Consider the following 52,130-nt stretch of genomic DNA (forward strand, 5'->3'; position numbering starts at 1 on the left):
GGATCTCCATCGGCACCGGCTCGCTGATCGTCCATTCGCCGATATAGGCGAACTTGCCGTCGGTGGCCTCCACCAGCTTGTAGGTGGCCTGGTTCTGGTGGTGCAGCTTGTCGGTGAAGGTGCGCGGGCCGAACAGGGTCGGCTCGTTGTTCATCTTCTCCAGCTCCGCCACGACCGCCTCGGTCTCGGTGGTGCCGGCACGCTCCACCGCCTTCGCCCAGACGTCGATCATGACATAGCCGGGATAGGCATACTGGCTGGACGGGCGCTCGCCCCACTTCGCCTCGTACTTCTTGTTGAAGATTTCGACATTCGGGTCGGGGTCGTCGCCGTAGATCGAGCCCTGCACCGGCACCACGAAGCCGGACAGGTCCGGGACGGCATCCAGCCAGTAGCTGCCGTCGAGGGAGGAGCCGTTGACGATCAGGCTCTCGATGCCGGCGGCGCGCAGCTGCTTGGCGGCGCTGGCGCCACCGGGATTGTAGCTGCAGAGCATGATCACGTCGGGCGGGCTCGCCAGCGACTTGATGCGGGTGATCTGCGAGGCGATCGACGGGTCGTCGTTCTTGAAGGTGTCGCGGCCGACGATCTCGCCGCCCGCCTTCGGGAACATCCAGTCGAAGCCGTAGCAGATGCCCTTGTTGTACTCGATGGAGGTGTCGAGCAGGACGTAGCCGGTCTTGGCCTTGCGCTCGTTGATCGACCATTCCGCCATCGTGGCGCCCTGCACCGCCGCCAGCACGGAGGCGGAGAAGGAATAGGGGCCGACGCCTTCGATGCCCGCCTTCACGTCCTCGGCACAGAGGAAGAAGGAGATCAGCTCGGCATCCTGGGCCACGTTCGCCGCCGGCGCGCCGAAGTCGTAGTCGCAGGAGACGACGACCATGTCAGCGCCCTCGTCGACGACTTCCTGGCCGGCCTTCACGCCTTCGTTGCGGTCGGTCTTGGTGTCCGCCATGACGACCTGGATCGGCTTGCCCAGCAGGCCGCCGGCCTCGTTGATCTCATCGACGCGGACGAGCGCGGCGCGGGTGGACGGCTGGTCGTAGGCCTGCATCCAGCCGGACTCCGCGATCGCGAAGCCCACGATGATCTCGTCATCGTCGGCTGCAGCCGTACCCGCCGGCAGGGCCACGGCCGCCATCATGGCGGCCGCGGATGCCCAGGTGGGAAAACGCTTCATCTCAATGCCTCTCCTGTATTTGTGGGGCGCTCGGTTGATGACGTCCCTGGCTTTGATTTTTTCCGGATTGTCGGCCGAACTGCAACCGCTTGCAACGGGTTGCCCGAATTCACCGAGGGAATATCGTTCAAACCCGCAGGAAACCGGTGCCAGACCGGCCGACATCCGGTTTTTTCAGTTCTGCACGCCGCCGAACAGGATCTCCATCGGCACCGGCTCGCTGATCGTCCATTCGTCGACATAGCCGAACTTGCCGTCGGTCGCCTCGACGATCTTGTAGGTGGTGATGTTCTGGTGGTGCAGCTTGTCGGTGAAGGTGCGCGGCCCGAACAGGGTCGGCTCTTCGCGCATCTTCTCCAGTTCCGCGACCACGGCCTCGGTCTCCGTCGTGCCGGCGCGCTCCACCGCCTTCGCCCAGACGTCGATCAGCACATAGCCGGGATAGGCGTACTGGCTGCCGGGGCGGGCGCCGTACTTGGCCTCGAACTTCTTGTTGAATGCCTCGACCTTCGGGTCGGGGTCGTCGCCGTAGATCGAGCCCTGCACCGGCACCACGAAGTCGGAGAGGCCGGGCACCGCGGCCAGCCAGTAGCTGCCGTCGAGCGAGCTGCCGTTCAGGATCAGGCTGTCGATGCCGGCGGCCCGCAGCTGCTTAACGGCGCTGGCGCCGCCGGGATTGTAGGTGCAGAGCATGATCGCGTCCGGCACTTCGGGCAGCGACTTGATGCGGGTGATCTGCGAGGCGATGGACGGGTCGGCGTTCTGGAAGCCGTCCTTGCCGACGATCTTGCCGCCGACCTTCGGGAACATCCATTCGAAGCCGTAGCAGACCGACTTGGAATACTCCACCGAGGTATCCACCAGCACGTAGCCGGTCTTCACGTCGCGCTTGTTGTAGGCCCATTCCGCCATCGTGGCGCCCTGCACCGCGGCCAGGACGGAGGCGGAGAAGGAATAGGGGCCGATCCCCTCGATGCCGGCCTTCACATCCTCGGCGCAGAGGAAGAAGGAGATCAGGCCCTCGTCTTGGGCGACTCCGGCCGCAGGTGCGCCATAGTCGTAGTCGCAGGTCACGACGACGATGTCCGCGCCCTCGTCCACCACGGCCTGGCCGGCCTTCACGCCTTCGTTGCGGTCGGACTTGGTGTCGGAATCGACGATCTGGATCTGCTTGCCCAGCAGGCCGCCGGCGGCGTTGATCTCCTCGATGCGGATCTTCGCCGCATGCTCCGCCGGCTGGTCGTAGGCCTGCAGGATGCCGGACTTGCCGGTGGCGAAACCCACGATGATGTCGTCGTCGGTGTCGTTGCCGGCCCAGGCGCCGGCGGGCAGCCCCACGGCGACGGCGAGCGCCAGCGCTGCCGTCCATGTCTTCCCTCTACCCATCTTCGAAGCCTCGTCTGCTTGGCGGCTTCGGCACCGGTTCCGTGCGCCGTCGACCGCAGGCACCGGCCACCCGCCGGCAGGGACACCTACAAAACGAACGCGAATGGCGGGGCAGAGGGCCGGGCGGCAGGGACCGAGGTGTCCCTGCCGGCCGGTCTGCCGTCAGTTCTGCACGCCGGAGAACAGGATCTCCATCGGCACCGGCTCGCTGATCGTCCACTCGTCGACGATCTTCCAGTCGCCGCCGGTCACTTCCGCGATCAGGTAGCGGCCGATGTTCTGGTGGTGCAGCTCATCGGTGAAGGTGCGCGGCCCGACCAGGGTCGGCTCCTCGCGCATCTTCTCCAGCTCCGCCACGACCGCCTCGGTCTCCGTCGTGCCGGCGCGTTCCACCGCCTTGGCCCAGACCTCGATCAGCACATAGCCGGGATAGGCATACTGGCTGGACGGGCGCACGCCGTACTTGGCCTCGAACTTCTTGTTGAATTCCTCGACCTTCGGGTTCGGGTCGTCGCCGTAGATCGAGCCCTGCACCGGAACCGCGAAATTGCTGAGCTCGCCGCCGACGGCGTCGAGCCAGTAATTGCCGTCATTGGTGCTGCCGCCATAGATCGGCACGTCGATGCCGGCGGCGCGGATCTGCTTGATCGCGGCCGCTCCGCCCGGATTGTGGGAGCAGAGCATGATCACGTCGGGCGGCTGCGGCAGGTTCTTGATGCGGGTGACCTGCGTGGCGATCGACGGATCGTCGTTCCGGAAGGTGTCGCGGCCGATGATCTCGCCGCCGACCTTGGGGAACATCCAGTCGAAGCCGTAGCAGACGCTCTTGTTGTAGTCGATCGAGGTATCGACCAGCACGTAGCCGGTCTTGATGCCGCGCTCCTTGGCGCCCCACTCGGCCATGGTGGCGCCCTGCACCGCCGCCAGGATCGACGGCGAGAAGGCGTAGGGGCCGATGCCCTCGATGCCGGCCTTCACGTCCTCCGCGCAGAGGAAGAAGGAGATCAGGCCCTCTTCCTGGGCGACGCTGGCCGCCGGTGCGCCATAGTCGTAGTCGCAGGTCGCCACGACGATGTCGGCGCCCTCGTCGACGACGGCCTGGCCGGCCTTCACGCCTTCGTTGCGGTCGGACTTGGTGTCGGCATCGAGGATCTGGATCTGCTTGCCCAGCAGCCCGCCGGACTGGTTGATCTCCTCGATGGCGATCTTCGCCGACCGTTCCGCCGGCTGGTCATAGGCCTGCAGCACGCCGGATTTCGCAGTTGCGAAACCGACGATAATCTCGTCATCGGTGTCGTTGGCCGCCCAGGCGGCCCCGGTTGAGGCGGTCATCAACGCCGTGAGCGCGACCGCCGGGATGGTTGCATAACGCATAAGTTACTCTCCAACTCGAGGTACAGACTGAGGTGGCCGACGATTCTTGTCGCAATCGAATTGGCACAGCAACACGGTGCCCCCCGCGGCAGGCGGCGAGAGTCGGAGAAATGCGCCCGAATTTGAGGAGATAGCCGAACAGTAAAGGACGACGGGGGTATGCGAGGCGGCAAAACCCGCGCCTCCGCTGTGCTTGCCGCGGAGGGATGTCATCAGGCGTGCATAATTCGACTTGGCAGGCCGGCACCGATCTCGCTAGTGTAACTGCTCCAATTCGCAAGCGCAGCAACGGGCCGCTTCGGCCGGAAATCAAAGAGGCGCGGATTTGGACGCGGCCGCCAGGGCAGGCGCGGTGCGGAAGCGGTCTTGCGCTTTCGCAACTGCGAAACGCGGGGCCGGCGGGAGGCATTGCCATCATGCGGACCATTGGCGGCAGTCATACTGTCGCTCTGGGGGCGGTGTCCTTGGCGGGCATCGGCCACGGGTCGGGCATGTGCCAGGCGGCAGGCCGCGTTCGCCGGTTCGACGGCTGCGTCGGGCGGCGCGGCACGGCGGGTGACGCGCCGCAGGGCATTGGGGCAGCAACGGAGTAGCTTATGGCAGAGGCGACAGCCCTAGAGGGCACGGACCCCGCGGTTACGGCAAGCCCGTCGGTCGCGGTCCACGACCGGGAGAACTGCCTGGGCGGGTTCGAGATCGACGTCTTCTTCCAGGGCCTGGCGGCCATCAAGGACGTGGATGTCGAGGTCGGCCGGAAGGAGATCCTCGGGCTGATCGGGCCGAACGGCGCCGGCAAGACCACCCTGGTGAACGTGCTGACGGGCTTCCAGCCGCCGACCAAGGGGCGCGTCTATCTGGATGGCGAGGATGTCACCGACTGGTCGCCCCACCACCTGCGGCGCAGCGGCGTCGCCCGCACCTTCCAGGCCGGCCGCCTGTTCCTGAACATGCCGGTCAGCGAGAATGTCGAGGTCGCCGCGGTGAACCAGGGGATCTCCCGCGCGAAGGGCCATGCCCATGCGATGGAGATCCTCGAGTGGATCGGCCTGGCCGACAAGGCGCATGTCCCCGCCGGCGTGCTGCCCTATACCGACGAGCGCCGGGTCGGCATCGCCCGTGCGCTGGCGATGAACCCGCGTTACGTGCTGCTGGACGAGCCGGCGGCGGGCATGTCCGACCACGAATGCGACGAGATCATGCATCTCATCGCGGAGATTCCCGATCGCTTCGGCTGCGGGGTGCTGCTGATAGAACACAACATGCGGGTGGTCATGGGCGTCTGCCACCGGGTGCAGGTGTTGGATATCGGCAAGACCATCACCTACGGCACGCCGAAGGAGATCATGGCCCATCCCGAGGTCATCAAGGCCTATCTGGGCAGCACGGCGGAGGCCTGATCCGGATCATGCTGAAGATCGACAACATCACCGTGCGCTACGGCCAGCTGACGGCCGTGCGCGGGGTGAGCATCGACGTTGCCGAGGGCGAGTCCGTCTGCATCGTCGGACCCAATGGCGCCGGCAAGACCACCACCCTGCTGACCCTGTCCGGCGTGCTGTCGCCGGCGGAAGGCAAAGTGCAGTACCAGGGCGGCGACATCACCGGCGTCAATCCGGAAAAGATCGCGCGGATGGGCATCTCCCACGTGCCGGAGGGGCGCCATGTCTTCGCCCTGCTGACGGTCGAGGAGAACCTGAAGATCGGCACCGCGATGCGGCAGGACCGCAGCGGTGTCGAGGCCGATATCGACCTGGTGCTGGAATATTTCCCGCGGCTGAAGGAACGCATCAAGCAGCCTGCCGGCAAGCTGTCCGGCGGCGAGCAGCAGATGCTGGTGATCGGCCGCGCGCTGCTGACCCGGCCGAAGCTGATCACCGTCGACGAACCGTCCCTGGGCCTGGCGCCGAAGATCGTCGACCATGTCTACGACATCCTGGACCGCCTCCGGAAGGAGGAGGGGATGACCCTCCTGATCGTCGAGCAGAGCACGAAGCGGGCGCTGGAGAATGCGGACCGCCTCTATGTCCTGCGCAGCGGCTCCGTGCAGCTGGAGGGCCGCACCGCCGACCTCTCGGCGGAAGATGTGGAGCGCGCCTATTTCGGGTTCGACGATCATGCCGCATAGGCCCGGTCGCCCGGCAGCCCGGCCCCCCGCCATCCTTCCCGCCAGCCAGCAAGGAGCATCTGCACGGTGATTGCCTTCGGCCAGAACCTGATCGATGCCCTGGCGCTCGGCAGCCTCTATGCGCTCGCCGCCCTGGGTATCGGCCTGATCTTCGGCGTCCTGCGCCTGATCAACTTCGCGCACGGCGACTACATCACGGTCGGCGCCTATTCGCTCATCATCCCGTCCACCCAGGTGATGGCGCAGGAGATGCTGGGGGCGCTGCCCTGGCCGCTGCTGATCATCGCCGTCACCGCCGTCGTGGTGATCCTGGCGCTGCTGTCGGAGCTGATCGTCTTCCGACCGTTGCGGGCGGCCTCCGCCGCCACATTGATGATCGCCTCCTTCGCGCTCGGTTTCGTCATCCAGTACACCCTGCTGCTGTTCTACAGCGGCCGGCCGAAGGCCTTCGGGCTCTGGCCGGAGCTGACCCAGGTGGTGGAGTTCGTCGGCCTGCGGGTGCCGCTGCTGCAGCTGATCACGATTGCGGTGACGATCATCCTGCTGGTCACCCTGGTCGGCTTCCTGCGCTACACCGCCTATGGCGTGCAGATGCGGGCCGCAGCGGAGGATTTCCGCATGGCGCGCCTGCTGGGCGTCAAGGCGAACCGGGTCATCGCCCTGGCGTTCGGCCTTTCCGGCTTCCTGGCGGCCGTGGTCTCGCTTCTGTTCCTGACCCAGCGCGGCATCGTCGCCGTCGATATGGGCGTGCCGCTGATGCTCTTCGCCTTCGTGGCGACGGTGGTCGGCGGCATGGGCAGCCTGGTCGGTGCGGTGGTGGGCGGCTATGCCGTCGGCATCCTCAGCGTCGCCCTGCAGGTCTTGCTGCCGGAGGATCTGCGCGCCTTCCGCGACGCGTTCGTTTTCCTCGCCATCATCATCATCCTCCTGTTCCGGCCCTCGGGACTGGTGAAGGTCAAGGCCGTGGTGGAGCGCGTCTAGATGAAGCCCATGCAGCAGAGAAACTTCCTGAGCGAATTCATCGAGCGTTCCTGGCCGCTCATCCTCCTGACCCTGATGCTCCTGGTGATCTGCCTGGTGGTGGATTTCACGGCGAAGGACGTGTTCGGCTACCGCTCGCTGGAGCGGACGGTCACGGAAGCCCTGATCCGTATCGTCCTGGTCGTCGGGATCTACATCTTCATCGGCAATTCCGGCGTCATCTCGTTCGGCCATATCGGCTTCGTCTGCATCGGCGCCTACGGCACGGCGATGCTGACGGCGAACGAACGGCTGAAGAGCCTGAACCTGACCGGCCTGCCCGACTTCATCCGCTTCGAGACCTACGACATCGCCACGGCGGCGATGGCGGGGGGATTGCTGTCGGCGGTCGTCGCCCTGGTCATCGGAATCGCCCTGATGCGATTGTCCGGCATCGCCGCATCCATCGCGACCTTCGCCTTCCTCGCCATTGTCCAGACCGTCTACCTGAACTGGGACAATGTGACCGGCGGCGCCGGCTCGATCGCCCGCATCCCGCGCTATGTCGACATCTGGGTCGCCCTGGCCTGGGTGGTGGTGACGATGATCGCCGCCTGGTGGTTCCAGCGATCGCGGTTCGGGCTGTCATTGAAGGCCAGCCGCGAGAACGAGGTCGCGGCGAAGGCGGCCGGCGTGAACATCTTCCGGTCGCGGCTGATCGCCTTCACCATCTCGGGCTTCTTCTGCGGCATCGCCGGCGTCCTCTACGCGCACTACCTGGGCACCATCACGCCGAACAACTTCTACCTGGCGATGACCTTCGTCGCCCTGTCGATGCTGGTGGTCGGCGGTATCAACAGCCTCTCCGGCGCGGTGATGGGGGTGGTGGTGATCACCTTCGTGATCGAGGTGCTGCGCCAGGCGGAGAAAGGTGTCGATATCGGCGAGGTGGAATATGCCCTGCCGTCCGGCGTGCAGGAGATCGCGCTGGGCGTGATCATGCTGCTGATCCTGATCTTCCGCTCCGGCGGCCTGACCATGAACCGGGAGATCTACTGGCCGTTCAAGTCGAAGACCGGCGCGGCCACATCCGCGATGACCCGCGCCTCATAGCCGCTGCCGACGCAGCGCATCGCAAAAAGCCCCGGCCGGGTGACGGCCGGGGCTTTTTCTTTGCCGCCGGCTGCGGCCGATGCCGGGCCGGCCAGGGCCTCGCGGCAGGGCGCCACAGTGAACAGCCGCGGACGGCAATCAGGGATTGTGACGCCTCTTGACAGAAAAGAGAACATAACATAAACATTATGTTCGATCGGGCTGGAAGGATGGCAGAATGCGCTTGCCAGATATCGTTCGCAGCCGTGGCAACAGGCCCCGCGCATGAGGGCTTGTCGTGAGATGGGCACAGCATGAGGGTATCGACCCTGACATGCTTCGTGCGTTGATCTACGCGGAGAACGCCCATGGCGCCAGCTATGGCTGGCCGGCCGACGGTGTCCAGGAGGCGATGGATTCGGACTTTGCGGAGCGGATCCATGAAGGCGATTGGCGCCTTGACCTGCTGCCTGATTGGCTGGGGGACGTGCCGCTGGTTTCCGACGGTCTGGATTTCGTCGACGACAGCCTGGAATGGGTGAGGGACAAGCTGGGGGATCCGTCGCTGCTTCCGATGAATATCAAGCCTCGGACCTGGAACAGTCTCGGACTGGATTTTCGCAACGGCCTCGACCCGGACGCCAATATCCGCGCCGGTGCCATGCTGGTCCGGCGCATCCTGGAGCGCATTCCGGACCCTGATCCGGCGAAAGTCGGATCGATCTACAATTTCGCCGGCAAGGAGACCGTCAGCCCCTTTGGCGAAGCGGTCGATCGCGCCTATCGCGAGAAGCCCTGGCAGTGAGGGCGGGCCGGTGACCGGGAGCATCCACACATGCGGTAGGGGACACGCGGGCGGCGAGGCGGCGCAATCGCTGCGGCGCGGGATGCGGTTCGGCGATCATGCCGGCCGGATCCTGCTGGCGGCCTGGCTGCTGCCCGTCCTCATCCTGTGCGCCATCGAGCCGGGCATCGGCATGTTCGCCTGCCTGCTGGGCGAGCTGCCCCTGGCCCTGCCATTGCTGGCGCCGCCGGTATTCGTGCTGTTCTACGGCCTGGCGCTGCTCTCCGCCCGGCTGACCGGGTGGCCCGGCGAAGGGTCTTCCGGGCCGGGCCGGCGCGAACTGGCATTCTGGGTCCTGGTCGCCGGCATTCCCTGCCTCTACACCTTGCCGCTGATCGTGCTGCCGTTCGGGCCGGACGCCATCGACAGTCCGGTCGGGCTGGACCCCGCTGCACTGGACCTGCCGGTTGCGCCGCTGGGCCACCGGACGGCCGCGGCGTTGCTGATCTCGCCGCCTCTGTCATTTGCCGCGTTGACCATCGTCGCGATCTGCCGCTGCGTCCTGCATGCCGCGGCGCGCCACCGGTCCTGGACACGCCTCGGTTCCATCGCGCCCGCCCTGGCGCTCAGCTATCTGGTTGCCGTCGGGATCGGGTTCGGCGCGGCAATTGATGCCGGTCGGTTGTGGGACGGCAAGCTGGTCCTTCAGGCTGTGACCTTGTCCGTCTTCGCCAGTGCGGTCCTGTTCCCGCTGGTTTGGCCCTTCGTCCTGCTGGTGGCCCACTGGCGCGGCCGGCGCCCCCCAGACTGTTCCGCGGTTCCAGTCTGAGGGCCGCCTGCGGCCGCCGACACCGCCTATTCCGCCGCCTGCGCCACCTTGGCCCGCAGTTCGGCGGTGGCGGCCTGGTCGACCTTCAGGTCGTGGGTGATCGCCACCAGGTAGATGTCGCGGGCGCGCTCCCGGCTGATCCACTTCTCCCGAACGTCGTGCAGCACCTTCTCCGGCGCGCGCTCGTGCGGCGGGCCGTAGCCGCCGCCGCCACAGGAGATCGAGATCATCCGCTCGTCAGGCTGCAGCACCACCTGGGCGCAGCCGGGCAGCGGCTCGCGGCTGCCGTCCGCCTTCGCCCTGTACTGTTCGGCCGGGCCGCCGGTGCCGCCGCCGCGGGTGCCCTTGGCGGCATTGGTCGCTCCGTCGGAGACATAGCCGATCTCCAGGGTGCCGCCGCCGAACGGGCCATATTCGACATAGGCGCGGGCGGCCCCCTTGGTGCGGCCGGCGCCCTCGGAATCGGCCATCATCTCGCGGCGGTAGATCATGATCGGGTGGCGCTGCTCGTCCAGCTCGACGCTGTCCTGGTAGCACAGCCCGGCATTGCCGACATGGCCCAGGGTCAGCCAGGCATCCTGGGTCGGCCCGCCGGCGCCGCCGGTGAAGCCCAGGAAGACCTGGTTCACATAGGCGGAGCCGTCCTTCGGGTCCTTGCCCGAGATCACGCCGCAGGACGGCGGGATGATCGCGCCGCATTCCGCCAGGCCGATGCCGTCGCGCAGCTCCGCCATTGCCGCCTGCACCGAATTGGCGACCCGGTCGGCCAGGTTGGTCGTCGCCACCGAGCAGGAATAGGGATGCTTCGGGATGCCGACGACGCAGCCCTCGCGCAGCTTGATGGAGATGCGGCGATGCGCGCCGGCATTCTTCGGCACGGTATGGTCGATGGAATTGTAGATGCCGACCATGGCGGAGGTGCGCGCGCAGGCCTCCGACAGGTTCAGGCCGCAGGGCAGGTTGTCCAGATTGTCGGTCATGTCGACCTCGATCCGGCCGGCTTCGGCATCCACCTGGACCTTCACGTTGACCGGGATGCCGGTCTCCGGCGTGCCGGGGAAGTGGTCGTGGGTGGAGGTCCATTCCGCGGTGCCGGAGGGGATCTGCTTCAGCGCCTTGACCATCCGTTCCTCGGAATAGTCGAACCACGCCTTTGTATGGGCCTCCAGCGCGTCCCAGCCGACCTCGGCCGCCAGCGCCATCAGCTCGCGCTCGCCGATGCGGGCGGCGCCGACCATGGCGAGATAGTCGCCCCACCACTGCTCCGGCACCCGGATGCGCATCCGGCACATGCGGATGATGTCGTCGATGTTCCTGTAGTCGTCCTGGATCTTCACCGCGGGGAAGATCAGCGCGCCTTCTTCGTAGATGTCCTTGGCGGAGCCCAGATAGGTGGTCGGCTGCGAATTGCCGCAATCGGCCTGATGCGCCTTCGCCAGCACGGTGAAGCGGTGGCGGCCCGCGTCGTCCATCACCGGCACCAGCAGGGTATGGTCGGCGGGGTGCGAGCAGCCGTGATAGGGCGAGTTGTGCAGGAAGGCGTCGCCGCGCTTCAGCTTCGGGTGGAACTGCACCATCGACCGGGCCATCATGTCCGGGCCGGACAGCACGTGGATCGGCAGGCTCTCCGCGCTGGCCAGCAGCTGGTGGTCGGCGGTCACGATGCAGCAGGAGAAGTCGCGGGCGAGGTTCAGCACCCCGGACCGTCCGGTCCGCAGCAGGGTGTTCGCCATCTTGCGGCTGATTCCCTCCAGGCGGTTGCTCATGATGGCCAGCTTGGCGCCGTCGGTATCCTTCTGCGCGGTCATGGCTTCGTCTCCAGGCTCAGATGTGCCGCGGTCCGGGACCGCTGGCGTCCATTGTAGGGCAATTCCGGCGTCCGATCAGTGGCCCCGATCAGTGAAAGGGGTCGATCGACAGGCTGCCGGAGGGGCGGCGCACAGCGGTGGCACCGGGATTGACCACCACCGTGGTGAAGGAGGATTCGATGATCGCCGGGCCGGCCACGCTCTCGCCGGGCTTCAGGTCGTCGAAGCGGCGCACCTTCGCCTTCACCTTGCCGGTGTCGGGGAAGAAGACCTCCCGGTCATGGGTGTCGGGCAGCGCCACGGCGGCCTCGTCATGCTTCAGGCTGCCGCCTTCCTGCGGCCGGATCTTGCAGCGCACGACGGCGGTCCAGCCGATCACCTCGACCTCGGCGTCCGGGTCGCTGATCGCGAAGATCTCCTCGTGCTGGGCATGGAAGTCCGCGACCAGGGCGCGGATATCGGCCTCGCCCTCGAAGCGGTCCTTGCGCAGCGGCACCTCGATCTCCCAGACCTGATGCGGATAGCGCGCCTCCGCGACATAGGTGATGTGCTGCTCGATGGAGCCCTTGCCGGGGCCGTCGATGAAGGCCTTCGCCTGGGCGGCGAGGTCGGCCAGCACCGCATTCACGCCGTCGGTGTCGAAGGCGCCGGTATGGGCGAACTTCGCCTTGGCGTACTGGTTCGACAGGTCCGACATCAGCGCGCCGGCGGCCGACAGGCCGGCACCGACCTCCGGGATCACCAGGCTGGGGCAGCCCAGGCGGCGGGCGATCAGCACCGAATTCAGGCCGGCGGCGCCGCCGCCGCCGATCAGGGTACCCTCGGCCGGATCGATGCCCTGCGCGACGGTGATGTCATTGATCGCCTGTACCATGTTCTCCGTCGCCACCTCGACGATGGCGGCGGCGGCCTCCTCCACCGACATGCCGAGCGGCGCGGCGACGTCGCGGTCGATCGCGGCGCGGGCCTTCTCGGTCTCCAGCTTCATGGTGCCGCCGAGGAAGAAGCCCGGATCGATATAGCCCAGCACCAGGCTGGCGTCGGTCAGGGTCGGCTTCTCGCCGCCGCGGCCATAGCAGACCGGGCCGGGCATCGCGCCGGCGCTCTGCGGCCCGACATGCAGCAGGCCGCCCTCATCCACCCAGGCGATGGAGCCGCCGCCGGCGCCGATGCTCTTCACATCGACGGAGGGGAAGCCGGTCATGTGGCCGCGATAGGGGGTGCCGATCCAGGTCTCCCGGGTCCAGGGGATGGAGCCCTTGCGCACCAGGCTGACATCGTAGGTGGTGCCGCCGGTATCGGCGATCACCGCGGTATCCGCCTTCTCGTCGACCCGCGCGAAATAGCGGCCGGCGACCGGCGCGAGCGACGGGCCGGAATTGATCAGGTGGATCGGCGCCTCCGCCGCATGGTCGGCATCGATCACGCCGGCCTGCGAGGTGACGACCAGGGTGCGGCCCGAGAAGCCCGCCTCCTTCAGCCGGCCGGTCAGGTTGCGCATATAGGCGCCCATCAGCGGCTTCAGCGACGCATCGAGCGCGGCGGAGGAGGCGCGCCGGTATTCACGCAGCGACGGGTTCAGCCGGTGGGAGAGGGTGTAGGGGATGCCGGGCAGCGCCTCCTCGATCAGCTCGCCCACCCGCAGCTCGTGCGCCGGGTTGACGATCGACCAGATCAGGCAGACGGCGATCGCCTCCACGCCCTGGCCGGCCATCTCCTTCAGGCTGGCGCGCACCGCATCCTCGTCCAGCGCGGCATAGACCTTGCCGTCCGACAGCAGCCGCTCCGGCACCTCCCAGGTCAGGGAGCGCGGGATATAGGGCTCCGGATAGGCGACGGTGTAGTTGAACGGCTCCGTCCGGCCACCCTCGCGCAGCACCAGCACGTCGGGATGGCCCGCGGTGGTGAGGAAGGCGGTGCGCGCGGTATTGCCGGTGATGATGGCGTTGATCGCATGGGTGGTGCCATGGATCAGCATCGAGCCGCGGCCCAGCAGATCCGCCAGCGAGGTGCCGAAGCCGTCGGCGGCGGCCTGCAGGCTGTCGATCACGCCGCGGATCGGGTCCTGCGGCGTCGTCGAGGCCTTGAACATGTGAAGTTCGCCGGCATCGTCCTCGACGACGAGGTCGGTGAATGTTCCTCCGGTATCGACGGCAAAGCGCATGTCGTCCTGGTCCCCTGATTCCTGCGGGAGGGGCTGCGCGCACGATCCGTTGCCGCAGGCGGGCTGCGGCCGGCGCGCCAACTGGCCCCGGCTTCGCAGCGAGATTAGGGTCGCGCTCTGCGGCCGATCAATCCGGCCCGCCGGCAGCGACGTGCCATTCCTCTGTTTAGGGCGCATTTGTCCAAGCGCCGCGGCGCGACCGGCCTTACCCTGCGACGGTTCCGTGATGCCATGCTGCCGGCCCCGCGTGCCGTGGCTGGCCGCCATCCCCGTCCAGGCAGGAGAGCCGCCATGTCTGCCCCGACCACCGCCTTCCAGGTCCGCAAGGGAATTCACGAGCGCGAAGTCCGCGCGCTGGAACCGTCGGAGGTTCCGGTGATCGACTTCGGCGCCTTCTACAGCCCCGGCGAGGCGGAGCAGCGCAAGGCGGCGGCCGAACTGCGCAAGGCCTGCATCGAGAAGGGCTATTTCTATATCGCCAACCACCAGTTCCCGGAGGCGGTGGTCGACCGCGCCTACGCCGCCATGCAGCGCTTCTTCGCCCTGCCGGTGGAGCAGAAGATGAAGTGCCACTACCTGGACTCGCCCAACCACCGCGGCTACGTGCCGGTGAAGGGGATCAATGCCGACCATTCCCTGAAGGGGGAGGACGAGTCCGAGGCGATCGAGATGGCGCACGACCTGCCGGCGGACGATCCCGACCTGCTGAAGGGGGTCCGCTTCTACGGTCCGAACAACTGGCCGACGGAACCGCCGGACTTCCGCTGGGCGCTGGGGACCTATTTCGACTGCCAGCTGGAGCTCGGCCGCACCATCTGCCGCGCCTTCGAACTGGCGCTGGACCTGGAGGCCGGCTTCTTCACCAGCCGTTTCACCAAGCCGCTGTCGCGGCTGCGGGTCTGCTACTACCCGCCGCAGCGCGAGGATTTCGACATCGCCAATATCGGTATCGGCGCGCATACCGACTATGAGTGCTTCACCACGGTCTGGCAGAACGGCGTGCCGGGGCTGCAGATGCTCACGCCGGACGGACAGTGGCAGCTGCTGCCGCCGATTCCGGGCACCTTTGCCGTCAATCTGGGCGACCTGATGCAGCTCTGGACCAACGACCTGTTCATGTCGACCGCGCACCGGGTGATCAACCTGTCCGGCGTGGACCGCTATTCGCTGGTGCAGTTCTTCGGCCTGAACCACGACGTGGCGGTCGAGGGGCCGCTGCCGGGCTGTGCCGGGCCGGGCAATCCGTGGCGCTACAAGCCCACCACCGTCGGCGGGCATGTCGAGGAGATGGTCGCGCAGACCTACCACTACAGCGGCTGAACCGGAGGGGGCGCGGCCATATCGGCCTGCGGCAGCCGCCGCGGGTCCGGACCGCCGGCGAACCGGCGGCCGTATCGACTTGGGGGAAACGGATTGAACCATTTACGGGGCGCGCTCCGCCCGGCCGGGCGGGGGCTGCGATGACGGCGCCGCCGGTCATGCCTTCGCGGGCGCTGCCGCTGGCCATGCTGCTTATGGTGGCCCTGGTCTACGGCCTGGTCTTCCAGTTCAACAAGATGGCGCGCGATGCCGCGGTACCGGAATTCGCCTACGTCTTCTGGCAGACCCTGCTGGGCGGCGTGGTTCTGCTGCTGCTGACCCTGCTCGTCGGTCGCGGGCCGGGGCGGCGCCTCGGACATCTGAAGGCCTATGTCGCGGTCGGCTTCCTGGGCATCGCCTTCCCGATCTGCCTGCTGACCAACGTGGCGGGGGAGGTCGATCCCGGCGTCCTGACCACGGTGCTGGCGCTGTCGCCGCCGCTGACCTACCTGTTCAGCGTCATCGCGCGGCTCGACAGGTTCCGCTGGCTCGGCGTGCTGGGCGTGGTCCTGGGTTTCCTCGGCATCCTGATCATCGTCGGCCCCAGCAACGCCCTGCCGTCGCCCGAACATGCCGGCTGGTACCTGCTGGCGCTGCTGGCGCCGACCAGCTTCGCCATGACCAATGTGACGGCGGCCCTACTGCGGCCGCCGGAAACCTCGCCCGGCGGCATGGCCAGCGGCGCCCTGCTGGCCACGGCGGCGATCATGGCGGTGGTGATGCTGGCCACCGGCACCTGGTACCAGCCGCTGTCCGCGGCGCCCGAAGGGACCATTCTTTCTCAGGGCGATTGGGCGATCCTCGGCGCTGCTTTCGTCAACATCATCGCCATCACCCTGTTCTTCGAGATCGTGCGCATTGCCGGGCCGGTGTTCTTCGCACAGTTCAACTACCTGGCCGTGGTGGCGGCGATCTTCTGGGCCTGGCTGTTCTTCGGCAGCCTGGTCGACTGGTCGGTCTGGCTGGCCCTGGCGGTGATGGTCGCCGGCGTGCTGCTGGTTACCATGACCGGTCCCCGGAGCGCGCCGCAGGTCGCCGCCGGCGATCCGGGTCAGGGGACCCCCGGGAAAGGCGGCATCTAGGAGGTGCCGCCCTTGGCGGCCAAGCAGGTGCTACCCGCCGTGCCATCGGGATGCTAACGTCGCCGCCGAATGTTCGGGTCGGACGGGGCGCGTCCTGTTGACGGCGCCCCGCCGGTCAGTATCCAGCGGGACCCAACATGGCTGAAGCGGTGCATGGCGATGAGCCCGGGCAGGGCGGCGGCGGCGCGGTTCCCCGCGCGCAGCGGGATCGCCCGGGCGAACTGCAGGCCGCCGGCGGCGGCATGCTGTCCAGCGACACGCCGATCCAGGCGACGGAGCGGCTGCCCCCGGTCTCGGTCGTCCGGCTGGAGCAGAGCGTGGACCGCCTGGACCGGACCGCGCGCAGCCTGGAGGATACCGCCCACCGGCTGCTGAATGCCCGCGGCTCGTTCTGGGTGCAGGTCGTCGGCTGGGTGTTCCTGCTGGTCTTTGCCCCGATGCTTTTCCTCTACGGCGCTTCCCACATGCCCGACGTCTGGCGCGCCAAGGCGGCGGCGGGAATCCTCGGCACAACCAGCCTGAAGGGGGCCGCCGGCCATATTCTCGAGGTCGCCGACGAACGGGCGCTCCTGCGGGCGGAATGGGGCGAGGAACTGATCGCCGTCAACCGGGCCCGGCTGCGCGAATGCCTCGATACCGCCAGCGGTGGCGCCTCGGCGACCTGCTCCCTTGTCGTCCCGCCGCCGCCACGGCAGTCCGACCTGCCCTGACCGGCCCCGACCGGTCACGGCATGCGGCCCAGCCTCGCAAGGACCCGATGATCCAGGCAGACCTGCGCACCGCCCGCATGCATCCCGACTACGGGATGAACGGCTTCATCCTGGCGGCCATCGTGATCGCCGCCCTGGCCGCCCTCGGCGGCCTGATGCATGTGATGGAGGGACTGTTCTTCCTGCGGCGCGCCAGCAGCAGCTTCGTGCGGTTCGTCAGCGTCTGGGACATCGCGTTCGCCTTCGTCGGCTACCTGACCTGCGCCGCCGGCCTCAGCCGGCACCGGATCTTTCCCTGGCTGTACGTCGCCTTCGCGATCGGCTTCTCGGTGCCCCGGATCCTGCTGGAGATCCAGGCGCAGGGGATCGATGTCGGCATGAGCGCGATGCATGCGGACGAGAGCTTCCTGCAGGAGACCCACATCCTGCAGGCGCTGGCGGTGCTGACCTGGCTGGCGGCGATCTATGTCGCCGTTTCGCCCGCCGTTCGGATCACCTATCGCAACCGGCTGACCCGCGACGAGGAACGGCTGGTGGAGCAGTTGCAGGGCGTCGACCCCCGCCTCAGCCTGGGTCCGCAGGGACGCCAGCGCCAGGCCGACGCGCCGCCTGACACTGGCCGGCACCGCCATGCCGCACCGGACGGCCATCGGACCATGCGACTGCCCGCCGGCGGCAGGGTGCCGGCGGGCGACAGCGCCGACAAGGAGGACGAGACAGTCCTGGTGCGCCGCCGCGCCCGCGCCGCGGCGTCGACCGCCGCCGGCAGCGAGCCGCTTCCCGCACTGCCGAGCTTCTTCCAGCCCGACACCGCGGCAGCGGCGCCGGCTGGCGGAACCGCCGCGCCGGCCCCGGCCACTGGTCAGGGCGATGCCGATGCCGATGCGCGGGCGGCCGCGCTGGCCGCTGCCACGGTCGCCGGTGCCCTGCAGCGGGTTTCCGCCGCGCCTGAGCCTGGGCCGGATCCCGAGCCAGCCGAGCGCCCGGAGGCACCGTCTCCCCTGCCGCCACCGAGCCGGCCGGAGACGGTCGCGCCCGCCGCCCAGGCGCCTGCGACCCTGGCCGGGGAAGAGGAACCGGTCATCGTGCGCTCCGGCCGGCGGCGCAGGGAGGGGGCGCAGCCCATGCCTCGGCCGGCGGCAGCGCCGGCCGTGCCGCCACGGGACGGCGCTGCGGCAATAGGTTCGATCATTGCAAATGCCCAGCGCAGGTCGGGCGAGGCGCCGCCGCCGGCCGCCGGGCAATGGACCGATGCCCGCGCTTCTGCTGCGGCGGACGTGCCTGTGCAGGAGGTTGCCTTTGCGTCCGCCGCGCGCAGCGACGACCGGAGGGAGGCGCCGTTGCTTGCGGACGCCGCCTCCGCAGGCGGCGGGACTGCGACCCCGCCGGCCGCCGCAGGTGCAGCCGCGGCGGCGCAGGACGACATCGCGGCCGAGGCCCTGCCGGAGATGCACCACGACGAGGCCGCGCGCCAGCAACTGGCGGCCGAGGCCGAGCGCCAGAAGCTGCAGGAGGAACTGGAGATCGACCGCCGGATTGCGCGGCTCCGCGGTCTCGCCTCCGGCCAGGTCTCGGCCCTGTCGATCGGACTGGCGATGGACCGCAATCCGCTGGCCGATGACGAGGAGCAGACGGCAATGGCCGGCGACGGCGCCGTGCGCTCGACCACCGATGAACGGCTCGGACGCCTGCGAGCGGCCGCCGCACCGCCGCGCAGCCGCGGCGACAGCGTGCGCCGCCGGGAGGACCAGAGCCTGTCGGAGAATGTCACCGGCACCGTGCACAGCCTGGCCACCGGGGAGGAGGAGGGCGAGGCGCCGACCGCGCATGGCAGCAGCGTCGGACCCACCCGGGGGCCCGGTGCCGGGGCGGTCGATGGCGGCTTCCAGTCGCGCATCGATGCCCTCCTGAGCCGCGCCGACGCCAGCAATTCATGGCGCGGCGGCATCCTGCCCGATGATTTCGCCTTCGGGCAGGAGAGCGGCGATGCGGGCCATGCCGCGGCCGAGCCCCGCGCGCCGGAGGCGGCGCCGGCGCAGCCTCCGGGGCAGCCTCTGGGGCAGCCTCCGGGGCAGGCGCCGCAGCCGGCAGCGGCGCCGGCGCCCTCGCGGCAGGAGCAGGCGATGCCGGATGCCGACAGGCCGCCACACCTGGACACGGCATCGGGGCCGCCCGGAATGGCACAGGCGGCCGCCTCTGCACCGGATGCAGCGCTGCCGCCCGCGGCCGGCATTCCCGGCCTGGCGGCCGCGGCCGGGTTCGACGACCTGCCTCCGCCGGCAGGCCTGCCATCGGCGGCGGAGGTGGCCGTGCCCGCACCGCCCCGGGGGCAGCCGCTGCCCGGAGCGGCGGCACCGGCCGGCGTTCCTTCGCCGCAAGCGGAACCGGAACGGCAGCCTGTCGACGGGCCGGCCGCCGATGAGCCGGGTGCAGACGCGCAGCCCGCAGCGGAACCGCGCGGCGAGCTGGGGCCGGCGGATGGCGGCACGGCGGAAAGGGCAGCGGCGTCGACGGAGGATGCGGGCCATGCGGGAGACCTGGACGCGGTCTTTGGCCGTGCCGGGACCGGCCAGGCCGACGACGCGCCCGTCGCCGGCGCGGTGCCCGGCCTCGCGCCGGCGCTGACGCCGGAACCGGCCGCCCCGGCCGCGCCGCCGCTGCCATCGCGGGCGGACGGGGCGCCGCCGGAAGCCGAGCCCGTCGATGAGGCGGAACTGGCCCGCAGCCTGGCGGACATCCTGCCCGCAGCCGCCACGCCGGGCGATCCGGCCGGGGCGCCGGTGGCCGCGGCTGGCGAGGACAGGGCTTTGCCGCAGCAGGACAGCGCCGCCGGACAGGACGGCCGGCCCGTGGCGGATGACTCATCCGCCGGGCAGGGCGCGGCGGCCGGGGAGGGCGCTCCCGCAGGTGCGGCGCCGGAGGCGGACGGGGATCCCTATGTGGCGCAGCGGATCGAGGCGATGCGCATCCTGGTCGACGAGGGCTTCATGAGCGCGGAGGAATTCGCCCGCCGCTCGGCCGAACTGCAGGCGGGGGGATAGGCCGGCCGCCAGATCGAACCGGCCGCCTCGGGCCGGACGCGGCCGCCGGCGTGGGGCGACAGAGACGGCAGCCAACAGCAGCCCGGCCGGGGCTTCAGCTGCCGCCCTTGCCTGACCGCTTCTGCTCGGCGGCGGCCGCGGGCTTGCCGGTCAGTGCGGTCCGGATCGCCTCGTTGGCCTGGTACTTCGCCACGCTCTGGTTCAGCAGTTCGTCCTGCGCCGCTGTGAGTCCGGCCTGGATCCGTTCCAGCTGGCCAGGCAGCGAACGGCCGATGCGCCGTGCCTCGCGTGCATCCTCGGCAATCACCGCGATGTCGCGGTTCAGCTTCTCGGCGGCGTCGGTCAGCTTCTGCTCCAGCAGCACGGTAACCGTCTCGAGCCGCTCGACGATCTCCTTCTGGCTCGCGGTCGCCGCCTCCTCCAGCCGCCGCTGACGGCTGAGCAGGCGGCTGCAGATCACGACCACGGCCACCAGGACGATGGCGGTCAGCAGGACGTCGGCAAAGAGCGCCAGCGTTTCGGGTGGCGACTGCTGCCACAAGGCCTGCAGGTAGGTCCAGACAGGGTCCATGGGTCTTGTCCGTCAGTTGGGCTGTCGAGGCGATGCCATGGAAATGGGGATCGGAACGTGGCGGCGGTAGCGCCGCGATGTGATCATTTCTGTCCGCCGCCGCCCGCCGCCTGGCCTGCGCTGTTCGCGGCATCCTGCGCCGCCTGGCCGGCGGCCTGCGCCGCGCCCTGCGCGGCCTGTGCCGCCGCCTGCGCGGCGCCGGGCTTCGGCGGCTCGGCCTTGATCCGGATCACCTCTGCGGGGATGCCGTCGAAATTGCGCAGGGTGGCCTGGGCATCCTGTGCCGCCCAGAGCGAATTGAACTGGCCGACCCGGACATAGAAGGTGGGGCCGGAGAGGTTGTCCTCGATCGTGACCATGTAGGCCTTGTACTGGCGCTGCAGCAGGGTGTTGGCCATGGCCTCGGCCTGGTCGCGGCTGGCGAAGGTGCCGGTCTGCAGCGTGTAGGTGCGGATGGATTGCGGCGACCCCGCCGTCGCCCCGGTGCCGTCGGGGCTGGACGGGACGGCGCTGCCGGCGGCGCCATCCTTCGCCGCGCCGGCCGCATCCGTTGCCGCCGGGGCGTCCTTGGCCGGCTCGATCGACTGCAGCAGATAGCCGACGGTGTCGGGGGCATAGACCCTGGTGAAGACCGGGCTGACCGGTGCGCCGCCCTGGCCCGATCCTCCCTGGCCCGATCCTCCCTGGCCCGATCCGCCCTGGCCCGATCCGCCCTGGCTTGCTGCCGTCTGGCCGCCACCGGACTGAGATCCACCGGACTGAGACCCACCAGACTGGGCCCCGCCGGATTGGGCCCCGCCGGATTGGGAACCGCCGGACTGCGAAGACCCGGCTGATTTCTGCCCGCCCTGCTGGGCCTGGCCGCCCTGGCTCTGGCTGCCGCCAGACTGCCCCGACTGCGCCTGCTGTCCACCCTGCGCCTGGCTGCCCTGGCTCTGGCCGCTCTGGCTCTGGCCGCTCTGGCTCTGGCCGCTCTGGCTCTGGCCGCCCTGCGTCTGGCCGCCCTGCGTCTGACCGCCCTGGGACTGCGCGCTCTGGTTCTGACCGTTCTGGGACGAGCCGTCAGCCGTCTGGCCGTTCTGTGTCTGGCCGTTCTGGGTCTGGCCGTTCTGGGTCTGACCCTGAGTGGCCTGACCCTGTGCCGTCTGGCCCTGGGTGGATTTGGAGGCGCTGCCCTGCGAGGTGACCTGGCTCGGTACGCCGTCGCCGCCGATCAGGATGCCGGCGACCAGGGTCAGCACCACGACCAGCAGGAACACCACGACGAATAAGGCGATGCCGATCTTGCCCTTCATGCGACCCGAACCCGTTGCATGCGGCCCTTAGACACTGGCCAAAGCGATTGCCGGCCCCGAAAGGAAACCGGCCCTCTGCGGACCCGGTCCCCGGACCCAGATCGCCGGACCCCGATCGCCGGACCCCGATCCCCGGTGGCACCAGCCGCCGGCGCCTACCGGCCGGCGGGGCGCGGCGTCGGTTGCGGCGCAGAGCGCCGGACATTCGGCGTTTCCGGTCGGGCCGGACGACGGGCCCGTCTACCGTTGAAACAGTGATGCCATAAGGCCGCCGCGATTGCACGTTGTTAAGAGGGGGTGTTGCCCTGTTGCCGCGCGCAGATGCGAATGTCCGTATCGGCGCGACGCATAACCAATCAATCGTAACAGTCGGGATGTACAAGGCGAGGATGCAACTGTAGCGTGGCGTGGCTGACGGCCATGGGCAAGCCGTTGGGTTGCGGCATGAATCATGAATGGGCCTTCACGGTCGCACCCCTGCCAGCGGGGGGCGGCACATTGTGCCCATGGTTGGGGTTGAACAGGGGGAACCGCTGATGATGCGGCGACTTGCGATGCTGGTCGTGGCGGCAATTGCTGCCGTTTCGCTGTCAGCATGTTCCCTGCCGCGCGTGGTGCCGCAGGTCAGCGTTTCGACCGTATCCTTCCAGGCGGCGTCGGATGCCAACCAGGGCTATGCGACCCGTGTGGACGTCGTCGCCGTCTCGACCACCGCCCTGGTGGAGACCCTGTCCAAGGAAACCGCCACGAACTGGTTCGCCAACAAGGACCAGTTCCTGAATGCCAATCCCGGCAATGTCACGGTATGGTCGCGGGAGGTCGTTCCCGGCCGTTCGGCGCCGCAGGTCTCCCTGAACTATTTCGGACGTCTGGACTACGATGCGATCTTCGTGTTTGCGGAGTACCTGACGCCGGGCGATCATCGCGCGATGCTCGGCCAGTTCGAGAACCCGGTGGTCCTTCTGCAGGCCCAGAATTTCACGGTATCGGGGGGGCAGTCGTGACCGCGCGCGAGCGCTTGCGCGGCCCGGCGCGCCAGTCCCGCAGGCCGTCGATCCAGAGAGTGTCGACCATGAGAGCTTGGGCATGAGGCTGCCGGGCGTCCCGCACGAAGTCCACTGGCATGAGGGAATGCTGCTGGTCCCGCAGCATTTCCAGCAGTCGGCGCTGCGCACCGAACGGCTGGTCAACTACCGGGTCCGGACCGCCAACCCCTATGCCTTCGGCGTCGTGAACATCGACGTCGATCGGGCCCTTCTGCTGGACGGAATGATCCGGCTGCAGGGCCTGGACCTGATCATGCCGGACGGCGCGGTGGTCCAGCTCGCCTCCCAGAACCCGGACGACTTCGCCGTCGACCTGCGCCCCTATGCCGAAGATCTGCGGCGGGCGCCGATGAAGATCTTCGCGGCGATCCCGGCGATGGGCGGTGCCAACGAGGACCAGCGCATCCAGGGCGAGCTGGCGCGCTACGAGGCGAGCGAGGGCGAGGCCGTCGCCGACATCCATTCCGGCGAGGGCGGCGAGCGCATCATGCGGCAGCGCCCGGCCTTCAGTCTGCTGGTGACCAACGACCCGTCGCGCAAGTTCGTCTCTCTGCCGATCGCGGAGGTGACCCGCCGCAACGAGGTCTTCGAGATCACCGACTATGTGCCGCCCTGCCTGAGCATCGCGCCTTCGTCGAGCCTGGGCCTGGCGTTGAACACGGTGATCCGGCGGATCCGCGAGAAGGCGGTGTTCCTGCGCGAGCGGACCCGCGGGCTGGAGGCGGAATCCCGCGAGGGCGAGGCCGCCGCCGTACGGATCACGGTGGCGTCGCTGACCGCGATGCTGCCGCGGCTGGAGGCACTGGCCGGATCCGGGCGGGCGCATCCCTTCGACCTGTTCCTGTCGCTCTGCGACCTGGTCGGCGCGCTGTCGACCCTGAGCCCGTCGCTCGTGCCGCCGGCCCTGAAGACCTACGACCATCTGAACATCCGCGCCAATTTCCAGGAGGCGCTGGACTATATCAACGAGTGCCTCGACCGGGTGCACCAGAACTACCTGACGGTGGTCTTCGACGAGGAGACGACGGGCTTCTCCATCCAGCTGCGGCCGGAATGGGACAGCGGCAACCTGATCATCGGTGCCCGCACCCGCCCCGGCCAGCGCGACGAGGATGTGGTGTCCTGGATCAATACCGCGGTGGTCGGCACCCGGGAGCGGGTCCAGGGCCTGCGCGAGCGGCGCATGCTGGGCGCATCGCGGACCCTGATCGACCGCGAGGTCAGCATGGAGCTTGTGCAGACCCGCGGCATCATCCTGTTCGCGGTGAAGGCGGATGCGAACTTCATCGATCGCGACGGGGTGCTGGAGGTGTCCAACACGCTGGATCGGATCGCGAGCCACAAGCCGCAGGAGCTGATCCTGTACCTGAGCAACAGGGGGAAGTCCGGGGGAGCCTAGGCCAGGGGCGGGGCCGGTTCGCGGACGCGGGGTTGATGAATGGCAACGGCGGCTGAACTCGACGTTATCGGTCAGTTTCGCAGGTTCTACGAGGAGGTGCGTGAGGCCCGCGCGATGGCGCAGGACCTGGACGCGAGCCAACTCGTGGACGAGGAGGACGCCCCGCCGCCGGCCGTCCCGCAGCCCGGCCTGCCGCCGGCGGAACCGGCCCAGCAGGAGGCGGAGCCGAAGCCAGGCGTCGCTTCGGGCGGCTCACGGATCAACCCGATCATCTCCCACCTGGTCGCCGCGCTGGAGCAGCAGAGCCTGGACTTCGCCGGCCGGGGCGGCAATTACGGCACCCGCATCTTCTCCCGCATCATCTATGTCATGGCGGCCTTCGCCGACGACGTGATGCTGTCCTTCCCCTGGCCGGGCCGCGACGACTGGGTGCGCAACCCGCTGGAGGCGCGGCTGTTCGGGTCGAAGACGGCGGGCGAGACCATCTTCCACGATATCGACGACCATCTGCGCGCCTACCAGTACGGCCGTGCCGACATCGCCAAGGCCTATCTGATGGTGCTGGCGCTGGGCTTCGAGGGGCGCTACCGCGAGCGCGACGCCGCGCCGATCCTGTCGGACTATCGCCGCCGGCTGTTCCTGATCGCTTATGACCGGGAGCCGAGCATCGACACTGCCGGCGAGGTGATGCAGGGCGAGGTCTACCGCCACACCCAGCAGGGCGGCATGCCGCAGCGCATGCCCTATGTGCGGCCCTGGATCGTCGGCTGCGTGATCATCGCGGTGGTCTACGTGATCCTGTCGCAGATCATCTGGGAGTTCGAGACCTCCGACCTGAGCCCGAAGATCCAGCAGGTGCTGAACGCCATGGGGGGCGCATGACGGACGCGGCCTCCTATCCGCCCCCTGCCTGCGTGCTGAAACCGGGCCGCGACGCGGCGTGGATGGGCTGAGCGATGGAGGGCATCCGCAACTTCGTCCTCTCGCTGGGTCCGCTGCCGCTCTGGCTGTGGATCGTCCTGGCGGTCGTCATCCTGCTGGGCTGCGCCTTCCTGATCTGGCAGCTCTGGCGGTTCGGCGCGCGCCGCGCCGGCGTGCCGGAGGAGGCGGAGGAGGAAGCGCCGAAGCCGGCCAATGCGTTCCTGCCGCAGGCGATCCGCGAGGCCTTCGTCGACGCCCATCGCTGGCTGCGCTCGGTGTTCCCGGGCCGCGACTACAAATATGCCGCGCCGGTCTTCCTGATGCTGGGGGAGAGCGGCGTCGGCAAGTCGACCCTGCTGCGCTCCGTCGGCATGGGTCGCGCCCTGCGCGAGGGCCAGGAGAGCGAGCCGGTCAACTGGTACTTCTTCGACCGCGGCGCGATCATCGACAGCCGCGGCGACGTGCTGGGCCTGGGCGACGACCCGGCCAGCGATACCGGGCCCTGGGACACCCTGATTCAGGCGTTCCAGAACTACCGCCCGGAACGGCCGCTGGACGGCCTTATCGTCGTGGTGCCGGTCACCGATTTCGTCGGCTCCGGCCGGCTGTCCAAGGAAGAGGTGATGGCCAAGGCGGAGGCGCTGCACCGGCGCATCGGCCGCCTGCAGAACCGGGTCGGCATGCAGCTGCCGATCTATCTGGTGATCAGCAAGTGCGACGCGCTGGAAGGCTTCGGCGCAGCCGCCGCCCTGTTCGGCGACCAGACCCGCGACGAGGCGCTGGGCTGGTCCAGCCCTTATTCGCCCGACAGCGCCTTCGTGCCGACCTGGACCGGCGAGGCGGTCGACACGATCTACGAGAAGGTCAGCGAGGCGATCGTGGAGGCGCTCGCCGTCTCCGCCGAGGAGGGCGACAGCGGACAGGCCTTCCTGTTCCCCGGCTCGATCCGCCGCATGGAAGAGGGGCTGCGCCCGTTCCTGGCCAACCTGCTGCGGGTGTCCGCCTACAACCGCTCCGGCTCCTTGCGCGGCATCTACCTGACCGGCACGCCCTATGGCAGCCAGGTCGCCGACGAGTTCAGCATCCGGGACTTCGGCACCCAGAGCGGTGGCATGACGCCGATTTTCGCCCGCGGCCTGCTGGACCGGAAGATCTTCCCGGAATACGCCCTGGCGCGGCCCTATTCTCTGAGCCTGCTGTCCAGCAACCGCAATGTGCGTGTGGCGCAGGGCGCGATGGCGGCATTGCTTGTGCTGGCCGTTGCCGGCGTCTGGTACACCGACACCTGGTTGTCGCGCACCACGCAGGACCTGTCCAACGTCGCCGAAGGGGTGCTGCGCAAGGTGCGCAGCCTGGACGAGGCGCGCGCCGCCGGCCTGCGGCCCGACCAGAAGCTGCTGGAGCAGTCGACCCTGCCGCTGCTGCTGAGCCTGGGCGATGCAGAGCGCAGCAACCTGATCTCGCTCGCCGTTCCCGGTTCCTGGATCTCCACCCTGCCGGACGAGGTCGACCGGATGCTGGACCAGGCATTCCAGGTGATCCTGTTCCGCAGCATGCACGACAGCCTTGTCGCCCGGCTGGAGAATATCGAGGACCAGGCGGAGACCGAGAAGCAGGACATCCTGTCGGCCAACAGCGGCAGCAGCCAGTCGGCTGCCAACGACCCGCGCCAGTTCGCGCCCTATCCCGACTATGCGATCCTGACCGACTATGTCTCCGACCTGCAGGCGCTGAGCCGGAACGTCGACCTGTACAACTCGCTGCGGACCGCGGACAGCACATTCGCCGTCTCTTCGGTGGTGGAATATCTCTACGGCCTGCAGCTCAGCGACCAGTTCTTCGCCAATGTCGGCTCACAGCTGTTCGACGGTGCGCGGGGCCGGATCACGCCGATCGACGTGACCGACTACCAGCAGCAGGCGCAGAAGGGGATCGCCGACCTGTCGCAGGCCTTCTTCGCGGACCTGCAGGGGCGGTACGACCTGCTGAGCAACGCGGAAGAGCTGGTCAAGCTGATCGACCAGGCCGGCGTCTCCCGGGAACCGATCTCCAGCCTGCAGATCCTGAAGCAGACCGAAGCCCTGGCCCTGCAGATCAAGGCGAGCGTGCAGAGCGGCCGCTACGACTGGGCGCTCGGCCCGCAGCTCGACCTGGGCGGCACCTTCGGTTCGGTGACCGACCGCATCCGGGCGACCGCCCTGCTGGGCCCGGACGTGGCCGATGCGCTGCAGTCCCAGGCGCGGCAGGCTTATACCGACTTCCGGTCTGCGCTGCTGCAGACCGTTTCGCGCACGATCGGGCCGATCTTCGTGGAGAATAACGGCTCCATCACCGTCTCTCCGGCCTTGCAGGAACTCGACCAGCGCCTGAGCGGCCTGCCCAACCTGCTGGCGGCGACGTCGGTCGGCGGCGGCATGACCGCGGTGGAACTGCCGACCAGCCCGCCGCCCGGGACCTATGTGCTGTGGGACATCCAGACCCTGGACGATGCGGTCGATGCCTCGCGCCGACTGGCGACCCTGGAACTCCAGTCCTCGGGTGCCGGGTCGGGCGGCGGCGGATCGGGCGGCGGTGCGACGGGGGGCGCCAGCAGCGGCGGCGTCGGCCGGATCATCAACCGCGAGATCGCCGGCCGCCTGATCTCCAGCGTGGCGCAGGCGGCGACCCTGCAGCGGCTGCCCTATTCCTCCGGCAGTCTCGGCTATGAATCCCTGGTGGCGCAGCGGGTCGAGAACTTCTCCCAGGCCGCCACCCGGCTGGACCGCATCATCGCCTTCTTCGACGCCCTGGGCGCCGACGGGTTCCGCGACCAGATCCAGCGCCTGCAGGCGCAGAGCGCCTATTCCATCCTGAGCGGTGCCGACGACCTGCTGAAGCAGGCCTCCGCCTACGAGCCGCGCAGCGGCGATTTCGGCTGGTGGGACGGCAGCGCGGGCGCCGCCTACCAGGCCTATGGCGTATCCGGCAAGGGCGAACTGACCGGCTATCTCGGTCTGCAGCGGCAGCGCATCGCCTTTATCGCGCAGAACTATGCCGAGCCGGTGCTGATCTACCTCCTGAACCTGCGGGTGGATGTCGCCGGCGTCGACATCCAGGTGCTCACCAAGTGGACGAAGATCAGCCAGGACCTGTCGCGCTACCAGGCGAAGGTGCCCGACAGCCCGATCGTCCAGCTGGAGAACTACATCTCCGGGCCGATGGCCGAAGTCAGCTCCGCCAATTGCCAGCCGGCGGTCGCCGACCTCGCCGGCATGGACGCGCAGGACTTCTTCGTGGCGAAGCTGCGCAGCCTGAGTTCGGCCTTCGCCTCGCGCTGCTTCGACCTCGCCAACCTGCAGGTCGCCGGCGGCTTCGACGCGATCGCCAATGCCTTCAACCGGAACCTGGCCGGGCAGTTCCCCTTCGCCGCCGCGCCGCCCGCGGCGGGACAGGGCGGCGAGGCCTCGCTGTCCGGAGTGCTGCGCTACCTGAACCAGTTCAACGTCTACATGAACCAGGGCGCCGGCGATCCCGCCCGCTGGGCGAATGTCGCCGCCGATGTCCGCAAGCCGGCGCTGAGCTTCCTGGACCAGATGGATGCGGTGAACGAGGTGTTCGCGGCCGGCATCACCGGCCAGGGCAGCCAGACCAGTTTCAGCTACGACCTGCAGGTCGGCTTCCGCGCGGAACGCCAGCTGGAGATCGGCGCCGGCCAGCTGGTGGAATGGTCGCTCAGCTCCGGCTCGACCAAGGTTGACCAGTTCACCGCGGCCAACCGCCTGCCCTGGAAGTTCGGCGACCCGATCACGGTCTCCTTCACCTGGGCGCTGAACGGCCAGACCCGCCCCAGCCGCGGCAAGGATTCGCCGGCGAACTTCGTGATCGCCGAACGCACCGCGAGCTTCGAGTACAAGGGCGACTGGGCGCTGTTCGAACTGCTCAGCGCGCAGCGCATGTCGTCCGACCTGCAGGGGCCGGACAGCGGCAGCACCGGCACCGTCCTGCAGTTCGACATCCCGATCGAGCCGTTCACCGATCCGGACGAGGATTCCGACCCGCTGCCCGCCGACAGCCTGCCGAAGGCCGCACGCCTGTTCATCGAGCTGACCGTGTTCGGTTCCAAGGACCAGGGCACGCCGCGGATCCAGGTCCCGGACTTCCCGACCGCGGCGCCGTCGCCCAAGAGCCCGGCCGCCGGGTCGGCAGCCAGCGCCTCATCCGGCAGCGGAACAACTGCCGCTGCGGGCGCCGCCAGCCGCGCCGTCAGCACCCAGGCATTGCCGGCGGGCAGCGGCGGCGCTGCCGGAACGCCGGCGGGCGGGCAGGGCGCCGCCGCGCCGACCGGGCGTCCGCGGCCGATCTATCCGACCGGCACCGGCACTGGTACGGGCGGCGCCGGTACTGGAAGCGGCGGCACGGCAAGCGGCGGCACGGGAGCCGCGCCGACCGGTGCCGGCACCACGTCTGGCAGCGGCGCTGCAGGCAGTTCCTCCTGGCGGGGCAGCGGCAATACCCAGTCGACATCGACCAGCGGCTCGGGCAGCTCGGCCGGCGGCCGGCCGCCTTCGGCACTCACCATGTACGACCTGTGGCGCGACACTGCGCCCGCGGTCGTCGGCGACCTCGATCCGCTGGGGCCGGCCGGCAGTGGCTACGACCCGCCGCCCGGCGGCGGCTGGGCGGCGGACGCCTATGATGCCGCCTGGGCGCGGCTGCAGCGCGAGCGGGCCGCCTGGTCCGGACGGCCGTGGCGCGAGCCGCGGCAGTGGGACGGCAGCCAGGGCCAGGGCTCTTATGGCCAGGGTGCTTATGGCCAGGGTGGCTACGGCCAGGGTGGCTACGGCCAGGGCTACGGCCAGGGTGGCTATGGCCAGGGCGGCTATGGCGGCGATGGCTATCCGATGCAGGGACCGCAGGGCCTGACCTACGACGCGCAGCGGCTCTGGCCGCGCAGCGGCGTCTTCGGGCCGCAGGACGGACGGGTGCCGGCGCCGCCTTCGGGCGAGTTGGACGGGGCCTTCTACAGGCGCGCGGACGGTTTTCCGGCAGCCCCGCCGGACGGCGTCTTCCGCCGGTTGTTCGACGGCAATTAGGGCCGCAGAGACTGTGATGAGGAACGATGGCCGAAGCCGCGCAGGTCGTTGACCTTGAGAAGATCCTGACGCCGATCCCGGGGGAGTCCCCGGCCGGCCGGTCGCTGTTCTATGAGCCGGTCTATGACGATATCAAGGAGGCCCGGCGCGAGGACAATCCGGACCTGCCGACAGGGGTCTGGCAGAAGCCCCTGAAAGTCGCGAACTGGTCGAACGTCATCGATCGCTGCGCGAAGGCGCTGGCCAAGGATTCCAAGGACCTGCAGCTGGCCGCATGGCTGACCGAGGCGATGGGCAAGGCCTGGTTCCTGGACGGGCTGCAGCACGGCTTCCGGATCATCGCCGGGATCTCCGACCGCTTCTGGGAGGGGATGTTCCCGGAGATCGACGATGACGACGACCTGGAGGCCCGCGAGCGGATCCTGGAATGGATGGACGAGCAGCTGCCCTTCACCCTGCTGTTCATGCCGATCACCGATCCCGGCAATCCGATGGCGGAGGACTATACCTGGATCCAGTGGCGCGACGCGGTGCGCCGCGAGCAGGCCCTGGCAGCCAACAAGGCCGTCGACAATGCCGACGACGAGAGCATCCCGACGAAGGACAAGATCCTGCAGAGCGTGGCGCTGACCGGGCTGCCGTTCCTGAAGGCGCGCCTGGCGGAGATCGCCGACACGCAGGCCGCGCTGAAGGAGATGTCGGACGTGCTGGACGCCAAGTTCGGCAAGTACGGCGCGCCCGCCCTGCGCAAGGTGGGGCGGGAGCTGGACGAGCTCAAGATGTGGTTCGACCAGGAGCTGGCGAAGCGCCCCGAGGAAGAGGAGGAGCCGGAGGCGGAGGAAGAGCCCGCGCCGGCGCCCGACGACGCGGCGGTACCGGCCGAGGGCGAGGCCGCGCCAGAGGCGCCCGCCGCCGGGGCCACGGCCCGCACGGTGAAGTCGGGCGGCGCCTTCCGGCTGGCCAGCCGCGACGACGCCTATGCCATGCTGAAGGCGGCCACCGACTATCTGATGGAAGCCGATCCGCATAGCCCGACCCCCTATCTGGTCCGGCGGGCGATCGCTTTCCGCGACATGTCGTTCACCGACCTTCTCGAAGAACTCGTCGACGACGAAAGACAGCGGAACCATCTGTTCCGCCTGATGGGGCTCGGCGAAGGAGGGTCACCGACAACAGACTAATTTGTCATGAAGTCTCCAAGATTTCGCCCAGATCCGCCTATACATGGTTCATTGCAAGGCCGGAGCGTCGGTGCGAGAGTGACGAAAGGCAAGGTTGGTTGCGGGTTTCCGCACCAGGTCATGGGGGTCCGGTCCTGCCGCTCGGGACAGTCCGCGACGGACGATCGGAACCGGTAGAGGAGAGGGAAAATGGCCGAAAGCACTCAGAAAAAGCTTTCCCGGGTACGCCCGCCGCGCGTGCAGATTACCTACGACGTCGAGATCGGTGACGCGATCGAGAAGCGCGAACTGCCCTTCGTCGTGGGCATCATGTCGGACCTGACCGGCAAGTCGAAGGTGCCGATGCAGAAGCTTCGTGACCGCAAGTTCACGGAGATCGACCGCGACAACATCAACGACGTGATGTCCTCCCTGGCGCCGCGTGCGGCCTTCCAGGTGGACAACAAGCTGGCCAATGACGGCACCAAGCTGAATGTCGAGGTCAACTTCCGCAACATGGAAGACTTCGACCCGGTCAACGTGATCGGCCAGGTGAAGCCGCTGAACGAGCTCTTGAAGGCGCGGCGCAAGCTGAACGACCTGCTGGCCAAGCTGGACGGCAATGACGAACTGGACGGCATCCTGGCGGACGTGATCGGCAATACCGAGCGTCAGCAGGAGGTGCGCTCCGCGGTGGCCTCCATGGCACCGGCCCAGGAGGACGAGGACGACAGCACGGACGGCGACGCCCCGTCCGAGGACAATCCGGAAGAGCCGCGGGCCTGAGGGCCAGGTCCTACAGAGTGAAGGGATAGCAGGGAATGGCTGAGGCACAGCAGAGCAGCTCGGGCGGAATCCTGGAGCAGATCATCGAAGAAGGCCATATGGCCTCCACCGACGAACAGAAGGCCTATGCGTCCGACCTGATCACCGCGTTCGTCGATCAGGTGCTGGCCGACGAGGAGACGCCGACCAAGGATGCGGCGACCCTGATCAACGCGCGCATCGCAGAGCTGGACGATCTGATCAGCCTGCAGCTGAACGAGATCATGCATCACCCGGAATTCCAGCAGCTGGAATCCGCCTGGCGGGGCCTGTCCTTCCTGGTGATGAACACCGAGACCAGCACCCGGCTGAAGCTCCGCCTCCTGCCGATCAAGCGGGACGAGCTGCAGAAGGACCTGGAGAAGGCGGTCGAGTTCGACCAGAGCAACCTGTTCAAGAAGCTCTACGAGGAAGAGTACGGCACCTTCGGCGGCAGCCCGTTCAGCTGCCTGATCGGCGACTTCGAGTTCGGCCGTCATCCGAAGGACATCGCCCTGCTGGAGATGATTTCCGGCGTGGCGGCGGCGGCGCATGCACCGTTCATCGCGGCGGCCTCGCCGAAGCTGTTCGACCTGCCGAGCTTCACCGACCTGGGCAATCCGCGCGACCTGGCGAAGCTGTTCGAGAGCACCGAGCTGCTGAAGTGGCGCTCCTTCCGGGAGAGCGAGGACAGCCGCTATGTCGTCCTGACCCTGCCGCGGGCGCTGCTGCGCCTGCCCTACGGGCCGGACACTGTGCCGGTCGAGGAGATCAACTTCGTCGAGGATGTCGACGGGCGCGACCACTCCAAGTACCTGTGGGGCAACCCGGCCTTCGTCCTGGGCCAGCGCATCACCGACGCCTTCGCCAAGTATGGCTGGACGGCGGCGATCCGCGGCGTCGAGGGTGGCGGCCTGGTGGAGGGCCTGCCGGCGCATACCTTCCACACCGACGAGGGCGATATCGCGCTGAAATGCCCGACCGAGATCGCGATCACGGACCGGCGCGAAAAGGAGCTGTCGGACCTGGGCTTCATCTCGCTCGTGCACTGCAAGGGCACGGACAAGGCGGCCTTCTTCGGCGGCCAGACGGCCAACAAGCCGAAGGTCTACAACACCGACTTCGCCAATGCGAACGCCCGGATTTCCGCGATGCTGCCCTACATCATGGCCTCGTCGCGGTTCGCCCACTACTTCAAGGTGATCATGCGGGACAAGATCGGCTCCTTCATGACCGCCGGCCAGGTGCAGAACTTCCTGCAGACCTGGATCTCCCAATACGTCCTGCTGGACGACAATGCCAGCCAGGAATCCAAGGCACGTTTCCCGCTCCGCGAGGCGCGTGTGGACGTGAAGGAAGTGCCGGGCAAGCCCGGCGTCTACACGGCCACCGCCTTCCTGCGGCCGCATTTCCAGCTGGAGGAGCTGTCCGCTTCGATCCGGCTGGTGTCCGAACTGCCGCCGCCGGCCGCGTAAGGCCCGGCGCCAGTCCGACCTTCGCCGGCTCAGGGACCCGGCCGGAACGCAGCCGGCCGGGTCCCCGGAGAGGCCAGTAGCGGGGACAGATGCGCCCCGCCTTTGGGGAAAGGCCCCGCCTACGGGGACTGGAGGGGATCCGTCCACGGATCCCTTCGCAGGGGGATTTTATCTTGGGGACCGTCTGACCCGACACGGGCAGGCGGCGAAGCAAAGGAGCGAAGACAATGGCACAGTCCGAGAACAGCTACACCCAGGTCACCGATGTCCCGATGGACGGTGGTGAGTACATCTTCATCGACGCGGGCTCCGACCTGAAGGGTGAGTCCAAGACCGACGGCTTCGCCGATCAGATCGTGGCCTTCAATGTCGAGGCCGAACTGACGATGCCGCTGCGCGACGCCTCCAAGGGCTCGGGCGGCCGCACCGCCGGCAAGCCCTCCACCAGCAACTGGGTGATTTCCAAGGTGATGGACCTGTCCTCCACCGGCTGGGCGAAGAACCTGGTCCAGGGCAAGTCGATCGACTCGATCAAGATCACCTGGGTCCGCTATGAGGGCGGCGCGGCGAAGAAGATCCGCGAAGTGACCCTGAAGAAGGCGATGGTCGCCGGCGTGAAGACCGGCGGCTGGACCGACATGCCGGTGGAGCAGATCACCGTGCAGCCGGGCGAGATCGAGGACACCTACACGCAGCAGGACGAGACGGCCACCGCGAAGGGCTCCAAGAACTGGGGCTACAACTTCCTGGAAGGCAAGTCGGCCTGATCCGACGTTTTCCGATCGGACGCTCTGGGGCCGGGATCACGCGATCCCGGCCCCGTTCGTCCGCCTGACGGGGTTTCAAGGGGGCGCACCTTCTGGGTGCAGTGGGGGTCATGGCACGCACGACATACACGCCGGGCGCACCAGTCCTGCTGTTCGACCGCCTGGTCGACGACGATCCGAAGCGGCCCAGCGAGCCGCAGCCCTATCGCTTCTACGATCTGGACGGCCTCACCGATTCCATCGCGCGGGAGGCGCAGCGGATCCTCAACTGCCGGCGGCCGATCTCGCGCGACCGGCAGGACCTCCAGGCGCTTGGCCTGGACGGCACCATCCTCACCTTCGGCCTGTCGGACCATGTGCTGGACAGTCCGGGCAGCATCGACGACCAGAAGTCGGTGTCCCGCGACATCGCCGCGGCGCTGAAGGCCTATGAGCCGCGGCTGCAGAACGTGCATGTCGAGACGGTGCCCAAGGATCGCTCCAAGTCCGGCCTGCAGGTCTTCATCAGCGGCACCATCGTCGCCGGCAAGGTGCGCGAGCAGTTCTCCTTCCCGGTGACCGTGGGCGGACAGGACGGCATTTCATGACCCTGCGCGGCAGCTTCGACGAAGACCTGATCGAACTGTTCCACGGGGAGCTCGACTATCTGCGCAGTGCCGGCGCGGACTTCGCCCGGAAATATCCGAAGCTCGCCTCGCGCCTCGACCTCGGCGGCAGCGAGAGCACCGACCCCCAGGTGGAGCGCCTGCTGGAAAGCTTCGCCTTCCTCACCGCGCGGCTGCAGAACCGCATCCATGCCGAGTTCCCGGAAGTCCCCTCGGCGCTGCTGCGGATCCTCTATCCGCATCTCTGCGATCCGGTGCCGCCGCTGGCGATCGCGCATTTCGGCATCTCCGCCGACGCGCCGCCGCCGCCCACCGGGCTGACCGTCCCGCGGCAGACCTCCTTCTATGCCAGCGCCGACGACCGCACCTTCGTGCGCTTCCGCTCCTGCTACGAGGTCGACCTGCGGCCGGTGGAGATCGTCGACGTGTCGATCGTACCGGTGGCCGCCTTCGATTTCTTCGACGCCTCCCGCGTGGCCAGCGTGCTGCGCATTCGCATGACCGGGGTGGGGGAGGCGCTGTCCACCCTGCCGCTGGAGAAGCTGCGGGTGCATATCGCCGGCGACCGCCGCCAGGCGATGGACCTGCACGAGATCATCCTGTCGACGGTGGAGCAGGTCTACTTCGCCTCCACCGACGGCGAGCAGCGGGTGCGGGTCACCGGCGACGTGGTGCGCGAGGTCGGCTTCGCCGACGAGGAGGCGGTGCTCAACGAGCATCCCTACACCCACCGCGCCTACGGCTTCCTGCAGGAATATTTCCACTTCCCCGAGAAGTTCCTGTTCTTCGACCTGCTGCAGCTCGACCGCCGGCCGGCGCTCGACACGGTGGACATCCTGCTGGGGCTGAACGCGCCGCCGCGCTCGCGCCTGGAACTGGACGAGACCTTCCTGCGGCTGGGCTGCACGCCGGTCATCAACCTGTTCCCGAAGACCGCGGAGCCGATCCGCATCGACCATACCCGCAGCCGCTTCCTGGTGGTGCCGGAGCTGGGCGGCGAGATGCACTACCAGATCCATTCCGTGCTCTCGGTCTCGATCTCCTCCCCGGCGCAGCCGGAGGCGGTGGAGGTGCAGCCCTATTTCTCGTTCCAGCACGACTTCGCCCGCACCGAGCCGAGCGTCTTCTGGTTCGCCGCGCCGACCGCGGCGCGCGGCGGCCTGCCGGGCACCGACACCTATATCAGCTTCATCGAGGAGAATTTCCGCGCCGCCCGGCCGGCGGCGGAAACGGCGACCGTGCGCACCCTGTGCACCAACCGGGTGCTGGCGGAGCAGCTGCCGCCGCGGGCGGTGCTGCAGGCCGACCAGGACATCCCGGCGGAGGTGATGCTGCTGACCCGGCCGACGCCGCCGATTACGCAGCCCTATGACGGGCGCGACCTGTGGCGACTGGTATCGCAGCTGTCGCTGAACCACCTGTCGCTGTCCAACGAGCAGGCCTCGCTGCGCGCGCTGCAGGAAATCCTGACCCTGTACTGTCCGCCGCACAAACCGGCCGCCGACCAGGAGATCCGCGGCATCCGCTCGGTGCGCTGCCGGCCGATCGTGCGCCGCATCGGCGCCGATGCCTGGCGCGGCTTCTGCAGCGGCACCGGCATCACCCTGGAAGTCGACGAGCGCAACTTCGTCGGCGGCAATCCCTACATGCTGGCCAGCATCCTGAACCGCTTCTTCGCGCTCTATGCGGCCATCAACAGCTTTACCGAACTCACCCTGGTGAGCACGCAGCGCGAAGGCGTCTGGAAGCGATGGCCACCGATCGTTGGCGACAAGGCATTGATGTAGCGGCATTGCTCCGCGAGGAGCCGTACCGCTTCGAACTCTACCAGGCGATCCGGCTGCTGGAACTGATGGCGCCGGAGCGTCGCCCCGTGGGCAGCTCCTCGCTGGTGCGGCGGGAAGCGGTGCGCTTCTCCGGCTCCACCCGGCTGTCCTTCCCGACCAGCGATATCGAGCGCCTGGATCCCTCCGACGATCCGCGCGACCCGATGGTGATGAAGGTCACCGCCTTCACCCTGGCCGGCGCGCACGGGCCGCTGCCGCCGCCCTATGCGGAGCTGGTGGAGCATCGGGTTCGGGCCAAGGACACCGGCATTGCCGCCTTCCTGGACATCTTCAACCATCGCCTGATCTCGATCCTGCACCGGGTGCGCCGCCTGCACCGGCCGGAGCTGATGAACCAGCCGGCGGAGGAGACGCATTTCTCGCGGGTGCTGTTCTCCGCCTTCGGCATGGGGCTGACCGGCATGCGCGACCGGCTGCGGGTGCCGGACCCGGCGCTGCTGCGCTATGCCGGGCTGCTCGCGCATCAGCCGCACAGCGCGATGGCGCTGGAACGGGTGATCGGCGGGCTGTTCGGCGTGCCGGCCCGGGTCGAACAGCTGGTGGGCATGTGGATCGCGATCGACCGGCGCCAGCAGACCATCGTCGGCCGCCGGCGCCGCCAGAACAACCGGCTGGGCTCCACCTCGGTGGTCGGCACCCGGTTCTGGTCGCAGAGCAATGCCATCGGCCTGGTGCTGGGGCCGCTGCCGCTGGCGACCTTCCGCGAATACCTGCCGACCGGCGGCCTGTTCCGCCGGGTCGCCTCTATCCTGCGCTTCTATCTCGACCGCACCATCCAGACGGAGCTGCGGTTGCTGGTGAAGGGGGCGGATGTCGGACCGCTGACATTGTCGCGGAAGGCGCCGCCGCAACTCGGTTGGACCACCTGGCTGGCACATGACGCCACCCGCCATGGCGATGCCATGTCGCGGGTCCGCATGGTCCAGTACCTGAAAATGTGAGGGAAGCGATGGCGACGGACATCAAGCAGATCGTCGGGAAGCTGAACCAGATCTGCTACAAGGCACTGAACGATGCCGCCCATCTGAGCGTGTCTCAGACCAATTTCCAGATCGAGATCGAGCATCTGCTGATCAAGCTGATCGCGGTGCCCGGCTGCGATGTGGAGCAGATCCTGAAGCATTACGACTGCAAGGTCCCGCGGGTGGAATCGCAGCTGCAGGAGGCGATCGAGAGCTTCAAGCGCGGCTCCGGCGCGCGCCCCTCCTTCTCGCCGCAGTTCCTGGAAATGCTGGAGGCCGCCTGGCGGGTCACCTCGCTGACCCTGGCGGAGGAGAAGATCCGTTCCGGCGCGATCCTGCTGGCGATCATGGAGGACCGCTCGCTGCGCGCCTCCCTGTTGCAGTCGGCGCCGGAGTTGGAGCGGCTGTCGCCGGACCGGCTGCGGGTGGAGCTGAGCCAGTTCACCCCGCACACGATCGAGGCGGTCGCCGGTGCCGGCGGCGGCGGTGGCGACGGCGCCGCGGGCAGCGAGGCCGGCGGTGCGCCGGGCGCACCGGGCGGCGGCACGGGCGGCACCGCGCCGTCGGCGGGCGGCGGCGAGAAGGGCGGCGGCAAGGCGCTGGACGCTTATACCATCGACATGACGGCGCAGGCGAAGGCCGGCAAGACCGACGTGATCATCGGCCGCGAGGGCGAGATCCGCCAGATGATCGACATCCTGATGCGCCGCCGGCAGAACAACCCGATCATCGTCGGCGAGGCCGGCGTCGGCAAGACGGCACTGGTGGAGGGCCTCGCCAACCGGATCGCCGAGGGCGATGTGCCGCCGCCGCTGAAGAACGTGGTGCTGCGCAGCCTCGACCTGGGCCTGCTGCAGGCGGGCGCCGGCGTGCGCGGCGAGTTCGAGGACCGGCTGAAGAAGGTGATCAACGAGGTGAAGACCTCGCCGAAGCCGATCATCCTGTTCATCGACGAGGCGCATACCCTGATCGGTGCCGGCGGCCAGGCCGGGTCCGGCGACGCCGCCAACCTGCTGAAGCCCGCGCTCGCCCGTGGCGAACTGCGCACCATCGGCGCCACCACCTGGTCGGAATACAAGAAGCATATCGAGAAGGACCCGGCGCTGACCCGCCGCTTCCAGACCGTGAACGTGGCCGAGCCCGACGAGGAGAAGGCGGTCCGCATGCTGTCGGGCCTGCTGCCCAGCATGGAGAAGCACCACAAGGTGCGGATCCTGGAGGAGGCGCTGCGCGACGCCGTGCGCCTTTCGCGGCGCTATATCATGGGCCGGCAGCTGCCCGACAAGGCGATCAGCGTGCTGGACACCGCCTGTGCCCGGGTCGCCATCGCCCAGGCCAGCCAGCCGGCGGAACTGGAAGGGGTGGTGCACCGGCTGCACACCCTGAACGGCAGCCTGCGGGCGATGGAGAAGCAGCTGAAGGCCGGCCTCGCCAAGGAGGACGAGGTCAACGAACTGCGCGCCGAGATCGAGCGGCTCGACGTCGAGCGGATCAAGCTCGAGGGCCGCTACAAGCAGGAAGCCGACCTCGTCGTCGAGATCAACAAGCTGATGGAGGAGATCGAGAAGGACGAGACCACCGGCAAGGTGCTGGACGAGCTGCGCTCGCAGCTGAACTCCTACCGGCTGCAGCTGGAAACCCTGCAGGCGGCGCGGCCGATGGTGATGCCCTATGTCAACGGCGATGTCGTCGCGCAGGTGATCTCCGGCTGGACCGGCATCCCGGTCGGCAAGATGATGACCGATGAGATCAACGGCATCCTGCGCCTGGAGGACCGGCTGGCGGAGCGGATCATCGGCCAGAAGATGGCGATCCGCACCATCGCCGAGCGGATGCAGGCGTCGAAGGCGGGGCTGAACGAGCCCAACAAGCCGACCGGCGTATTCCTGCTTGTCGGCCCGTCCGGCGTCGGCAAGACGGAGACGGCGATCACCCTGGCCGACCTGCTGTACGGCGGCGAGGACCGGATGGTCACCATCAACATGTCGGAATACCAGGAGGCCCATACCGTGGCCGGCCTGAAGGGCGCGCCCCCCGGCTATGTCGGCTACGGCACCGGCGGCGTGCTGACCGAGGCGGTGCGGCGCAACCCCTACAGCGTGGTGCTGCTGGACGAGTTCGAGAAGGCGCATCCCGACGTCTGGGAGCTGTTCTACCAGGTCTTCGACAAGGGCATGCTGGAGGACAGCGAGGGCCAGGCGGTGAACTTCAAGAACACCCTGATCCTGCTGACCTCGAACCTCGCCTCCGACATCATCATGGAGGCCTGCACCGACGTGGACGAGCCGCCGCCGGCCGACGAGCTGACCGACATGATCCGCCCGGTCCTGGCGGAGACCTTCAAGCCGGCCCTGCTGGGCCGCATGAGCGTCACGCCGTTCTACCCGCTGACCCCGTCGGAGATCGGCGAGATCGCGCGCCTGAAGCTGGGCAAGATCCAGCGGCGCTTCGCCGAGAGCCACAAGGCGGAGCTGACCTACGATGCCGCCCTGATCGACCATACGATCAAGGCGGCGACCGACGTGGCGTCCGGTGCCCGGACCATCGACGGAATCCTGAACAACACGCTGCTGCCACAACTGTCGACCATGATTCTACAAAGGATGGCGGACGAGCAGCATTTCGAGCGGGTCCATGTGCAGACCGGCGAGGATGGCACGTTCGACATCCAGTTTTCGTGATTCCGGGGGCGGCGGCAGGGCCTGGCCGCGCTCTGCTGATGCCAGGAGACGGCGATGCCTGTTGTTAGTTCCCACACCTATTCCTTCGTCGCCGACGATATCGAGTTCGCCGACGAGGACATCATCTCCTTCCGGGTGGTGGAGACCGTCTCCGGCCTGCAGCAGACCCTGCTGGACACGCCGCCGCCGTTCGCCTTCCACCCCTCCGACGTGGCGCCGCCGACCTGGTCGCCGTTCCAGGACTACAAGGTGCCGCATATCGACCCGACCCTCGGTCTCGCCGAGGGTCAGCGGCCGCCCTACTACATCTGGGTCCGCACCCGGGTGCTCAGCTCCGCCCTGAAGGTGGAGGACATGCTGCACAAGCATGCCGCCCTCACGGTCGGCCGGTTGTCGGATTCCCGCGTCTTCCACGGCGAGATCTTCCGCGTGCGCCATGTCAGCGCCTCGGTCGAGGCGAAGACCGCCTACGACTTCTACATCTATCCCTGGCTCTGGTACCTGGCCTTCACCCGCAAGTCGCGGGTGTGGAGCGGCAATATCGTCGACATCTTCAACGACATCGTGAAGTCCTATCCGTCGAACCTGACGGCGAAGGCGGTTATCGACAGTTCCAAGCTGTCGAGCCAGCCGCCCAACCGCGAACTGGTGATCCAGTACAACGAGAGCGACTACAGCTTCGTCCATCGGAACCTGGAGCGCGACGGCATCTTCTACTACATCGTCAACGACCAGAGCGGCTACAAGCTGGTCCTGGGCCAGGAGAATGCCGACTTCCTGGAGGGCGAGCTCAGCGACCGCAACCTGGCGCTGTCGGAGAGCGCGGAGCCGGATGCGAACGAGCCCTCCGACGTCGTGTCCGACCTGATCTACGAAGCGCAGACCGTGCCCGAGCAGTACGCCATGCGCGACTACAACCCGGAGAATGCCTCCGCCACCCTGCATGCCAAGGTGCCGTCCGGCGACAAGGCGGTGCAGGTCTATCAGTTCCCCGGCATGTTCGAGGAACTGTCCGACGGCGTGGACAATATCTCGCCGCGCCGTTTCAAGGCACAGCAGGCGAACAAGCTGCTGGCGCTGGGCGCATCGCAGTGCCAGTTCATGGCCGCGGGGGAGAAGGTCAACCTGCCCTTCAACCTGCGCTGGGGCACGCCGCAGGAATTCTCCAACGGGGCCTTCTTCGTGCGGCAGGTGGTGCACGACATGGGGCGGCGGATGCAGGACAATGTGCCGATCTTCCGCAACATCTTCGAAGCCCAGAAGATGGACTACGAGTACGGGCCGGCGCAGCTGACGCCCTATCCGGAGCTGAACGCGCCGCATGTGGCGATCGTGGAGACCGCCTCCGGCGGGGAGGAGGTCGATTTCGACCAGCACAGCCGGCCGCAGGTCTCGTTCAAGTGGGATGCGGCGAAGACCAAGGTGCGGCTGCGCCTGGGCCAGGGATGGGCCGGCGCGACCCACGGCATGCAGGTCCTGCCGCGGCTGGGCGATGAGGTCCTGGTGATGTTCATCGACAATCACCCGGACCGGCCGATCATCGTCGGCAGTGTCTACAACAGCCGCAGCAAGATGCTGTACGACCCGACCAAGAGCAACGAGTTCTCCGCCATAACGGAGGCGGCCGGCCCCTACCGGCGGCTGACCGGCATGCACGACGCCGGCGGCAACCAGGTGCTGCTGTTCGATGCCAAGGGGTCGCAGCGCCTGGTCACCACCGCCGGCAAGGATCGCGACGACCTGGTCGCCAATCGCTGGACCACCGCCTCCTACCAGACGGTGGAATATGTCCACGATTCCAAGACCGAGGAGATCGGCGGCGACTATACGTTGACGATCGGCGGCAATATGTCGGTGCTGGTCAAGGGCGATGTGACCGTGACCATCGGCGGCTCGGTCAACTTCAAGATCGACTCCTAATCCGGCAAGCGTGGGTTGCGTCATGGCTGACCAGAACATCGCGACGGCGTCCAAGGGCCTCACCGCACAGCGCAGCCGGCGGCAGCTGTCCGGCCAGGCCGTGCCCGACAGCGCGCTCGGCACGGCGGCCGGGCCGGCGTCGAAGGGCGATGCCGGAGAGGCCGGCGGGGCCGCCATGACCACGGCCGGGCGCGGGTTGATCGAGATCCGTGCGGAGCGCTACGGCCAGGGATGAGTGCCCGGCGCTGTCGCGCGCGTCAGAGCAATGGAATTCCGGTGATGAGTGACCAGAGCGAACGGCTGCAGGAGCGGGAGGCCGGCCTGCGCGAAGCCCTCGACGTCGCCGCGCAGCATATGCGCCGCGGCCGCCTCGAAGAGGCGATGGAGGTCTTCCGCAGGGTCTTCGAGATCGACCCCAACAATTTCGAGGCCGCCGTCGGCGTGGCCGACGTGCTGCTGGCCGGCGGCCGCACCGGCGACGCGATCATGGCCTATGGCAGCGCGCTGAAGGCCAATCCGGCGGGCTCCGTCGGGTTGTTCGTCAACCGCGGCACCGCCCTCATCCAGGCCAACGATCCCGAAGCGGCGAGCCTGAGCTTCCGCCGCGCCGTCGACCTGGACCCCGAGAACGTCATGGCGCTGAACAATCTGGGCAGCGCCCTGGCACAGCTCGGCCGCGTGCAGGAGGCGCTGGACCTGTTCCGCCGCGCGCAGGCGATCGCGCCGGACAATCCGTCCGGCTATTTCAACGCCGCCCTGGCCCTCGGCGCCCTGGATCCGGCGACCGGGCAGGAGGCGGCGATGGCGGCCTATCGCAAGGCGATCGACTGCGATCCGAAATTCGCCCCGGCCTATGTCAACCTGGCGCAGATCCTGGTCGCGCGCGGCGAGGTGGCGGCCGCCCTGGACCTGGTGGACGAGGCGGAACTACATGCGCCGAAGGACCTGCCCGTCCTGATCACCAAGGGCCAGGTGCTGGAAGCGATGGGCGAGTACGGCAATGCGGTCGCCGTGTTCGACCGGGCGGTGCTGCTCTATCCGCAGGACGGGGATGCGCTGATCTCGCTGGCCCGGGCCGCCCTGGCGGCGGGCAAGCTGAAGAAGAGCATCGCCACCTGCTTCGACCTTCTCGGCATCGACGGCGAGCACCAGGCCGCCAAGCTGATTCTGGGCCATGCCCTGCTCGAGGATGGCAAGGCGACCCGGGCGCGCGAGACTTTGGAGGAGGTCGGCGGCCTGCCTGGCGGCCAGCATCTGCTGCGCCGGATCGCCTGGGCGGAAGGCGAGCGCGACCCCTGGGCCGACCTGGCGGCGGAGGCGGCGGCGCAGGCCCCGGCGACGCAGCGCAGGCCCTGGGACGGCAGCCGGACAGCGGACGGCGTGCTGCTGGATGCCGCTTCGGCCGGCGCGGAGGACATCATCCAGCTGGCCCGGCTGCTGCCGGAACTCGCCGAACGCTGCGGCCGCCTGGTCCTGCGCACCGAGCCGCTGTTCGGGCCGTTGCTGGAATCGGTGCCCGGCCTGTCGGCCGTGGTCCATGAAGATGGTGCAGTGCCGGACGGGTTGCCGCTGACCATGCCTCTGGCGGCGATGCCGGGGGCGCTGGGCTACCGGCAGGCCGACCTGCCGGCGCGGGTGCCCTACCTGGCGCCGCAGGCGGGCCGCGACCGCGGCTGGGACCAGGGCCTGTTCGTGGCCAACGAGCCCGTGGTCGGCATCTGCTGGCAGCAGCGCAATCGCGCCGTCGGCCCCGACCAGGACCTGACCTTCCGCGCGCTGGAGCCTCTATTCGAGGAGGTGCCCGCGCGCTTCCTCTCTTTCGCCTACCGCAACGGGCCCAACGATGCCGGGCTGATGGCCGATTTCGGCATCCAGGACATCGCTGCCGCGTGCCGCGACCTGGACGACGTGGCGGCGGCGATCTCGCAGCTCGACTTCGTCATCACCTGCGACGGGCTGATCCCGCATCTGGCCGGCGCGCTGGGCAAGGAATGCTGGCTGCTGCTGCCGGTCTTCGCCGACTGGCGCTGGGGCCGCCGCGGCACCGCCTGCCCGTTCTACCCCAGCCTGCGGCTGTTCCGGGCGGAGCGGACCGGGGACTGGGCCTCCGTGGTCGCCGATGTCGCCGCGGAACTGCGGGAACGCACGGGCTGACCGGCCGGCGCGGCCGCCGATGTCCGGTGGAACGTTCCGCGCAATGACTCACCCCGTCCACCATGTCTCCGAACAGCGGTTCACCATCCCCCCGGGCCAAACAACAAGACCCGGCGGTGACGAACTGGAAGCGCAATTGCTTCAGGCGAGCCTCAGGTCAGGGTCAGGTTGACCGCCTGGCTGGGCACCAGCTTGGCGCCGATCATGTTGGTGGAATTGTTCATCGTCACCGAGGTCATCTTGTCGATCGGCTGGCCGTTGGCGAACACGGTCATCGACGGCACCGTCGTGCTCTCCGGTCCCGACATGGTGCCGGAGGCGACGCCGCCGCTGACCCCGGCCTGGTCGCCCAGGGTGGTCGGGGTCCTGCCGGTGACGGTATGGGCGGGCCCGCAGCCATAGAAGATCGTCGGCTCGAAGGGGACGTTGAGCGGTTCCATCGCGGTGTTCGGATAGGTGACGGGCACCGGCCCGGCCGGCGTCGGTGTCAGGCAGGTGTCGGGAAAGGCGAAGCTCATGCCCGACATCGAGGTGTTGTTGAACATCTTGCCGTCCCCGGTTGTCGTGCCGCTCAGCCCATATGGATGCGGGCGCCGTCGAACCGCATATCCTCGGTGGAGACATGGACGATCTGGTGCGCCGTGTTGGTGATCAGCCGCTCGCCGGCCACCACCACCTCGCCGGCCTGCACCTGGTCGACCTCCTCCACCTTGCGGGTGGCGCGGCGATGCTGGCCGGACACCACCTTCACCAGCGACAGCAGCTTCTCGCCGATCAGCCGCAGGGTGCCGATGCTGGCGACCGCGTCCTGGCTTTCCAGCACCGCGCTGTCCAGGTGCAGGAGGCCGGCTTCCGCCCGCACGCTCAGGGTCTCCGCCGACAGGGTCATGCCGGTGCCGCTGAGCAGGTTCAGCGATTGTCCGGCCTGCACGGTGACCGGGCCGTCCTGGGCCGACACCGTCAGGCCGCCGGCGACGGCAAGCATGGCTGGCTGCGAGACATCAGCCCGCACCAGGACCGACAGGATGTAGAACGCCATGCCGTTGCCGCTGGGATAGGCGGCACAGAGCACGAGGTCCTCCGGCTGCGGCCGGATCAGGCAGGAATCCGCGGTGCGGGCCCGCAGGTCCGTGGCTTCGCCGTCGCGGCGGACCAGGAAGCTCTGCGCGTCGGCGCCTGGGCCGGCGATGCGCGCGGGGAACAGGTCCGCCGTGGCGGATGACACGGCGGTCTTCGCCAGATCCTGTGCATCGGTCATCGAACTACTCCTCTCGGTCCGCGCCGGGCGCGGTTACGCCGGCGCGCCGGCCTTCCTGGCCGTCGGCCAGTCCTCGGCCCGTTTCAGTCCTTCGTCGTCGCCGCGCGCATCGCTGCGATTGGCGCCGCGCCAGTTGGTGCCGTCCTCGATCGCGCGGTGCAGCTTGGCCTGTGTCACGGTGGCGCCGCCGAAATCCGCGTCCGTCAGGTCGGCATGCATGAAGATCGCGTAGGACAGGGCGGCATTGCGCAGCGATGCCGCGACCAGCTGCGCCTTGGTGAAGACCGCATGGGGAAGTTCCGCGCCATGCAGGTCCGCCTGCGCCAGGTTCGCGGCCGCGAAGCTGCCGTTGGGAATGCGGCAATCGACCAGTCGCGCACCGGTCAGGTTGGCGGCATTGAACAGGCCGTTCTGGATCTGCGCGCCGCTGAAGTCGGTATGGTTGAGGTCCGATTCCTGGAAATTGCAGTTCTTCAGCACCGCATTCCGGAACGTCGTCCGCGGCATCTTCGCCTTGATGAACTGCGTCATCGTGAAGTCGTGGCCGTCGAAGTTCCGGTCCGGCAGCACGGCATCGACGATGTTGCAGCGGTTCAGCTTCACACCCTGGAGCGCCGCTGCCGTCAGGTCGGCCTTCACCAGCAGGCATTGCAGCAGCTCCGCCCCGGTCAGGTCGATGCGGCGCGTATCGGACTTCATGATCGCGCAACGCTCCAGGCGGCAGCCCGACAGGCGGGTCTCCACCAGCAGGCTGTTGACGATGGCGCAGCGCTTCAGGACCCGCGGGAACCGGGTGCCGCCGAAATCCATCCGATCGAAGATGGCGCCGTCCATGAAGACGTCGCCCAGGTCGGCCTGGCGGATGGTGCAGTTCTGCACATTGGCACTGGGCAGGCGCGCCTTGCCGAACCGGGTGCCGGTGAAGTCGGGGGTATTGAAGATCGACGAGGTTGCGTCGGCGCCGTCCAGCTTCGCGCCCGCGAAGGAACAGGTGTTGAAGATCGAGGAGGCGATGCTGGCGCCGCGCAGGTCGGCGCCCGCAAAGCTGCATTCCTCCCACATCGCGTGGCTCAGATCGAGGCCGCGCAGATCCTCTCCCGCAACGTCGATGCGGTACATCATCTGCGTGCCCTTGTGCTCGGCGACGAGTTCCTCCCGGCTCATCTTCGCCGGTTTGGACACCGCGTCGGCGATCTGACGCCGCATGCTGGTCATGGCCGTTCCGTCATGGTTTCCGCCCCGCCGGACGTCCGCATCATAGCGCCGCCGGGATGCGAAGGGGCGCGCTGTTCGCGTTCGGCGTCAATCTTCACGCCAGTGTCATGGAGACGACCTGGCTGGGCACCAGTTTCGCGCCGATCGCGTTGGTGCCGTTGTGCATCGTCATCGACGTCATCTTGTCGATCGGCTGGCCGTTGGCGAACACCGTGAAGGACGGGACCAGGGTCGTCTCCGGGCCGGATTCCAGGCCGGAGGCGACGCCGAGATTGACGCCGGCCTCATCGCCTTCGGTCATCGGGGTGATACCGGAGACCGTGTGCGCCGGGCCGCAGCCGTAGAACACGTTGACGACCATCGGCACGTTGGTCGGCTCCATGCCGAGGTTCGGATAGGGGATCGGGGTCGGGGCGGGCACCGGGGTCAGGCAGACATCCGGAAAGCCGAAGCTCATGCCGGCCATGGACGTATTGTTGAACATCGTACTCCGTTCCCTTCATGCACGGCGCGCCGCGCCGGTTCCCTGGCATGGCGCGCGGCGGAGGCCTCTGTCAGACAGATGCCGTCCGATCTTGGCAAAACCGTGCCGGTGCCGCTACAGGCGGTGCCGCCCTTAGGGCCATTCGGGCGGCCATCCGGTCATGGCATGTTCAGCCCGGCAAGCCGCGACTTCTCGACATGCGCATTGGCCAGGTTGGGGCGGTCGAACTGCGTTTTCAGGAAGTTCGCCCCGTACAGGTTCGCCGCCTCCAGGTTGGTGCGCACCAGGCGCGCCTTCATGAAATTGGCCTGCATCGCGTCGACACCTTCCATCACCGCATCGGTGAGGTCGGCGCGCATCAGGATGGCGCCGCGCAGGAAGCTGCCGGAGAGGTCGGCACCGGTCAGGTCGGACTGCCAGAAATTGGCCTGTTCCATGTGCGCGTCGCGGATCTGCGCGCCGGTCAGGGAGGCGAAGCTCAGATTGCAGGACGGCATTGTGCAGCCGGAGAAATCCGCCCCGTCCATCACCGTCTTGCCCCCAACCGCCATGTTGGTCAGCTTGGCCCCCTGGAAGCGGATGCCGGGAGCCTCGCAGTTGATCAGCTTCAGCGCCGGGCCCGTCAGGCCGCGCATGTCCGCCTGGTCCAGGATGCAGAACAGGAAGGCGGTATTGCCCACCTTGGCGCCCCGGAAGCTGCAGCCACGCAGTTCGCAGCGGTTGAACGACACCTTGCTCAGGTCGGCGCCGGCGAAGCTCACACCGGTCAGCTTCACGCCGTGGAACTTGGTGCCCGTCAGGTTGGCGCCGGCGAAGGAGGTGTTGCGCGCCTCGCAATCGGCGAAGGTCAGGCCGCTCAGGTCGGCCTTCGCGAAGATGGTGCGGACCAGCCGGGCATTGTTCAGGTTGGCGCCCTTCAGCATGGCACCGCTGAAATTGGCGCGGGTCAGGTCGGCATGGGCCAGCCCGGCATCGCCCAGCTTCGCGCCGATCAGCGAGGCGCCGACGAAACGGGCGCCTGTCAGGGTCGCCGCGCTCAGGTCGATGCCGTCCATCTTGCGGCCGCTGAAATCCATGCCGGGCAGGGCGGTGTCGGCCGGCGGCCGCTTTGCGGCCAACGCGCCGGCCAGGGCTTTCGCCTTGACCATCTGCTTGCTGGCCGCCATCGCCTCCGGCGGCGGCATCAGGTGCGCGCTCTCGCGTTCCAGCTGGGCCTGGCGGGTCGAGGCATCCTTCAGGGCGGCCGCATACTGTCCCTCCAGGTCCTTCGGCAGGGCGGCGTCCAGCTTCGCCTTCACCGTCGGGTCCAGGCCTTCCTTCGCGCGTTCGGCGATCGACCGCAGCTTCGCGGCCAGGACGTCGGGCTCCGCACCGGCCTCGGCGCGGCCCTGGGCCACCACCGTGTCGTAGTCGTAGCCCAGTTCCTCGGCCAGCGACCGGGCCTGGCTCTCCGCCTCTGCATACTTGCCGCGGCCCAGTGCCTCCATCTTGTCGGAGATCACCTGCATCTGGGCGCGGAACGCCTCCGCCTCGGCCTGGTTCTTCGGCCGCATGTCCTTGACCTTGTCGATCTCGGCCAGGATCTCCTTCACCTCCGGCGGATCGCTCTTGTCGGCGCTGGCTGCCACGGATTTCGGCAGGGCGGCCAGGCCCACCGCCGCCATCGCCGCCGCCTGCTTGCCCTTCACCTTGCCGATCAGGGCGGTGAGGCGCGGCGGCATGGCGCCCTGCTCGCGCACCGCCAGCGGCTTCACCGTCTCGGCCGCTTCCAGGGTGGGCTCGCGCCAGCCGATCGGGCAGACATCCTCCGTTTCCAGCAGCACCTGCGGGTTCGGGATCAGCTTCACCCGCTTCCGCAGCGCCTCCTGCCAGTGGTCCAGCGGCCGGGCTGGGTCCTCCTGCCACTCGAAGCCGGCCAGCAGGTAGGTCAGGTCCAGACCGTCGATCTCCCGCAGCGCTACCTTGCCGTGATGCGCAATGATCGCGCGCTCCAGTTCCGGGAACAGGAACAGGGTGTCCGGCTGCAGCGGCACCTCCAGGAAGTCGACCGGGGAATCTTCCGCCAGATCGCCGCGCTTCTGCTCCACGAAGCAGCGCGCGCGCAGGCCGGGCAGGGCACCCTGCAGGCGCGGCCGCTGCGCATGCATATGCTCGACGCGGAAGCCCTCCCGTCCCTGGAAATATCCCGGCATGACCTGGTCGGGGGGCGCGGTCAGGAAGAACTCGGGACGGATATCGCGGGGATAGCCGGGCTCGTGATGTTTCGCCCAATAGGCGTCGTAGGTGCCGGCCAGCTTGCGGCGGGCGGGCAGGGTGATCGGGCGGGGACCCATCGCCGCCGGCCGGATCTCCTGGTCCGGCAGCCGCATCGGGTCGTCGGGATATTCCAGGTTCGGCAGCGGGAAGCGCGACTGGCTGCCATTGCTGCGCGGCCAGTGCCCGATGCCGTCGGGATTGCCGTCATAGTCCTTGCCGCCATAGGCCCGGCCCCAGTCCAGCGGCATGCGCTCGAAGGGGAGGGGGGCGGAAGCCTGCAGGCGGCCGAGCGCGGGGCGTATCCATTCCCGGTTGCCGGTCACGGTCAGCCGCTTGTCGATCGCCTTGTCGACCGTCAGCCGCACCTCGCCGCGCTGGATGCGCTGTCCGGCGGGCGCGACGCAGGCACCATGGACCAGCACCTCGGCGCGGGGCTTGGGGTCGCACGGATCGAGGATCTGGTCGCCGAGGACCGGCATGATCTCCGCCCACATGTCCTGCTCCAGCCCGATGCGGCGCGGCTCGTCAAAGGGGAAATAGTGTAGCAGGGCCACCGCCAAGTGCGGTTGGCCGGCATGCAGGACGATGCGGCTGAGGAAGCCGGTGCGGATCGGTTTGAATAACTTCATCCCTGCAGCCTGCGCCTAGACGGTCGCCTGCAGGGAGCGCGAATTGATCCATGCCGCACCGATATCCGCCCGGACCGCCGCAACGGCGGCGTCGCTGATCGTCTGCCGGTCGGCCAGAAGGCTGATCGGTATGTCGACCAGCTTGGCCCCGGTCACGGTGGTTGTGTTGTCCTTGCCGTAGGTGGAGATGCCGACATTGATCGTGGTCAGTTCCAGCGCCAGGCAGGCCTTCGTCTTGTAGGACATGCCGACATTCAGGGCGGAACTGACCAGATAGCAGCCCTTCGTCTGGGAGATCGTTTTCAGAAGCGAATAGACGCTGAACATCGCCGTGCAGGAACAGACGAACTGGTAGCCGTAGTACTTCGACGTCGTCTCCTCCACCGCGATGAAGTGATAGTCCTTGTTCGTCTGCTTGGTCCATCCGGCCATGACGTCACATCCTTCTAGGCCACAGCCCGCGCGGACTGTGCCGGCGGCAGGTGGAGGGTTTCGGCGAGCCGCTGCCGCGCGGCATCGAGCACATCATCCGGTGTCAGAGCCGCCAGGGCCAGACAGCCTTTCTCCCGGCAGGGCGCACCGTAGCCGATCGCCTCGGAGAAATGGCAGGGCGCGCAGGGCGGGGCCTCCGGGCCGGCGGCCGTCAGCGGCCTGACCTCCGGCATGTGGCTGAAGACGACCCGGCCGTCGGTCGGCCCGCAGAGCGCCAGGGTGGGGGTGCCGATGGTGCCCGCCAGATGGGCCGGGCCGGTGTCGTTGGTGATCACCAGGTCCGCCTGGGCGATCATGGACGCCACCTGGTCGACCGGATATCCGAACCAGAACCGGCAGCCGATTCCGACGAGGGATGCGCGCTTGGCACCCATCGCGGCGACCGCCCAGCCATCCGCCTTCAGCCGTGCGGCGATCTCGACGAATTGCGCCTTCGGCCAGCGTCGGATGCGCTTGGCGCTATCCGGGAAGAGCAGGACCCGCGGCGCCAGCGCGGGTGCCTGCAGCATGTCCCACTGCGCGCTGGCCCAGGCCCTGTCCGACAGGTCCTCGCAATGGCGCGGCCGGACCGGTGCCAGCGGGCCACCATCGGAGCCGGTCAGGCCAAGCGCTTCCGCCCAGAGGGCGAAGCGGGTCTTTGGCAGTGCGCCACACTCCAGGGCCTGCTGCACGGCACGATATTCGTAGCGCAGCCCGAGGGCCTCGTCCTGGGTCGCGCTGGGGCCCTCGCGTACGGTCACCGATGCGGCCGGAATGCCCAGAAGGCGCGGCAATCCGCTCCACCGTCGCGGATTGACCTGGAGCGCCCGGCCGCAGGCGCCGGCGCTCTCGATCAGCCAGCAGGCCAGCACGACATCCCCCATGCCGTTCTGCTGGATGTCCAGAAGCGGCGGCAGGGTGTCCCGGTTCGGGCAGGCGGATTGGTCCATTGTCCAGCTCCTCAGGTGCTGCCGGCCTTGTCGGCAGCATCGGACACCTGGCTGCTGCCGATCCGTGAACCGCCTTCACCAGCCGCGGTGCCGCCGCCGGTTCCGGCCGTGCTTTTTGCGCCGGACTTGAAGGCATCCTTGACGCCCTGCTTGGCCTGGTCGCCTGCCGAGGGGCCGCTGCCCGACGCATTGGCATTGCCACTGCCGCTCTCGTCGCCGGAGCCGCTTTCCTCCTCGTCTCCGCCGCTCTCTTCCTCGTCGCCGGAGCCGCTTTCCTCCTCGTCTCCGCCA

General features: G+C 68.3%; 40 protein-coding genes. 25 read left to right on the forward strand and 15 right to left on the reverse strand.

Annotated elements, in window-relative coordinates:
* The 3 genes from ACFOGJ_RS19635 to ACFOGJ_RS19645 all read right to left on the reverse strand — a co-directional run.
* Window positions 1-1,183, reverse strand: a 1,183-nt coding sequence (locus tag ACFOGJ_RS19635) for an ABC transporter substrate-binding protein (protein WP_379903710.1), incomplete at its 3' end; no start/stop codon positions are given.
* Between the two features lie 174 nt (window positions 1,184-1,357).
* The gene (locus ACFOGJ_RS19640) at window positions 1,358-2,569 is read right to left on the reverse strand and encodes an ABC transporter substrate-binding protein (RefSeq protein WP_379903712.1); all 1,212 of its coding nucleotides are present in this window, start codon (window positions 2,567-2,569) and stop codon (window positions 1,358-1,360) included.
* A gap of 162 nt (window positions 2,570-2,731) precedes the next feature.
* Window positions 2,732-3,943, reverse strand: coding sequence for an ABC transporter substrate-binding protein (locus ACFOGJ_RS19645; RefSeq protein ID WP_379903714.1), 1,212 nt, complete (start codon window positions 3,941-3,943; stop codon window positions 2,732-2,734).
* 596 nt (window positions 3,944-4,539) lie between these two features.
* Between ACFOGJ_RS19645 and ACFOGJ_RS19650 the strand changes: the two genes are divergently transcribed.
* The 6 genes from ACFOGJ_RS19650 to ACFOGJ_RS19675 all read left to right on the forward strand — a co-directional run bounded on the left by ACFOGJ_RS19650 (window position 4,540) and on the right by ACFOGJ_RS19675 (window position 9,733).
* Window positions 4,540-5,340: an ABC transporter ATP-binding protein gene (locus ACFOGJ_RS19650; protein ID WP_379903716.1), complete on the forward strand. Its 801-nt coding sequence runs from the start codon at window positions 4,540-4,542 to the stop codon at window positions 5,338-5,340.
* An 8-nt stretch (window positions 5,341-5,348) separates the two neighbouring features.
* Window positions 5,349-6,068, forward strand: coding sequence for an ABC transporter ATP-binding protein (locus ACFOGJ_RS19655; protein ID WP_379903718.1), 720 nt, complete (start codon window positions 5,349-5,351; stop codon window positions 6,066-6,068).
* Window positions 6,069-6,134: 66 nt separating this feature from the next.
* Window positions 6,135-7,049: a branched-chain amino acid ABC transporter permease gene (locus ACFOGJ_RS19660; protein ID WP_379903720.1), complete on the forward strand. Its 915-nt coding sequence runs from the start codon at window positions 6,135-6,137 to the stop codon at window positions 7,047-7,049.
* Window positions 7,050-7,058: 9 nt separating this feature from the next.
* A complete protein-coding gene (locus ACFOGJ_RS19665; protein WP_379903722.1) occupies window positions 7,059-8,141 on the forward strand; it encodes a branched-chain amino acid ABC transporter permease in 1,083 nt (360 codons plus the stop codon).
* 277 nt (window positions 8,142-8,418) lie between these two features.
* Window positions 8,419-8,925 (forward strand): hypothetical protein, encoded by a 507-nt coding sequence (locus tag ACFOGJ_RS19670; protein WP_379903724.1) that lies wholly within the window; start codon window positions 8,419-8,421, stop codon window positions 8,923-8,925.
* Window positions 8,926-9,007: 82 nt separating this feature from the next.
* Window positions 9,008-9,733, forward strand: coding sequence for a hypothetical protein (locus ACFOGJ_RS19675; RefSeq protein ID WP_379903726.1), 726 nt, complete (start codon window positions 9,008-9,010; stop codon window positions 9,731-9,733).
* Between the two features lie 26 nt (window positions 9,734-9,759).
* Here the strand turns inward: ACFOGJ_RS19675 and ACFOGJ_RS19680 are convergent, their stop codons facing one another.
* Together ACFOGJ_RS19680 and ACFOGJ_RS19685 are read right to left on the reverse strand one after the other, a co-directional pair.
* Window positions 9,760-11,541 carry a hydantoinase B/oxoprolinase family protein gene (locus tag ACFOGJ_RS19680; protein ID WP_379903728.1) on the reverse strand — a complete coding sequence of 594 codons (1,782 nt, stop codon included), beginning with the start codon at window positions 11,539-11,541 and terminating at the stop codon, window positions 9,760-9,762.
* 88 nt (window positions 11,542-11,629) lie between these two features.
* A complete protein-coding gene (locus ACFOGJ_RS19685) occupies window positions 11,630-13,705 on the reverse strand; it encodes a hydantoinase/oxoprolinase family protein (RefSeq protein ID WP_379903730.1) in 2,076 nt (691 codons plus the stop codon).
* Between the two features lie 291 nt (window positions 13,706-13,996).
* Here ACFOGJ_RS19685 and ACFOGJ_RS19690 point away from each other — a divergent pair, with 291 nt between their 5' ends.
* From ACFOGJ_RS19690 to ACFOGJ_RS19705, 4 genes are all read left to right on the forward strand, one after another.
* Window positions 13,997-15,025: an isopenicillin N synthase family dioxygenase gene (locus ACFOGJ_RS19690; RefSeq protein WP_379903732.1), complete on the forward strand. Its 1,029-nt coding sequence runs from the start codon at window positions 13,997-13,999 to the stop codon at window positions 15,023-15,025.
* A gap of 140 nt (window positions 15,026-15,165) precedes the next feature.
* The gene (locus ACFOGJ_RS19695) at window positions 15,166-16,146 is read left to right on the forward strand and encodes a DMT family transporter (protein WP_379903734.1); all 981 of its coding nucleotides are present in this window, start codon (window positions 15,166-15,168) and stop codon (window positions 16,144-16,146) included.
* Between the two features lie 137 nt (window positions 16,147-16,283).
* The gene (locus ACFOGJ_RS19700) at window positions 16,284-16,856 is read left to right on the forward strand and encodes a hypothetical protein (protein WP_379903736.1); all 573 of its coding nucleotides are present in this window, start codon (window positions 16,284-16,286) and stop codon (window positions 16,854-16,856) included.
* 47 nt (window positions 16,857-16,903) lie between these two features.
* On the forward strand, window positions 16,904-19,897 hold the full coding sequence (locus tag ACFOGJ_RS19705; RefSeq protein ID WP_379903738.1) for a hypothetical protein: 2,994 nt from the start codon (window positions 16,904-16,906) through the stop codon (window positions 19,895-19,897).
* 94 nt (window positions 19,898-19,991) lie between these two features.
* Here ACFOGJ_RS19705 and ACFOGJ_RS19710 read toward each other — a convergent pair whose 3' ends face one another.
* Complete coding sequence (locus ACFOGJ_RS19710; RefSeq protein ID WP_379903740.1) at window positions 19,992-20,468, reverse strand: hypothetical protein; 477 nt, start codon at window positions 20,466-20,468, stop codon at window positions 19,992-19,994.
* 83 nt (window positions 20,469-20,551) lie between these two features.
* Window positions 20,552-21,763: an SPOR domain-containing protein gene (locus ACFOGJ_RS19715; protein ID WP_379903742.1), complete on the reverse strand. Its 1,212-nt coding sequence runs from the start codon at window positions 21,761-21,763 to the stop codon at window positions 20,552-20,554.
* Between the two features lie 536 nt (window positions 21,764-22,299).
* Here ACFOGJ_RS19715 and ACFOGJ_RS19720 point away from each other — a divergent pair.
* The 15 genes from ACFOGJ_RS19720 (at window position 22,300) to ACFOGJ_RS19790 (ending at window position 44,576) form a co-directional block, all read left to right on the forward strand.
* Window positions 22,300-22,767, forward strand: coding sequence for a hypothetical protein (locus tag ACFOGJ_RS19720; RefSeq protein WP_379903743.1), 468 nt, complete (start codon window positions 22,300-22,302; stop codon window positions 22,765-22,767).
* Window positions 22,768-22,849: 82 nt separating this feature from the next.
* On the forward strand, window positions 22,850-24,208 hold the full coding sequence (tssK, locus tag ACFOGJ_RS19725) for a type VI secretion system baseplate subunit TssK (RefSeq protein ID WP_379903745.1): 1,359 nt from the start codon (window positions 22,850-22,852) through the stop codon (window positions 24,206-24,208).
* Between the two features lie 39 nt (window positions 24,209-24,247).
* Window positions 24,248-25,090 carry a DotU family type IV/VI secretion system protein gene (locus ACFOGJ_RS19730; RefSeq protein ID WP_379903747.1) on the forward strand — a complete coding sequence of 281 codons (843 nt, stop codon included), beginning with the start codon at window positions 24,248-24,250 and terminating at the stop codon, window positions 25,088-25,090.
* A 74-nt stretch (window positions 25,091-25,164) separates the two neighbouring features.
* A complete protein-coding gene (locus ACFOGJ_RS19735) occupies window positions 25,165-30,201 on the forward strand; it encodes a type VI secretion system protein (RefSeq protein WP_379903749.1) in 5,037 nt (1,678 codons plus the stop codon).
* 26 nt (window positions 30,202-30,227) lie between these two features.
* Window positions 30,228-31,382, forward strand: coding sequence for a type VI secretion system protein TssA (gene tssA / locus ACFOGJ_RS19740; protein WP_379903751.1), 1,155 nt, complete (start codon window positions 30,228-30,230; stop codon window positions 31,380-31,382).
* 189 nt (window positions 31,383-31,571) lie between these two features.
* Window positions 31,572-32,147 carry a type VI secretion system contractile sheath small subunit gene (gene tssB / locus ACFOGJ_RS19745; RefSeq protein WP_379903753.1) on the forward strand — a complete coding sequence of 192 codons (576 nt, stop codon included), beginning with the start codon at window positions 31,572-31,574 and terminating at the stop codon, window positions 32,145-32,147.
* Window positions 32,148-32,182: 35 nt separating this feature from the next.
* The gene (gene tssC, locus ACFOGJ_RS19750) at window positions 32,183-33,640 is read left to right on the forward strand and encodes a type VI secretion system contractile sheath large subunit (protein WP_379903755.1); all 1,458 of its coding nucleotides are present in this window, start codon (window positions 32,183-32,185) and stop codon (window positions 33,638-33,640) included.
* A 227-nt stretch (window positions 33,641-33,867) separates the two neighbouring features.
* On the forward strand, window positions 33,868-34,407 hold the full coding sequence (locus ACFOGJ_RS19755) for an Hcp family type VI secretion system effector (RefSeq protein WP_379903757.1): 540 nt from the start codon (window positions 33,868-33,870) through the stop codon (window positions 34,405-34,407).
* Window positions 34,408-34,517: 110 nt separating this feature from the next.
* On the forward strand, window positions 34,518-34,994 hold the full coding sequence (tssE, locus tag ACFOGJ_RS19760; RefSeq protein ID WP_379903759.1) for a type VI secretion system baseplate subunit TssE: 477 nt from the start codon (window positions 34,518-34,520) through the stop codon (window positions 34,992-34,994).
* Complete coding sequence (gene tssF, locus ACFOGJ_RS19765) at window positions 34,991-36,799, forward strand: type VI secretion system baseplate subunit TssF (RefSeq protein ID WP_379903761.1); 1,809 nt, start codon at window positions 34,991-34,993, stop codon at window positions 36,797-36,799. The genes tssE and tssF overlap by 4 nt, the downstream gene beginning before the upstream one ends.
* A 5-nt stretch (window positions 36,800-36,804) precedes the next feature.
* Window positions 36,805-37,800 (forward strand): type VI secretion system baseplate subunit TssG, encoded by a 996-nt coding sequence (tssG, locus tag ACFOGJ_RS19770; protein WP_379903763.1) that lies wholly within the window; start codon window positions 36,805-36,807, stop codon window positions 37,798-37,800.
* A gap of 8 nt (window positions 37,801-37,808) precedes the next feature.
* Window positions 37,809-40,502 (forward strand): type VI secretion system ATPase TssH, encoded by a 2,694-nt coding sequence (gene tssH / locus ACFOGJ_RS19775; protein ID WP_379903765.1) that lies wholly within the window; start codon window positions 37,809-37,811, stop codon window positions 40,500-40,502.
* A gap of 54 nt (window positions 40,503-40,556) precedes the next feature.
* A complete protein-coding gene (locus ACFOGJ_RS19780; RefSeq protein ID WP_379903767.1) occupies window positions 40,557-42,422 on the forward strand; it encodes a type VI secretion system Vgr family protein in 1,866 nt (621 codons plus the stop codon).
* 22 nt (window positions 42,423-42,444) lie between these two features.
* Window positions 42,445-42,657: a hypothetical protein gene (locus ACFOGJ_RS19785; RefSeq protein ID WP_379903769.1), complete on the forward strand. Its 213-nt coding sequence runs from the start codon at window positions 42,445-42,447 to the stop codon at window positions 42,655-42,657.
* Between the two features lie 44 nt (window positions 42,658-42,701).
* On the forward strand, window positions 42,702-44,576 hold the full coding sequence (locus tag ACFOGJ_RS19790) for a tetratricopeptide repeat protein (RefSeq protein ID WP_379903771.1): 1,875 nt from the start codon (window positions 42,702-42,704) through the stop codon (window positions 44,574-44,576).
* Between the two features lie 152 nt (window positions 44,577-44,728).
* Here ACFOGJ_RS19790 and ACFOGJ_RS19795 read toward each other — a convergent pair whose 3' ends face one another.
* From ACFOGJ_RS19795 to ACFOGJ_RS19830, 8 genes are all read right to left on the reverse strand, one after another.
* Window positions 44,729-45,121, reverse strand: coding sequence for a DUF4150 domain-containing protein (locus tag ACFOGJ_RS19795; RefSeq protein ID WP_379903773.1), 393 nt, complete (start codon window positions 45,119-45,121; stop codon window positions 44,729-44,731).
* Window positions 45,122-45,147: 26 nt separating this feature from the next.
* Entirely contained in the window at window positions 45,148-45,834 is a 687-nt protein-coding gene (locus ACFOGJ_RS19800) for a DUF3540 domain-containing protein (protein WP_379903775.1), read from the reverse strand.
* 33 nt (window positions 45,835-45,867) lie between these two features.
* Window positions 45,868-47,049 carry a pentapeptide repeat-containing protein gene (locus ACFOGJ_RS19805; protein WP_379903777.1) on the reverse strand — a complete coding sequence of 394 codons (1,182 nt, stop codon included), beginning with the start codon at window positions 47,047-47,049 and terminating at the stop codon, window positions 45,868-45,870.
* A 94-nt stretch (window positions 47,050-47,143) separates the two neighbouring features.
* Entirely contained in the window at window positions 47,144-47,533 is a 390-nt protein-coding gene (locus ACFOGJ_RS19810) for a DUF4150 domain-containing protein (RefSeq protein WP_379903779.1), read from the reverse strand.
* 158 nt (window positions 47,534-47,691) lie between these two features.
* The gene (locus ACFOGJ_RS19815; protein ID WP_379903781.1) at window positions 47,692-50,418 is read right to left on the reverse strand and encodes a DUF2169 family type VI secretion system accessory protein; all 2,727 of its coding nucleotides are present in this window, start codon (window positions 50,416-50,418) and stop codon (window positions 47,692-47,694) included.
* Between the two features lie 15 nt (window positions 50,419-50,433).
* Complete coding sequence (locus tag ACFOGJ_RS19820; protein ID WP_379903783.1) at window positions 50,434-50,850, reverse strand: hypothetical protein; 417 nt, start codon at window positions 50,848-50,850, stop codon at window positions 50,434-50,436.
* 14 nt (window positions 50,851-50,864) lie between these two features.
* Window positions 50,865-51,839, reverse strand: coding sequence for a glycosyltransferase family 9 protein (locus ACFOGJ_RS19825; RefSeq protein ID WP_379903785.1), 975 nt, complete (start codon window positions 51,837-51,839; stop codon window positions 50,865-50,867).
* Between the two features lie 11 nt (window positions 51,840-51,850).
* The coding region (locus ACFOGJ_RS19830) for a hypothetical protein (protein ID WP_379903787.1) at window positions 51,851-52,130 on the reverse strand (280 nt) is incomplete at its 5' end.

Source organism: Marinibaculum pumilum, from assembly GCF_042646425.1.
Lineage (GTDB): Bacteria > Pseudomonadota > Alphaproteobacteria > Ferrovibrionales > Ferrovibrionaceae > Marinibaculum > Marinibaculum pumilum.

What these genes read in the sequence shown, in the direction of transcription:
- ACFOGJ_RS19640 (WP_379903712.1), bottom strand. Translation starts at nt 2,569, where the DNA reads ATGGGTAGAGGGAAGACATGGACGGCAGCGCTGGCGCTCGCCGTCGCC.
- ACFOGJ_RS19645 (WP_379903714.1), bottom strand. Translation starts at nt 3,943, where the DNA reads ATGCGTTATGCAACCATCCCGGCGGTCGCGCTCACGGCGTTGATGACC.
- ACFOGJ_RS19650 (WP_379903716.1), top strand. Translation starts at nt 4,540, where the DNA reads ATGGCAGAGGCGACAGCCCTAGAGGGCACGGACCCCGCGGTTACGGCA.
- ACFOGJ_RS19655 (WP_379903718.1), top strand. Translation starts at nt 5,349, where the DNA reads ATGCTGAAGATCGACAACATCACCGTGCGCTACGGCCAGCTGACGGCC.
- ACFOGJ_RS19665 (WP_379903722.1), top strand. Translation starts at nt 7,059, where the DNA reads ATGCAGCAGAGAAACTTCCTGAGCGAATTCATCGAGCGTTCCTGGCCG.
- ACFOGJ_RS19675 (WP_379903726.1), top strand. Translation starts at nt 9,008, where the DNA reads ATGCGGTTCGGCGATCATGCCGGCCGGATCCTGCTGGCGGCCTGGCTG.
- ACFOGJ_RS19680 (WP_379903728.1), bottom strand. Translation starts at nt 11,541, where the DNA reads ATGACCGCGCAGAAGGATACCGACGGCGCCAAGCTGGCCATCATGAGC.
- ACFOGJ_RS19685 (WP_379903730.1), bottom strand. Translation starts at nt 13,705, where the DNA reads ATGCGCTTTGCCGTCGATACCGGAGGAACATTCACCGACCTCGTCGTC.
- ACFOGJ_RS19690 (WP_379903732.1), top strand. Translation starts at nt 13,997, where the DNA reads ATGTCTGCCCCGACCACCGCCTTCCAGGTCCGCAAGGGAATTCACGAG.
- ACFOGJ_RS19695 (WP_379903734.1), top strand. Translation starts at nt 15,166, where the DNA reads ATGACGGCGCCGCCGGTCATGCCTTCGCGGGCGCTGCCGCTGGCCATG.
- ACFOGJ_RS19700 (WP_379903736.1), top strand. Translation starts at nt 16,284, where the DNA reads ATGGCTGAAGCGGTGCATGGCGATGAGCCCGGGCAGGGCGGCGGCGGC.
- ACFOGJ_RS19705 (WP_379903738.1), top strand. Translation starts at nt 16,904, where the DNA reads ATGATCCAGGCAGACCTGCGCACCGCCCGCATGCATCCCGACTACGGG.
- ACFOGJ_RS19710 (WP_379903740.1), bottom strand. Translation starts at nt 20,468, where the DNA reads ATGGACCCTGTCTGGACCTACCTGCAGGCCTTGTGGCAGCAGTCGCCA.
- ACFOGJ_RS19715 (WP_379903742.1), bottom strand. Translation starts at nt 21,763, where the DNA reads ATGAAGGGCAAGATCGGCATCGCCTTATTCGTCGTGGTGTTCCTGCTG.
- ACFOGJ_RS19720 (WP_379903743.1), top strand. Translation starts at nt 22,300, where the DNA reads ATGATGCGGCGACTTGCGATGCTGGTCGTGGCGGCAATTGCTGCCGTT.
- tssK (WP_379903745.1), top strand. Translation starts at nt 22,850, where the DNA reads ATGAGGCTGCCGGGCGTCCCGCACGAAGTCCACTGGCATGAGGGAATG.
- ACFOGJ_RS19730 (WP_379903747.1), top strand. Translation starts at nt 24,248, where the DNA reads ATGGCAACGGCGGCTGAACTCGACGTTATCGGTCAGTTTCGCAGGTTC.
- ACFOGJ_RS19735 (WP_379903749.1), top strand. Translation starts at nt 25,165, where the DNA reads ATGGAGGGCATCCGCAACTTCGTCCTCTCGCTGGGTCCGCTGCCGCTC.
- tssA (WP_379903751.1), top strand. Translation starts at nt 30,228, where the DNA reads ATGGCCGAAGCCGCGCAGGTCGTTGACCTTGAGAAGATCCTGACGCCG.
- tssB (WP_379903753.1), top strand. Translation starts at nt 31,572, where the DNA reads ATGGCCGAAAGCACTCAGAAAAAGCTTTCCCGGGTACGCCCGCCGCGC.
- tssC (WP_379903755.1), top strand. Translation starts at nt 32,183, where the DNA reads ATGGCTGAGGCACAGCAGAGCAGCTCGGGCGGAATCCTGGAGCAGATC.
- ACFOGJ_RS19755 (WP_379903757.1), top strand. Translation starts at nt 33,868, where the DNA reads ATGGCACAGTCCGAGAACAGCTACACCCAGGTCACCGATGTCCCGATG.
- tssE (WP_379903759.1), top strand. Translation starts at nt 34,518, where the DNA reads ATGGCACGCACGACATACACGCCGGGCGCACCAGTCCTGCTGTTCGAC.
- tssF (WP_379903761.1), top strand. Translation starts at nt 34,991, where the DNA reads ATGACCCTGCGCGGCAGCTTCGACGAAGACCTGATCGAACTGTTCCAC.
- tssH (WP_379903765.1), top strand. Translation starts at nt 37,809, where the DNA reads ATGGCGACGGACATCAAGCAGATCGTCGGGAAGCTGAACCAGATCTGC.
- ACFOGJ_RS19780 (WP_379903767.1), top strand. Translation starts at nt 40,557, where the DNA reads ATGCCTGTTGTTAGTTCCCACACCTATTCCTTCGTCGCCGACGATATC.
- ACFOGJ_RS19785 (WP_379903769.1), top strand. Translation starts at nt 42,445, where the DNA reads ATGGCTGACCAGAACATCGCGACGGCGTCCAAGGGCCTCACCGCACAG.
- ACFOGJ_RS19790 (WP_379903771.1), top strand. Translation starts at nt 42,702, where the DNA reads ATGAGTGACCAGAGCGAACGGCTGCAGGAGCGGGAGGCCGGCCTGCGC.
- ACFOGJ_RS19795 (WP_379903773.1), bottom strand. Translation starts at nt 45,121, where the DNA reads ATGTTCAACAACACCTCGATGTCGGGCATGAGCTTCGCCTTTCCCGAC.
- ACFOGJ_RS19800 (WP_379903775.1), bottom strand. Translation starts at nt 45,834, where the DNA reads ATGACCGATGCACAGGATCTGGCGAAGACCGCCGTGTCATCCGCCACG.
- ACFOGJ_RS19805 (WP_379903777.1), bottom strand. Translation starts at nt 47,049, where the DNA reads ATGACCAGCATGCGGCGTCAGATCGCCGACGCGGTGTCCAAACCGGCG.
- ACFOGJ_RS19810 (WP_379903779.1), bottom strand. Translation starts at nt 47,533, where the DNA reads ATGTTCAACAATACGTCCATGGCCGGCATGAGCTTCGGCTTTCCGGAT.
- ACFOGJ_RS19815 (WP_379903781.1), bottom strand. Translation starts at nt 50,418, where the DNA reads ATGAAGTTATTCAAACCGATCCGCACCGGCTTCCTCAGCCGCATCGTC.
- ACFOGJ_RS19820 (WP_379903783.1), bottom strand. Translation starts at nt 50,850, where the DNA reads ATGGCCGGATGGACCAAGCAGACGAACAAGGACTATCACTTCATCGCG.
- ACFOGJ_RS19825 (WP_379903785.1), bottom strand. Translation starts at nt 51,839, where the DNA reads ATGGACCAATCCGCCTGCCCGAACCGGGACACCCTGCCGCCGCTTCTG.